This is a genomic window from Pseudomonas sp. B424 (assembly GCF_055408345.1).
On record NZ_JBUZTL010000016.1, the window covers coordinates 1 to 57,671 of the forward strand.

Consider the following 57,671-nt stretch of genomic DNA (forward strand, 5'->3'; position numbering starts at 1 on the left):
CAGCACCGGAGCTTCGCTATTATCCCGGTGCTAAATTCGTCGATCACGACGGCACAGCTACCATAACGTCATCGATATTATGCGAACCTTCGTATTGGGACGTCAGGGCCAGTGGAGGCTGCTTTTCAACAGGCAGACAGGCATTATCGACCTCTGGCCATCTCGGGATCAAAACCATGAACCGTGTACCAGGTACTGAAAACTAACGCTGGACTGTGGGTTCGTTAACCCTGATGCCATGGTCATAAGACTGATTATGCGTGCCTGCATCCAGCTGGAATTTTCGCAGAGGTGAAAGTCATCGACATGAGTTACCTTGGGTAAATCGAACGACAATAAATATGAGTCAGATATGAACAAACCTAAATATCACCACTACGTTTCAGCTGGATACTTGAGGATGTTCGCAAAGAAATCAGGCAGCAAGGACTTAGTACATTGCGTCAATATCCATACAAAAGAAGCAGGCCCTGAAAGCGTGAGAGATGTTGCAGGAGAAGATTATTTTTTTCTCTTAGATGATCATTCAGACCCATACGCACTCGAAAATGACTATGCGACACAGGTCGAGAATCCAGGTATTCGTGCGCTCAGACACGTTTGTGAATTGCGTGATTTTTCAAATATCGTTGAGCGAAAAGCTGTCCTGCTGCTTCTTTCGCTTTTTGCAGCTAGAAATCCACGCGATAGAAAAGATTTAGAGGAAAACGTTCAGCCTCTCAACAAGGTACTGACTATCTCAGCACTGGGTCAGGAAGGCTCGAAATCGCTGGAGGCCGCTGCTGCGCTAGAAATGAATACAACTAAGCATTCTCTACTGGAGTTAAAGGTTATTAGTGATATTTATCAGTGCTTATTTGATAGAAAATGGGTTTTTCTGCAAGCTAGCGATGAATCCGGCGGGTTCATTACCTCAGATTATCCCGTAACTCTCATAGCGCACTCGTCTAGAACTGAGGATGAATGCGGATTAGGGTTTGCGTTAAAGGATGTAGCCGTTTTTATTCCTTTGAGCCGAAACATTGCAATTCTAGGTAACTACGATGGGAAAGAAGAAATAAAAATATTAGATAGAAGAACTGTTGCTGTCTTCAATCGCGAAGTCATACTTAATGCGCCTAAAGAAGTCTATTCTTATAGTAACGAATTCGAGTTTTTGGGCTCCCAGGGCACTATATTAACTGGCGCAGACTTACCACGCGTTCTTCAGGCGCTCACCCAGACGTGATTATCGTGGACTAAAACTGGGTGAATGAGAGCTAAATCCTGCTATTATCGGCCTTTTTAAGATGATTCAGTTATAACTATACTAAATGGTTGTTTAGTTTAGTTATTAGTAGAAGGCCTGCCGGCCAGGAACAATCCTGCGTCCTCCGAGCCTGGCCAGCAGCATATCCCATACAAAATGGCATTCGCCTCCTGCCCGCGGATGCCGAACAGTTGAATCCATATGCCCTCTGCCAGTCAGCTGCGTGGGCACATTGCGCCTCATGTCTGCGCCACATCCCTGCCCGCCATTCCTTCCTCTCTGGTGAAATCCCCCCTACCACTTGGCACTGACAATTTGTCGCAGGGCCCTGTTTTTGTTAAAGTCCCAAAACTAACCGTTTAGTACATAACTGTTGCGAACGTTTCCCGACCTGCCGCCCTGAGCTGCATGGGGTCTCGATGAGCACAGAACTTCGGCTGCGCCTATGCTTGTCCTGCAAGCAGCGACTAAAGGCCGCGCCCTCCTCCCCAACTGCTCATGCATCTATAGGGTCATGCAACATGATTAAGTCTCAACCTCCGGCCTCGGTAAGCCGTTGGCCCATCTGGGTCGCCGCTCTGGGCGTACTGGTCTTTGGATTGCTGTTTGTCGCCGGTGGCGGTTACCTCGCCACCCTCGGCGGCAGTCTGTATTTCTTGCTGGCCGGCCTCGGGATGATCGTTTCATCCGTGCTGCTGTTTAAACAACGCTTGTCGGGTGCCTGGCTGTTCGCCGCTGTCATGCTGGCCAGCATTGTCTGGGCCCTGGTCGATGCCGGGCTGGTGTTCTGGCCGCTGGTTTCACGTCTGTTTGCCCTGGCTGTGTTGAGTCTGGTTGTGGCGCTGGTTTACCCGACACTGCTCAAAGCCAATGGCCTGAGCGGTAACGGGGGTTACGCGCTGAGCGCTGTGCTGGCCGTAGCCATCGTTGCCGGTGCCTGGGGGATGTTCCAGCCTCACGCGTCGATCGCGCCAACCGGTGATGGCCCGGGCCTGACCAAGGTCGATCCGGCCAACGCCCAGAAAGACTGGGCACATTACGGTAATGATGAAGGCGGCAGCCGCTTTGCTGCGCTGGACCAGATCAACCGCAGCAACGTGTCCAAGCTGGTTCCGGCCTGGACTTACCAGACCGGTGACGTCGCTGTCAGCAACGGCAACGGTGCGGAAGATCAGATGACCCCGCTGCAAGTGGGCGACAAGGTGTTTATCTGCACGCCGCACAACAACCTGATCGCTCTGGATGCCGACACCGGTAAAGAGTTGTGGAAAAACAACATCAACGCCGAATCGGCCGTCTGGCAGCGTTGCCGTGGTCTGGCCTATTTTGACGCCACTGCCGCAGTCACCCAGCCAACCGATGGCAGCACCCCGGCCGCCGCTGTGACAGTTGCTCCCGGCGCTGCGTGCCAGCGTCGCCTGCTGACCAACACCATTGATGCGCGCCTGATTGCTGTGGACGCGGACACCGGCAAGTTCTGCCAGGACTTCGGTACCAATGGCCAGGTTGATCTGAAAGCAGGGTTGGGTAATGTCCCGGACTCTTACTACCAACTGTCGTCAGCGCCGTTGATGGCGGGCACCACTGTGGTGGTGGGCGGTCGTGTTGCCGATAACGTGCAAACCGACATGCCAGGCGGCGTGATCCGTGGTTTCGACGTAATGACCGGTGCCATGCGCTGGGCATTCGACCCGGGCAACCCGCAAGACAAACAAGCACCCGCTGACGGCCAGACCTACGTTCGCAGCACGCCTAACAGCTGGGCGCCAATGTCGTATGACCCGCTGATGAACACCGTGTTTTTGCCGATGGGCAGTTCGTCCACCGACATCTACGGCGTGGATCGCACGGCACTGGACCACAAGTACGGCGCATCCGTGCTGGCTCTCAACGCCACCACCGGTGAAGAAAAGTGGGTGTATCAAACCGTCCACAATGATCTGTGGGACTTTGACCTGCCGATGCAGCCAACCCTGATGGACTTCACCACGGTGGACGGCAGCAAGGTGCCTGCGCTGGTGATCGGTACCAAGGCCGGGCAGATTTTTGTACTGGACCGCCATACCGGCAAGCCGCTGACCAAGGTTGAAGAAGTACCGGTCAAGGCATCCAACATCCCGAACGAGCCCTACTCGCTTACTCAGCCAAAATCGGTGGGCATGCCGCAGATTGGCGCGCAGACCCTGACTGAGTCGGACATGTGGGGTGCAACCCCGTTCGATCAGATGCTGTGCCGTATCTCGTTCAAAAAAATGCGCTACGAGGGCTTGTACACCGCACCGGGCACCGATGTGTCTCTGAGCTTCCCGGGCTCTCTGGGCGGCATGAACTGGGGCGGTATGTCGACGGACCCGGTACACGGCTTTATCTTCGTCAATGACATGCGTCTGGGGTTGTGGGTCCAGATGGTGCCTCAGCAAAAAGACGCCAAGGCTTCTTCCGGCGGTGAAGCACTGAACACCGGCATGGGCGCAGTACCGCTCAAAGGCACTCCGTATGCCGTGAACAAGAACCGCTTCCTGTCGATTGCAGGCATTCCGTGCCAGGCGCCGCCTTTCGGCACGCTGACGGCTATCGATATGAAAACGCAGAAAGTCGCTTGGCAAGTGCCGGTTGGCACCGTTCAGGACACCGGCCCGCTGGGCATCAAAATGGGCCTGCAGCTGCCAATCGGGATGCCGACACTGGGCGGGACACTGTCCACTCAAGGTGGTCTGATCTTTATCGCCGGGACCCAGGACTACTACCTGCGCGCCTTTAACTCGGCCAACGGAGAAGAGGCCTGGAAAGCCCGCCTGCCTGTGGGCAGCCAAGGTGGCCCAATGACCTTTGTGTCCCCCAAAACCGGCAAGCAGTACATCGTCATCACCGCCGGTGGTGCACGCCAGTCGGTTGATCGCGGTGACTATGTGATCGCTTACGCCCTGCCTGACCAGTAACAAAACGCCAGAACCGAAAAAGCCCGCTGCCACCTATTGGTGACAGCGGGCTTTTTTTATCCGCAGATTACGCCTTGCTCAACAACACCCGCGTGACCCGCCGCTCTTCAACCTCGACCACGGTCATGTTCCAGCCTTCCCAGGTCAGCTTGTCGCCCACCAGGGGCAGACGGTCCAGCATGCTCATGACCATACCGCCAAGTGTTTGATAGTCATCGGTGGCCTTGGCTGCAAAGCCGGTGTGCTGACGGATCTGGCTCAGGTTCAAGGCACCGCTCACCAGGTAGCCGTCCTCCCGGGTAACGATATTCGGACCTTCGATCTCGCTGGCATCAGGCAACTCGCCGGCGATGGATTCCAGAATGTCGGTCATGGTCAACAGGCCGATAAAATCACCGAACTCGTTCACCACAAACGCAATGTGCGTCGACTCTTTGCGCATCTGCTCCAGCGCATTGAGGATCGTGAAGCTGTCCAGCAAGTTGACGGCCTTGCGCGCCATGGCTTCCAGATCGGGTTCGTGACCGGCCAGCAGCTCTTTGAGCAGTTCCTTTTTGTGGACAAAGCCCAGCGGCTCGTCAACACGCCCGTCCCGGATCAAGGGCAAGCGGGAGTACGAAGAGTGCATCAGCGTTGTGCGAATGGTGTCTGCCGAATCCGCCAGGTCGATATGATCGATCTCGGCTCGTGGCGTCATCACCGTGCGAATCGGACGCTCCGCCAGTTGCAGCACACCGCTGATCATGACGCGCTCGCGGCGATGGAAGACTTCCTGGTCATTGCCGCCTTCCAGCATGTCAGCAATCTCCTCCCCCACCTCATCGGCACCCAGCGTACGACCGCCCAGCAAACGCATCACGGCATGGGCCGTGCGTTCACGCATGGGGCGGATGCCCTGCACGCTTTTCTTGCGTCGCGCACGGGCAATCTGGTTCAACACTTCGATCAGAATAGAGAAGCCGATGGCCGCGTACAGGTAGCCTTTGGGGATATGGAAACCCAGGCCCTCTGCAGTCAGGTTAAAGCCGATCATCATCAAAAAGCCCAGACACAGCATGATCACGGTCGGGTGGCTGTTGACGAAATTGGTCAGCGGCTTGCTGGCAATGATCATCAGGCCAATGGAGAACACCACTGCAATCATCATCACCGACAGGTGTTCAACCATACCCACTGCGGTAATCACCGCGTCCAGCGAGAACACCGCATCGAGCACCACAATCTGCGCCACGATCGGCCAGAACATCGCGTAACTCATCGTCGACGAGCGTTCGGCCACGTGCCCTTCCAGGCGTTCATGCAGCTCCATGGTGGCTTTGAACAGCAGGAACAAACCACCGAACAGCATGATCAGGTCTCGGCCGGAGAAGGACTTGTCGAAGACTTCAAACAGCGGCTGAGTCAGCGTCACCATCCACGAGATGCCGGCCAGCAGGCCCAGGCGCATCACCAGTGCCAGCGTAAGGCCAATCACCCGGGCGCGGTCGCGCTGCTCAGGCGGCAGCTTGTCCGCCAGAATGGCGATAAACACCAGGTTATCAATGCCCAGTACCAGTTCCAGCACAATCAGGGTCAACAGGCCGAGCCAGGCCGTGGGATCTGCAATCCATTCCATAGGTATCAGTCAATCTCACGAAGGTTCAGGGTTAACGAAGAGCGCGCACAGGCAAACGAAGCAACGGATGTGCTTTCGAAAAACGGAGGGCAGAAGAAAGGTGCTGCGCGCTCGATACCGATGATCAAGCGGGAGGGTGTGGCCGGCTGATAACAGCGACTGGGTGGTTCCTTGAGGGTGTTCATATAAACCTGTAGTGAATTGGGGATGCAATCCTACAGCCATTCCACACAATTCCTATATGCAGACTTATTACAAAATTTAACAAGTTACTCCCCTGCTGCTGCCCATTACTCGACCTGTTGTGCAAACCATTGCCACACGTGCGCACACGCCGGATGCGAGGCGGCAGAAGGCTGCAGGCACAGTGAGTAGTTGCCGCCGGTTTTCAGCGGCTCTCCGAACGGGATCACCAGCACGCCACGCTGAATGGACTCTGCAGCCAGTGTCATATCCGTGACAGCCACCCCCAGGCCACGGGCAGCGGCGTCCAGTGCCAACTCATCAAGGTTGAACGGGATATGCCTGTAGGCAGCCAATGGCTTGCCCCCGTTGGCTGCCAGCCAATCAATCCAGGCCTGCTGATCGGCCGAGCGATGCAGCAGCGCAAAGCGCACCAGATCGTCCATTGAGGTCAGCGGCCCCGTGGCCGGTGCGCATACAGGCACCAGTGCTTCGTCAAACAGCGCCATGCAGGCCGGGTCGCTGGAAGGCCGGGCCAGATAGAGGATATAGGCGTCGCTGTCGCTGGCCGGTTCGACAATTTCAGTCGCCACCGTCTCTATCGACAGGGCAATGTCCGGGTGTTGCAGGTAAAAGTCGCTTAGCTTTGGCAATAACCAGCGCACCGCCAGCGACACATGCATGCGGATGCGAAAGGGCCGCTGTTGCGGCGAAAGCCGGTCTTCAAGCGCTTTCAATTGCTCAAGAATGCTGCGGGCACTGGCGAGCACCTGCTCGCCTTCTGCGGTCATCCGCACGCTGCGGCTGGTTCTGGAGAACAGGGCGACGCCGAAGTGCGCCTCCAGTTGCTGGATCTTTCGACTGACTGCACTTTGGGTCAAACACAGTGTTTGCGCCGCATGGGTAAAACTGCCCGAGTCAGCAACCTCTACCAGCGCCTGCAAGCCTTGAAGTGATGGTACGTGGCGAACTTTATCCATGCGTTTTTAGCATCAATCAATGAATTTATAACGTTGGTTATATCACCCCGCCCGGCATAAATTCCAGCTATAGAGAGTGCAGCTCGATAGCAGTCATGCGATTAGTGCATGTATTGGGTACCGGCACCACGACCGTCAAGCGAGGTGAAACGTGAAGAATGAATGTGGCTGGATTGCCCTGGCAGGAAGTTCCCCCGGCCGTGATCACCTCAAAGGTCCCGAAAAAGCCGACTGGCTGATCATCGGCGGCGGTATCACCGGGCTGAGTGCAGCCCATTCACTGGCGCAGCTGCACCCCGAAGCGCGCATTGTTGTCGTCGACCGCCAGCGCGCAGCACAAGGGGCTTCTGCGCGCAATTCAGGGTACGCCGTGGCCCACGAAAACCCGGGTGACGGCGAGCTGATCGGCACCGGCGGGTTTGCCGGCTTTGCCGTGGACTCATCGATTGGCCAGGCGGCCGGCGATGAGGTGCGCATGCGGATTGCCCGCCACAACATTGATTGCGAGTACCGGGATTCGGGTTACTACTTTGCGGTAAACGATCCAGGCAAGCTGACCCATGTCGAGGCCAAACTCCAAACCCTGAGTGCCGTGGGCGCATCCGCGCAGTTTCTGGAAGGCGCGCAACTGGCACAAAAACTCGGCACCGGGCATTACCAGGCCGCGATCTGGTGCGGCAATGGCAACGCGTTGCTGCAGCCTGCGAAATACGTGAAGGGCCTCCTGGATGCATTGCCGGCCAATGTCACACTCTTTGAAAACACCGACATCACCGCACTGGAACGCTTGAGTGGCGGGCTTGTGCGGGCTCGCGGCACCCAGGGCAGCATTGAGGCCAGGCAAGTGCTGGTCTGCCTGAATGCCTTCATTCCCCGTGCCGGGATCACCAACAGCGCGACCTTCCCCATGGAACTCAGCGCCAGCCTGACCCGTCCGCTGACCGACAAGGAATACCAGGCCATCGGCAGTGTCGAACCCTGGGGCGTGCTGTCGACCCGTCCGCTGGGCGCCACGGTGCGCCTGACACCTGATCGCCGGGTGATGATCCGCAACACGGCGCAATACCGTACCCGGGATTTATCCACCCGTGATCTGTTGCAGCGGCGGAAACACCATGTACTGGGTTTGCAGCGGCGTTTCCCCGGGCTGGGCGAACAAGACATTCACTACACCTGGACCGGGCATCTGAGCGCCAGCCGCAGTGGTCAGCCTTACTTTGCCAAAGTCGAAGACGGGATTTATGCCGTGGCCGGGTGCAATGGCTCCGGTGTTGCCCGCGGCACCCTGTGGGGCCGCCTGCTTGCCGAACTGGCATCCGGCGCCAGCTCTGCGCTGTTGCAGTCGGTCATGGACCGGGCCCGGCCGGGCTGGCTCCCGCCCCGCCCGTTCTTCGATATCGGCGCCGTGCTGCGAATGCGCGTAGAGGCCGTCAGGGCCAAAACCGAAATCTGAAACCCCCTTGCCAGCCAAGAATAAAAGCTCCTTAAAAGGTGATTGGACATGCACATCAACACGGTTTCCCTTGCGGTCATGCTCGCAGCGTTTTCCACCGTCAGCCACGGGGACGAGAGCGTCAATATCTCCAACTGGAACGGCTATATTGCCGACGACACCCTGACCACGTTCACCAAAGAAACGGGGATCAAGGCCACCTACGACATCCATGACAGCAACGAAGTGCTGGAGTCCAAGTTGATGACCGGCAATACCGGTTATGACGTGGTCAGCCCTTCGAACCACTTCCTGTCCCGACTGATCAAGGCCGGCGCCATCCAGAAGCTGGACCGCAGCCAGTTACCGAACTGGAAAAACCTCGACCCGGTACTGATGAAGAAACTGGAAGTGAACGACCCGGGCAACCAGTATGGCTACCCCTACACGTGGGGCACGGCGGGGATTGGTTACAACGTAGAGAAGATCAAGGCGATCTTTGGCACCACTGATGTCACCCGGTCATGGAGCCTGTTTTTTGATGAGCAAAACATCAAAAAGCTCAGCCAGTGCGGTGTGGCGATCATCGACAACCCGACCCAGGTACTGCCGATCACCCTTAATTACCTGGGCTTGCCACACCATAGCCACGAACCGGAAGACTACAAGAAAGCCGAACAGGCGCTGTTAAAAATCCGCCCCTATGTTCAGTACTTCCACGCGTCCAAGTACATCAGTGATCTGGCCAACGGCAATATCTGTGCGGTGATCGGTTTTAACGGCGACGTCGTGCAGGCAGCGGCCAGCGCCAGGGAAGCCAAAAACGGGATCACTATCGCGTACTCGATCCCCAAGGAAGGCTCGACGCTGTGGCTCGACATGGTGGTCATGCCAAAAGGCGCGCCCCATGAAAAGAACGCCTACACCTACATGAACTACCTGCTGACCCCGCAAGTGATCGCCAATATCAGCAACCATATCCACTACGCCAACCCCAACCTTGCGGCGCACGCCGACCTGTCGCCGGACGTGAAGCAGGACCCGGCGATTTATCCGTCAAAAGAGGTGGTGGATACCTTGTTCACCGTAGAAGACCTGCCCGCAAAAATCGCACGCCTGAGCACCCGCTTGTGGACCAAGCTTAAAACCAATACCTGATCAACCAGGTTGGGCCCGGTCCCTGTGGGAGCAGGCTTGCCTGCGATGCGTACGACTCGGAGCAACATGCAGACCGCAGTGACGCCATCGCGGGCAAGCCCGGCTCCCACAGGTATTGCCGTGAGTTACTGAACGCTTACAACAAGAACCGGTCTGTCACATTGCGCCGCTCATTGTCATCACGCACGTCGTAACTGACGGTGGTAGCAATGTTGGCGTGGTGGGCCAGTTTTTGTGCGATGGACACGTCGTACTCTTCAATCACGCGGGTGATGAACGATCGCCGAAAGTCGTGGGGCATGATGTCGACCCCTACCTGCCTGCCCCGCTGCTTGGCGATGTAGTAGATCGCATGTTTGGTAATGCGTTCGCGGGTGATGTGGTTGCCGCGACGGATACGGTTAAACAGGAACTCGTCATCAGCGACGCCCTCGGGCAGGTTCGCCCGGCGAAACGCCAGCCACGCTTCAAGCTTTTCAAAGGCCCAGGCCGGGGCGAATTTGATCAGTTCCTTATTGCCCTTGCCCAGCACCTGCAAGCTGCGCTGTTCGACATCGACCTGGCAAAGATCCATGTTCACCGACTCGGACTTGCGCATCCCGGAGCCATACAGAATCGCAATGATCGCCGCATCCCTGAGCCCTTGTGGCCGCGGGTCTGCCCCACAGACATCCATCAATTCGCGAATCAGGTTCCGTCGCAGGTTGCGCCCCTTGATCAGGCGTGATCCCCCGCCGGCCTTGACCGCGCGCACCTTGAGCAAATGATCCTGGGTGATCAGGTTTTGCTGCCAGGCCTGGTTCATCACCCCGCGAATGGCGTTGACGTACAACGACGAGGTATTGGGCGCATAACCGTCCTCGCGCAACGCAGCCACCAGCGCCGTGATATGCCCGGGTTGCAAGTGATGCCAGGGGAATTGATCGATCGCGACATCTTCAACCCCCAGGCGATCTGCCGCGTCCTGCAAGACATAACGCATGGTCTGGCGGCTGGACGGCGCAAGGCGCTGAAGGTAAAGCGCCACAGGGGCTTGAACCTGATTTAACTCAATGGCTGAAACCAGCGTTACTGCAGGGTCAATAGTCGACAAAACCAATCTCGTACGGGCTGAAACACACCGTAATATAACCCATAGTCATGTTTTTCCCGTGCACTTATAGCGAATTGCCTAGCGTTCAAACCCCCGCGCCAGCATCAGGGCCACACCCAGCAGCATCAGCGCCGTGGCCCGTTGCAGCAGCACCTGGCGGGACGGACTTTGCAGCACCCGGCGAATGCGCTGACCGAAGTAGCAATACAGGCAGCCGCTGGCGAACTGCAACAGCAAAAAGGCCAGCCCCAGCACCACCAGGTCCTGCGCCCGGGTAGCACTGCCCTGCCCGGCGAACTGCGGGAACACGGCACTGAACATGACGATGGTCTTCGGGTTGGAAAAACCGGTGAGCAGGCCCTTGCCGAAACGCCCCTTGAAACCGCGGTCCAGGGTTGTAGTGCGATCCAGCGCCAGCCCGTTGCTGTTCCATTGGCGGTACGCCAGATACAGCAGATAGGCCACGCCGACATACTGGAGCGCGCGACTGATCAACGGATTGCCCTTGATCAGCTCGGCAAACCCCACGGCAAAAATCAGAATCGACACCAGATACGCCGCACTGGCGCCCAGTTGCACCGGCATGGAGCGCTTCAAGCCCTCCTGCATGCCAAAGCCCATCAGCAGCAGGGTCATCGGCCCGGGGCTGAAGGTCATGGTGGCGCAGAAGATAAGAAAATAAGAAAAGGAAACGAGTGTCAGTTGTGTGGCCATTGCGATCATTACATCCCGGAATCAGCGCTCGAACCTGTACGAGCGACGCGCCAGTCTAGGCAGGAGGCGTCTGGATGGGCAGATGAACCCCCTGCAAACTTTACCGACCTTTACTGGTAGCATGACCGGTAAAGTACGAGGCCTTGCATGCACCTACCTACCGTTTCGTTCCAACCCGGCATACCCAAGGTCCAGCAAATTGTCGATGCTCTGGGCCTGGCCATCGACCAGGGGGTGTTCAGCCCCGGCAGTAAATTACCCTCTGCCCGGGTCATGACCCAACACTGGGGCGTCAGCAAGTTCACCCTGATTGAGGCGCTGGATCGCTTGCGCGGGCAAGGCCGGATTACCTCCAGTCAGGGGCTGGGCTACTTTGTTGCGACTAAAACACCCCCCGCCAGACGCGCCATGGGACTTGACCTGTTACCGCAGGATTTGAGCAGTGTATTGCGCCGTTCGCTGACCGGCGCCAGCGGTGCCTTGCGTCCCGGGAGCGGGCATTTGCCTGAAAGCTGGCTGGAGTCCAGCGCCATTCGCGCCAACGTGCGCCAGCTCAGTCGCTCCCCGGCCTTGCGCCTGACCGGTTATGGCGATCCTGCGGGCTTTCTGCCATTGCGGCTGGCATTGCAGCAGAAGCTGTTGAGCCAGGGCATGGATGTCGGCATCGAGCAGATCATTACGACGGCCAATACCGTGCAGGCACTGGACATGCTGCTGCGCCTGCGGGTGCGCCCCGGCGATACGGTGCTGCTGGACATGCCGTGCTATTTCAACTTCCACGCCAACCTGGCCTTGCACGGCGTGCGCGTCGTGACCCTCGAGCGCACCGCCCAAGGGCTTGACCTGCACGCACTTGAGAGCCTGTTCATCCAGCACCGGCCGACGCTGTACCTGACCACCGGCCTGTTGCATAACCCGACCGGCCATTCTTTTACACCGAGCCAGGCATACGGGCTGCTGGAACTGGCCAAGCGTTATGAGTGCTCGATTATCGAAGACGATCTCTACGGTGACCTGCACCCCGAACCGCCCCCGCGTCTGGTAGCGCTGGCGGGTGTAGAACAAGTGACCTACCTGAGCGGTTTCTCCAAGACCCTCAGTGCCAACCTGCGGGTGAGCTTTGTGGTGGCCTCGCCGCAGATGGCGGCCGAGCTGACCCAGATGAAGCTGATGTGTGGCGGGATCACCTCGGAGATGCTCGAGCAGGTGGTGTGTTCGATGCTCAACGACGGCACCTATCACAAACACCTAAAGCGCGTGGTGCAAGGCCTTCTGGCCAGTGGTGCGCGGGTGGCCGGGTGGCTGCAGGGGCTGGGCTTCACGTTGAGCGTGCCCTGGGCGGGCGGCATGTTTATCTGGGCCACCCTGCCTGCCGGGCTGGATGCCGAAACCCTGGCACAGCAGGCGCTTGCCCGTGACCTGGTGCTCGCGCCGGGAGTGCTGTTCGGTTTTGATCCCGAGTTGCGCCGCAGCATGCGCTTCAACGTGGCCCATACCGACACACCCGCGGTCATGGCTGCCTTCGAGGCGTTGCTGGCTAACGCAATTTGAGCGGGTCCACCAGCCCGGCCGCGATGGCCATGCCCACCAGGTCCGGCAAGTGCTGCGCCTGCATCCGCTTCATTACCCGGGAGCGATACAGGTCGATGGTTTTGGGGCTCACCGCCAACTGCTCGGCAATTTCCCGGGTGGTGTAGCCCTTGACCAGGGGCAGGAATACATCCCGCTCACGGGGCGTCAGGCTCTGCAGGCGAGCGTCGAGTCGGGTCTGCTCCTGGCTGGCGGTTTGCTGCGTGTTACCGCCACTCAGTGCCTGTTGCACGCTGTCGAGCAGCAGCTGCTGGTTATAGGGCTTCTCGATAAAGTCATGGGCGCCCGCCTTGAATGCACGTACCACAATAGGCACATCGGCATGACCGCTGACAAAAATCACCGGCATCTTGATGCCGCGTTCTTGCAACGCCTGTTGCACGTTGAGACCTCCCATGGCCGGCATGCGCACATCCAGTACCACGCAGGCGCTGAGCGCAGGGTCGCAGGCATCCAGAAAGGCCTGGCCACTGGTAAACGCCAGCGCATTCAGGCCTACGGATTCCAGCAACCAGACCGTCGAATCAAGCATGCCCTGATCGTCATCCACCACGTACACCACAGTTTTCATGTTTATTCTCTTGTTGGTTTGAGTGACGCCATCAGGGGCAATGTGCAGCACATCATTAAACCTTCGGGCCGTGGCCGGGCGTCCAGTTCACCGCCAAAACCTTCGATGATGCTGCGGCTCATCGACAAGCCCAGCCCCAGGCCATCCACCTTGCTGGTGTAAAACGGCGTAAACAGCTGTTCAAGTTGCCCGGCACTCACGCCCGGCCCCTGATCCTGCACGCTGATGTGCAACACCCCGGCCAGTGCTTGCGCCTGCAAGGTAATTCGTGAGGGCTGGCCCGGGTGTTGTTCGGTATTGGCGTCTATGGCATTGCGCAACAAATTGAGCAACACCTGCTCCAGCAGCACCCGGTCGGCATACACCGGCGCCAGCTTGTCCGGTAATTGCTGCTCGATGCTCACGTTGCGCTCACGGGCTTCCCAGGCACACAGGCTCACGGCCTGACGCACCACCTCGCTGACATCCAGCGCCTGCAGGTTGCGTCGGCCCTTGCGCAAAAAACCCCGCAGCCGCTTGATCACTTCAGCGGCATGGTTGGCATGCAGGTTGATCCGTTCCAGCCCCCGGGCCACCCGCTCTACAGCCTCGGGGTTAGTGTCCAGGGTTTGCAGGTAACGCTGGCTGGCGTTGGCGTAATTGACCACCGCCGCCAGCGGCTGATTGATTTCGTGGGCAATGCCGGACGCCAGCTCCCCCAGGGTGATCAGCCGCGCCGTGTGGGCCATCTCGTCCTGATGATGACGCTGCTGGGCTTCACGCAATTCCCGTTCGCGCATGTCCCGGGCGACCAGCGAGAAGAACCGCTCGCCGGCCGTTGAACGATGGGCCAGCAACAGCAGCGACACCGGTACCGAAGGTTCGCCGTTCAATGGCAACAAACGGGTTTCACTGCTCCACAAGCCATGCTGCTCGGCACTGCTCCAGCCGCTGGATTCCAGCGTCGCCAGGGCCTGGGCGGGCAAAAACGCGGTCAGCGCAGGCATGCTCTGTGCAGGCTCCAAGCCGAGGATGCGGCGAGCGGCCGGGTTGAGGTAAGACACCCCGCCTGCCGGATCAATAAACAACACCGGGTCGGGGTTGGCTTCTACCACATCGGCCAGTCGCCGCTTGTTTTCTTCGGCCTGAATGCGCGCGGTTATATCCCGCGACACGCTGACCACTTCCACCACGGCCCCGGTATAGGTTTCACGTATTGCCCGGCTGGCAGTTTCAAACCACAGGTAATGCCCCGCTTGATGGCGAATGCGATACGTCATGGTGTGATAACCGTCCAGCGCCAGCGCATCGCGGGCCTGGCGCACCACCTGCCCCAGGTCGTGGGCATGGAACAGGCGCTGGGCCAATGTGCCGCGCAGGGTTTCGGGCCAATAGCCGAGCAAGGTCCAGGACGCCGGGGACGCATCCAGAAAGCGCCCGTCAGGGGTGTGCCGGGAGATCAGGTCTGTGGTGTTTTCGGTAATCAGCCGGTACAGGCGCCGGGCCCTGGCCGCTTCACGCCCCGCCAGCAATTCCGTGCTCGCTTCACGTCCGCGTGCCACAACGCATTGGCTGTCGGGGTCAGGGATCAGCGTCCACAGCCAGACCTGCTCGTTGCATTGCGCCTCTACCTGCTCAATGGCCCTGCCCTGTTGCAGGCAGGCACGGATCAGTTCGCGAATATTATTCGGCAGCAAGCTGCTGACGTGACTCAGCGGCTTGCCCGCCAGCAAAACGGTCAACGCCCGGTTCACCGTCAGCGCCAGCCCGTCTGCGTCGAGCACCACAGAAGGTTGGGGGTCATACGTCATCAAGGCAATCGGCATGGTGCATCCTGCGTCGGGGCAAGGTATTTAATATAGTACAACTACTATAGTGCTTAGGTATTACTTCCACATCAAACCCGGAGTGGGCTATAAGTCAGACCGGACATCAAACTGACCCGATCGCCACTGGCAGAACGGGCAGCCATAGAGCTAACAATCAGCCACCGGAATGACCCTCATGTCGATTTTTGAGCACGGCCTTGAGCCGTCTGCCGTAAACCATATTGCCCTGTCTCCCCTGAGCTTCATCGAACGCACCGCCAGCGTCTACCCCGATTACCCTGCCGTGATTCACGGCTCGATCCGCCGTACCTGGGCGCAGACCTACAGCCGTTGTCGCCGCCTGGCCTGTGCCCTGGCCGGGCGCGGGATTGGCAAGGGCGATACCGTGGCGGTGATGCTGCCCAATATCCCGGCCATGCTCGAAGCGCATTTCGCCGTACCCATGATCGGCGCAGTGCTCAATGCCCTCAACGTACGCCTGGACGCCGAAGCCATCGCCTTCATGCTCGCCCACGGTGAAGCCAAGGTGTTGATTGCCGACCGTGAATTCCATGACGTGATCCATGCCGCTGTCGCCATGCTTGACCATCCGCCGCTGATCATCGATGTCGATGACCCGGAGTACGGTGAAGGCCAGCCGGTCAGCGCGCTGGATTATGAAGCGGTGCTGGCCGAAGGCGACCCCGGGTACGACTGGCAGTGGCCAGCAGATGAATGGCAGGCCATTGCGCTCAACTACACCTCTGGCACCACGGGCAACCCCAAGGGCGTGGTGTACCACCATCGCGGTGCCTACCTCAATTCACTGGGCAACCAGATGGTCTGGGCCATCGGCAACCATCCGGTATACCTGTGGACCCTGCCGATGTTTCACTGCAACGGCTGGTGCTACCCGTGGATCATCACCGCCCTGGCCGGCGTGCATGTGTTCCTGCGCCGGGTTGACCCGCAAAAGATCCTTAACCTGATCCGCGAGCATCAGGTCACCCACATGTGCGGCGCTCCGATTGTGCTCAACGCGCTGGTCAACATGCCCGAATCGGCCAAGGCTGCCATCGACCACCCGGTGCATGCGATGGTCGCCGGCGCCGCGCCACCGGCCAAAGTGATTGGCGCCGTTGAGGAAATGGGCATCAAGGTGACCCACGTGTATGGCCTCACCGAGGTGTATGGCCCGGTGACCATCTGTGCCTGGCATGACAAGTGGGACAAGCAGCCTCTGGCCGAGCGGGCACAGATCAAATCCCGTCAGGGCGTGCGCTACCCCACGCTGGAAGGCGTGATGGTGGCCGACCCGAAAACCATGATCCCCACTCCCCGTGACGGTGAAACCATGGGCGAGATTTTCATGCGCGGCAACACGGTGATGAAGGGCTACCTGAAGAACCCCAGCGCCACGGCCGAAGCCTTCGAGGGTGGCTGGTTCCATACCGGCGACCTGGCTGTGTGCCACCCGGACGGCTACGTAGAGATTCGCGACCGCCTCAAGGACATCATCATTTCCGGTGGCGAGAACATCTCCACCATTGAGGTTGAAGGCGTGCTCTATCGCCACCCCGGCGTCATGGAGGCCGCAGTGGTTGCCCGCCCGGACGAGAAATGGGGCGAAACCCCCTGTGCGTTCATTACCCTCAAGGCCGATCACCAGCAGGTGCGCGAAGTGGAAATCATCGCCTTTTGCCGCGAACACCTGGCCGGCTTCAAGGTCCCGCGAACCGTGGTTTTCACCCTGTTGCCCAAGACCTCGACGGGCAAGGTCCAGAAGTACGTGCTGCGCGACATGGCCAAAGCGCTGTAATCGCGCCACCTGAATCAACGGTGGGAGCGGGCTTGCTCGCGATGGTATCGCCACGGTTATCCAGACTAACCGTGTTGACCCAATCGCGAGCAAGCCCGCTCCCACAGGGAATCTTTTGCCAGAATAAGAGACTTCACATGCCTGAATTCAATGCCCCGCTTCGCGACATGCGCTTTGTCCTGCACGAACTGTTCGAGGCCCCCGCACTCTGGGCCCGGCTGCCCGCACTGGCCGACCATGTAGACGCCGGCACCGCCGATGCAATTCTCGAAGAAGCCGCCAAAGTCACCGGCCAATTGATTGCCCCCCTCAACCGCAGTGGCGACGAGGAAGGCGCCCGATGGCTGGCCGGCCAGGTCAGTACGCCCGCGGGCTTCAAGACCGCCTACGACACTTACATCGAGGGGGGCTGGGTTGGCCTGTCAGGCAACCCCGAGTTCGGCGGGCTTGGCATGCCAAAGATGCTGGCCGTGCAATTCGAAGAGATGCTTTATGGCGCCAACTCCAGTTTCGCCCTGTATTCGGCGCTGACCTCGGGTGCCTGCCTGGCCATTGACGCTCACGCCAGCGACGCACTCAAAAGTACCTATTTGCCACCGATGTACGAAGGCCGCTGGGCCGGCTCCATGTGCCTGACCGAAGCCCATGCCGGCACTGACCTGGGGATTATCCGCACCCGCGCCGAACCGCTGCCGGATGGCAGTTTCAACCTCAGCGGCAGCAAAATATTCATTACTGGCGGCGACCAGGACCTGACCGAAAACATCATCCATCTGGTGCTGGCCAAGCTGCCGGATGCTCCTGCCGGCCCACGGGGCATCTCGTTGTTTCTGGTACCCAAGGTGCTGGTCAATGACGATGGCTCACTGGGCCAGGGCAATGCGCTGAGCTGCGGTTCCATTGAACACAAAATGGGGATCAAGGCTTCGGCCACCTGCGTGATCAACTTTGACGGCGCCCGCGGCTGGTTGATCGGCGAAGCCAACAAGGGCCTGGCGGCCATGTTTACCATGATGAATTACGAGCGCCTGTCGATCGGCATTCAGGGCATCGGCTGCGCCGAGACCTCTTATCAGAACGCCCGCACCTATGCCCGTGAACGCCTCCAAAGCCGCGCACCGACCGGGGCAGTGACACCGGATAAAATCGCCGACCCGATCATCGTGCACCCCGATGTGCGCCGCATGCTGTTGACCATCAAGGCCATGACCGAAGGCGGCCGGGCCTTTGCCAGTTATGTGGGCCAGCAACTGGACCTGGCCAAGTTCTCTGCCGACCCCCAGGAGCAACAGACCGCCAGTGCTCTCGTGGCCTTGCTGACCCCGGTGGCCAAAGCCTTCTTTACCGACACCGGGTTCGACAGCTGCGTGCTGGGCCAACAAGTGTTCGGTGGTCATGGGTACATTCGTGAGTGGGGTCAGGAGCAATTGGTGCGTGATGTGCGCATTGCACAGATTTACGAAGGCACCAACGGGATTCAGGCCCTGGACTTGCTGGGCCGTAAAGTGATTGCCAATGGCGGCGTGACCCTGCGCCTGTTTACCGCGCAGATTCGTGACTTCGCCACACGGCCCGACAAACCCTACGCCAGCGAATTGCTGGAGGCTGTGCAGCGGCTTGAGGACATCAGCGACTGGCTACAGGCACGAGCCTTGAGCAACCCCAACGAAACGGGCGCCGCCTGTGTCGAGTACCTGCACCTGTTCGGCTATGTAGCCTACGCCTGGCTTTGGGCACGCATGGCCGATGTGGCGCAAAAATCGCTGGATGCCGACCCGGCGTTCTATGCCGCCAAACTGGCCACCGCCCGGTTCTATTTCAGCCGTTTGCTGCCGCGTACCTTGAGCCTGGAGCAGGCGATCCGGGCTGGCAGCGAGTCGCTGTTCGAACTCGATGCTGCGCACTTTTAAACCCGCCAAATAAAACGGCGACCCTTAAAGGGCCGCCGCAGGGTGTTGCACCATTGCTCCGGGCTAAAGGCTCAGCTCGTCCAGCAACAACACTTCGCGATGCGCCAGCAAATCACCTACGGCGTGGGCCATCGCCTGATAGTGCGGGGTCGTTTTGTGGTGTTCGATGGCGTCCATGTCCGCCCAGCCTTCAATAAACACAAAGCATTCAGGGTCACTGCGATCCACGTGCAAATCATAGAAGCGACAGCCAGGCTCGGCGCGCGAGCCTTCTACGCAGGCGCGCAGTGCCTGCTCGACGGTTTTGCCATGCCCTGGCTTGGCACGCAATGTGGCAACGATTTTGATGATGTGGGACATATCTACTTCCTGCAGCATGCTGTGGCTTAAGCGCCCAATAGTTGCGCGATTTTATCCTTGATCAAGAGCCTTTGCTCCTTGAGCTTCTTCAGCACGTCATCAGGGACGCCTATGGCATCGTTGGCTTCGGCTTCAACGACTTCGGCATCTTTTTCGCTGTACTGGATAAACAGCTGGTTCAGATGAGCGTTTTCGCTGCGGAATTTGCTGACTGCATCCTTAGTAAGCCCCAGGTCCTGTAACAAGTCGTGCTTGACTGGCATATCTACACCTCATGGACATTTCAGTTGCGGGGGTCAGGCTCTGAGGGCGAGCCCGATCAGAAATATTCAGTTCACGTTGAACCCACCTAATCAATAGCACGCAATAGGTCGCTCAGAAAGCCAGGCGAGCACTTTAGTGCCCCCTGCCCCCAACCTTCTCTGGCGTCTTACACCCGTATGCACCCAAGGCACGGGCTGAATCCCTGCCCGGCCTACAGGAGGCGCCAATTTAATGACTAAAAAATCCAAGGCGTTAATATTTTGACATTTAGTGCCAGAAATCATGTGTTTGGGGATTTTCCGGTGATAAGATGACTTCTTTAATACACGTCGCGGACTGTAGTACTACGCTTGTTTTAGAAAATGTAGACCGTGCACCTCTAAAAAAAATCAAATGGGTCAGACTTGCTAATCCGATGGTGGCCATATGATTGGCACCATTAACCAGTTGACCCTCAAAGCCATCTCGCATTGTTCCTCAGGGACATCAGCGACACAGGCTTTGAAACATGCTTTTCCCCGGGGGGAGATGACGCTTGGTTCCTATCAGTTTGTCCATACATGGATTTCTGGATCAACAAGTCCAGCTGCGTGCAGGCGGTTTATATTGGGTCACGGTGGATCAGCCGGATGACGCAAAACTGCTGGCCCGGCAATTTATTGAACAGATCCCGGAGTACGTACCCGCCACGCTGATTGCCGGCGCCGGCTCGGTGCAAGACATCATCCGCGACCTTGCTCCCGACCTCGGCCCCGACAAGCTCAAGCTGTTCGAAATCGGCAAAAAGGTCATCGAGCCCGGGCTGGCCACGCTGACCCGTGACCTTAGTCGTGCGCGCATTGTCCCTTCAAGTCAGCTCCTGCTGATCCTGCCAGCAAGCAGCTGGGGTGACAGCACCAAGGCGTCCCAGCTGCAACGCTGGTGTGAGCGCATATGCGCGTGGCTGCTGGAACGCAATGCAACACTACTGGTAATCACCTACGGCGAAGCGGCACTGCTGCATACCGAGCTGCTGCAACTGAACCAGACCCTGGCCGGTTTGAGCCGCCTGTATCGCTACAACGGCGATGTGCGCTACCACTTGCACTTCTGGCATAACGAGCTGGGCGTCACTGCCGGTCAGGAGTTCAAGCTCTCGGACCAGGGCAATGCCCTGGCCCTGATCCCGCAAACCGAGGTCGACACCCAACCCCGGGTCGCTGACGATCAGCACGTGTACCTCGCCGAGCGCACCGTGCTGGAAGGCGCGCCATCGATGTCCAAGCACTGGTACCTGTTCGAGAGCCGCGAAGCATTGCTTGAGGCCGGCCAAACAGCCCGTGCCGCCACCATCATTGTGGGTATCGACAACAGTTACCAACTGCTGGAACTGGCGCAACAGCTGCACGACCTGCGCGAACAAAGCGGCCCCGAGCTGAAGATCGTGGTACGGGAAATGGAACCCTCCGTACGCTACCGCGATGAACGTCTGCTGCTGGCGTGCGGGGCCAACCTGATTGTTCCCCACGGCACCCTGCTCTCACGATTTTTAAGCATGATCGAAAGCATCCAGGGTCAGCGCTGGCAATACAGCCAGAACATCGATTTCGAGACACTGCTTGAACGCCAGCGCCCGCCGCAGATTCGCGGTCTGATCAGCCCCCGTGATTTCTATGAAGCCGTGGCGCAGATCTATAAAGACAGCTCGGGCGAAGTCACCCATCAGCTGATGAAATTCCAGCCGGTTCCGGGGCTTGGCGAAGAGCTGTTTTTGAATCAGATGTGCCTGCGCCGTTTCGGTGACATTGCCTGCCTGCTTGGCGGCGAGTTGTACCTGTTCCTGTTTGCCTGCCGCGCAGACGGTCTGGATCCGGCCCTGGGCAATATCTGCCGCCTGCCCTGGCGTGACATGTTCACTGAGCGCCGGGTTCTGAGCGGGTTATCCGACCTGCCTGCGGAAGTCTTCATGCAGGCCGGGCCGGTACCGTCGTACTTGCATATCCCCGTCGAGAGCCCGGCAATCGTGCCAATGGCCGGCGTCAGTGAACGTGCACCACTGGCCCCTCAAAGAATAACGCTGCCTATCAGTGAGCCACAGTCATGACGTTTGCAGAGCTGATTGATGTCATCGCATTGACCTGCGTGGTGACCGTACTGCTGACGCTGTTTTCACAGCGCATACGAATAGCCCTGAAGAATCATTTCGGGCAGTACCTGTCACCTCGTTACATGAAATCACGCGGCGTTCGACGTCGTGTGCCTGCCAGCCCTGCTCAGAGAACGCCTGATGAGTCTGTTTAAGCCTGACGCCCCGGCGCAAAAAATTGCTGGCCCCTGGCGCGGCCTGGGCGCCTGGAACCTGTATTTTCTCGCCAAATTCCTGCTGGCCTGGACGGGCCATCTGAATTTTCAGGTCCTGCCCAACCTGATCTTTGCCGTGGTGTTGCTGATACCTGTTGCTCACCCGATGTTGCGCCGTGTGCGCACGCTGATTGCCATCCCTGTAGCCGTGGCCCTGTTGTATCAGGACACCTGGTTCCCGCCGTTCAGCCGCTTGCTGGCGCAGCCCGGGGTACTGGATTTCTCGTTCGACTATATTGTCGAGCTGCTGGGGCGCTTCATCGACTGGCAAGTGTGCGCCATGTTGTTGCTGTTGATCGTCGGCTACATGTTCCTCAACCAGTGGGTGCGCCTGACCACACTCACCCTGCTGGGCTTTGCCTGGCTCGGCATGGGCAACCTGCAATGGCTGCTGCCACCTACGGCCGCGCCACTGATGGCCGGCACCCAGACAACATCGGGCACTACAACCAGCAGCGCAGGCGAGCCCGATGATGCGACGCTCAACGGTTACCTGGACAAGTTCTACCTCAGCGAATCGACCCGCAAGGTCGAGTTCAAGGAACCCGCAGTCAAGCCGCCACCCTTTGATCTGTTGGTGATCAACATTTGCTCCATGGCCTGGGACGACCTGGATGCAGTGGGTTTGCGTGACAACCCGCTGTTTGGCCAGATGGACGTGATTTTCGACAACTTCAACTCAGCCACGGCGTACAGCGGCCCTGCCGCTATCCGGTTGTTGCGCGCCAGTTGTGGCCAGACATCCCACACCCAACTGTACAAGCCACCGGCAGACCAGTGCCTGTTGTTCGACGACTTGCGCAAACTCGGATTTACCGACGAGCTGATGCTCAACCACACCGGGGCATTCGACGGTTTCCTTCAGGAAGTTCGCGAACAGGGCGAACTGCCGCCACCGGCACTGGGTGTTACCCCGCCAGGCCTGCCGCGCAACTACGTCGGTTTTGACGGCTCGCCGATCTGGCGCGACCGTGATGTGTTGAGCAAGTGGTGGCAGCACCGTATCGCCGAAGACTCGCCCAACATGGCGCTGTTCTACAACACCACCAGTTTGCATGACGGCAACCGGCGAGTGCTGGCCGACGGCGGCACCCAACCTGCCGACTACAGCAGCCGGGCGCAGATCCTGCTCGATGACCTCAATGCCTTCCTTAAAGAGCTTCAAAAAAGCGGTCGTCGCGTAGTAGTGGCTATCGTTCCCGAGCATGGTGCAGCGCTGCATGGCGACCGGATGCAAATTGCCGGCATGCGCGAAATTCCGAGCGACTCCATTACCCATGTGCCGGTGGGCATCAAGCTGATCAACATGGGCGACAACGCGCAAACCGCACCGGTTCACGTCACCGAGCCAAGCAGTTACCTGGCAGTGGCAGAGATCATTTCCCGGCTGTATGCCGACCCGGCGCTCAGTAATGGCCAGAACGTGGAGTGGTCCAAGCTGCTTACCGACCTGCCACAAACCCCGAAAGTATCGGAAAACTCAGGGACAGTTGTGCTCGATTACAACGGCAAGCCCTATGTGCGAATCAAGGAGAACGGTGGATGGCTACCCTACCCACAGCGGTTCAAATAAGTGCCGATATCCTTTCGCGCAAAGAGCGAGCCGATGACATTGCACGCCTCAAGTCGATGATGGAATTGCACGCCCTGGATTATGTCGACGTGTCGGCGAACATGGAGCTGTTGCAGGCCTTCGAGCGCTGGCCGTTGCTGGCCTACCTGGAATCACGCTACAAGCAGCCTCTGGATCTGCAAAAAGACCCGGAGCAAGCCCCATGATTGCAATGAGTTTACGTGGCGTTCGCGGTGGCGTAGGGACCAGTTCGACTCTGGCGGCCCTGGGGTACGCGTTGCATGAGCTGGGCCAGAAAGTCTTGCTGGTGGACATGTGCCCGGAGAACTCCCTGGGCCTGCATTTCAACCTGGACCTGGCTCCGCAAGAGGGCTGGGCCCGTGCAACCCTGGACCGGCAGCCCTGGCACGAGCATGCCTGGAGTGTTGAACCCGGCCTGTGCGTGCTGCCCTACGGGCAGCTGGAACCGGCGCAATACAGCCAGCTCGACACCATGCTGCTGGAGCAGCCTCAACTCTGGAGCCAGCGCCAGGCCGCGCTGGGGAATGCCTTTGACTGGGTACTCTTCGATTTGCCGCAGCGTTTGCCGGGGCATGTGGCCAACCCGCACTGCGACCTGTCCATCATGGTGCTCAATGCCGATGCCGCGTGCCATGTGCTATTGCAACCGCAACTCGCGCAGACGCCACTGTTCCTGATCAACCGTTACGATGCCGCCAGCCAGCTGCAACGCGATCTGGTACTGATCTGGCAACATCGTTATGCCCATGCTCTGGTCCCCTTGAGCCTGCACGCCGACGAAGCCATGGGCGAAGCCCTGGCCAGAAGCGAGCCGGCCGGCCGTTATTCGCCGGGCAGCCTGATTGCCCACGACATTATCAGCCTGGCCAGTTGGTGCCTGCTGCGTGGCAGGCGAGCGGGAGGCATACATGGCTGAGCGCTGGTTCCCCTATACCTACCTGCGGCGTGAGCAGAACTGCACACGTTTGACCGCCTTCATCCTGGCCGTGATTCAGGCCCTGGGCTGGATTTTCCTGCGCCTTGAGTCGCCCAACTGGAAGGCCCTGCGTGAGCAGCGGCGGCGTCTGTACCCGCACTTGGCCGACAAGCGCTCCACCATTGGCGACCCGTTGCGCTACGTTGTGCAGACCCTGTGGTTGCTACTGGTGCGCACCCCCGACCAGACCCGCGTGGTGGGCCGCCAAAGTTTCCGCTCACGCCTTGGCTCGGCACTTTCGGCCTTGCTGACAATCGTGCAACGCCCGTGGAACTTGCTGTCCAACTCTTTTGAACGGCTGCCTGAAGCCATCGGCCCGCAAGTGAATAAAGGCTCCCATTGGTGGAACAACATGCGCTGGCCGGTGCGCAAGGTGCTTTACATCGCCATTGGCGTACTGGCCCTGGCGTTGATTCTGCTCTGTATCACCGAGCCTTTCGGTTATCTGGCGCAGTTGGTCTTCGTCGTATTGTTGTGGGTGCTGGCCATGCTGGTGCGGCGCATGCCGGGGCGTTTCCCGACACTGCTGATGATCGTGTTGTCCGTGATTGTCTCGTGCCGCTACCTGTGGTGGCGCTACACCTCGACCCTGAACTGGAACGATAACCTGGACCTGGTCTGCGGCCTGATTCTGCTGGTGGCCGAAACCTATTCCTGGTTGATCCTCTTGCTGGGCTACGTACAAACCTCCTGGCCGCTGAACCGCAAACCGGCGCAACTGCCCCCGGACACTGAGCAATGGCCGGTGGTGGATCTGCTGATCCCGACCTACAACGAGGAGTTGTCCGTGACCCGTGGTACGGTCTACGCGGCCCTGGGTCTCGACTGGCCAAAAGACAAGTTGCGCATCCACTTGCTCGATGACGGCAACCGCCCAAGCTTCAAGACCTTTGCTGATGAAGTGGGCATCAACTATATCGCCCGCACCGATAACAAGCATGCCAAGGCCGGCAACCTCAACCATGCGCTGACCTTGATCGACGGCGACCTGGTGGCGATTTTCGACTGCGACCACATGCCTGCCCGCTCCTTCCTGCAATTGACCGTGGGCTGGTTTCTGCGCGATCCGAAACTGGCGCTGGTGCAAACCCCGCACCACTTCCTGTCGCCGGACCCGTTCGAGCGCAACCTGGGCACGTTCCGTAACCGCCCCAACGAAGGCGAGCTGTTCTACGGCCTGATCCAGGACGGCAACGACATGTGGAACGCCGCGTTTTTCTGCGGCTCATGCGCCATCGTGCGCCGCAGCGCCATCGACTCCATTGGCGGCTTCGCTGTCGAGACTGTTACCGAAGATGCGCACACCGCCTTGCGCTTGCACCGCAACGGCTGGACTTCGGCCTACTTGCGCATCCCCCAGGCTGCCGGCCTTGCGACCGAAAGTCTGTCCGCGCATATCGGCCAGCGCATCCGCTGGGCCCGGGGCATGGTGCAAATCTTCCGTACCGACAACCCGCTGCTGGGCAAGGGCCTGACCATCTTCCAGCGCATCTGCTACACCAACGCCATGATGCACTTTCTGGTGGGGTTGCCGCGCCTGGTGTTCCTCACCGCGCCCCTGGCCTTTCTGGTGCTGCACGCCTACATCATCTATGCCCCGGCGGTGATGATCCTGCTGTACGTGTTGCCGCACATGATCCACGCCAGCCTGACCAACTCACGGATGCAGGCGCGTATCGCCAGACATTCTGGGGCGAGGTCTACGAAACGGTGCTGGCCTGGTACATCGCGCGGCCGACCACCGTGGCCCTGTTCAGCCCTTCGCGGGGCAAGTTCAACGTCACGGCCAAGGGCGGCATGATGGAAGAGAACCAGTTCGACTGGCAGACCGCCAAACCCTATCTGGTGCTGTCGCTGCTCAACGTGCTCGGCCTGGGTTTTGCCGTCTGGCGCCTGTTTACCGGGCCCAGGGACGAGATCTTCACCATCATCGTCAGCGTGCTGTGGGTGGTTTACAACCTGCTGATCATCGGTGCCGCCGTTGCGGTGGCGGCCGAAGTGCGCCAGGTGCGCAACACCCACCGGGTACTCACCCGCTTGCCGGGCGCGATCAGACTGAACGATGGCCACAGCTACCCCTGTGAGCTGGTGGACTACTCGGATGGCGGGGTTGGCTTGCAACTGAGCCAGCCACAACAACTGCCCGTCGGAACGCCGGTGTCGCTGATCCTTCAGCGGGGCAACCGCGAGTTTGTGTTTAACGGCATTTTGACCCGTTCGCGCGACATGTTCATGGGCCTGAGCTTTGCTCAATTGCCACCCGAACAAAAAATCGCATTCGTTCAGTGCACCTTTGGCCGCGCCGATGCCTGGCTGGATCACAACAGCGGGTTTGAAGCCGACAAGCCGATCCAGAGCCTCAAAGAAATTCTCGCCCTGGGCGTCAAAGGCTATTACCGCCTTTATGAATACTTGCCTGAGTGGGTCCGCGTCATTGCACGACCTTTCTTGCGCGTTCTTCAGTGGCTGGGCAGCTTTTTGCCGCGCATGCCCACATCCACCCCCCTTATCTCCCGGCCAGTGAGCAGATCATGAGTCGTCTAACTAAAAAATCTATCTTCGCCAGCCTCGCGCTGATGACCTTCGCCTCACAGCTGATGTCGGCCCCCTTGCCGCTGCCGGGCAATTTGCCTGCGGCCACACCGGTGCCCAACACCGGGTTTGCCCAGACGGACCAGACGCTGCCGAGCTGGCCGGTCACTTATACGTTTGAGCAACTAGGGCGCGCCTCTGACAGCTTGTTGCTGGGTATCAGCAGCGCCGAACAGGTGGAATTCAGCCTGCGACGTGACCGGATCGCCAGTGATGCCAGCCTGCAGCTGGAGTACACCCCTTCGCCGGCACTGATCCCGACGATTTCACATATCCGGGTTTACCTTAACGACGTGCTGATGGGCGTAGTGCCGATCGAGAAAGATCAGCTCGGGCGTAAAACCACGCAAAAAATGGCCCTTGATCCGCGACTGATCTCGGACTTCAACCGGGTACGCATGGAGTTTGTCGGTCACTACACCGACATATGCGAAGACCCGGCCAACAGCACCTTGTGGGTCAATATCAGCCGTGGCAGCGGCATCACCCTGCAAGAGCAGGCGCTGAGCGTGCAAAACGACCTGGCGTTTTTCCCGCTGCCCTTCTTCGACCCACGCAACAGCAGCAAACTGGAACTGCCGTTTGTGTTCGCCGCCAACCCGACCCTGGGCGAACAGAAAGCGGCCGCCATCCTGGCCTCGTACTTCGGTAGCCAGTCCAACTGGCGCGGTGCGCACTTCCCGGTGTTGCTCGATAACCTGCCGGGTGTACAAAGCAAGGACGCGATCCAGCCGACCGTAGTGTTCGCCACCAACGATCACCGCCCGGCCTTTATGAGCGACCTGGAGAAATTCCCGGCCGTGACCGCCCCCGTGGTCGAGATGATCGATCACCCGGACGCGCCGTACAGCAAGATCCTGCTGGTCATGGGCCGTAACGAAGAGGACCTGGCCACCGCCGCCAAGGCGCTCGCCCTGGGCGGTCACCTGCTGCGCGGCTCACGCGTGACCATCGACAAGGTCGAAGAGCTGCAACCGCGCAAACCTTACGATGCCCCGGCATGGATGCGTACCGACCGGCCTGTACGCTTTGCCGAACTGATCACCTACGCTCAGCAGTTGCAAGTCAGCGGGCTGCAACCGCGCCCGATTACCCTGGACATCAACCTGCCGCCCGACCTGTTCGTATGGCGCAACCAGGGCATCCCGCTGCGCACCCAATACCGCTACACCGCGCCGGCGAACAGTGATGACTCGAACCTGAGCATCAGCCTCAACGACCAGTTCATCACCAGCCTGCCGCTCAAGCGCAAAGACACCAGCAACCTCGAAGAACTGCGTCTGTCGGTGCTGTCCAACGACACCGCCAACGTCAATGACAAACTGATCGTACCTTCGCTCAAGATCGGTGACCGCAACCGCCTGCGCTTCGACTTCAATTTCGCCAGCACCATGGGCAGCTCCCAGCGCGACCGTTGCCAGACCATCCTGCCGACCAACACCCAAGCGATCATCGACGAAGACTCGACCATCGACATGTCCGGTTATCACCACTACCTCAGCATGCCGGACCTCAAGGCATTCGCCCGCAGTGGCTTCCCGTTCAGCCGCATGGCCGACATGTCCGAATCCATCGTGGTGGTACCGTCCAAAAGCACACCGACCCAAATCAGCACCCTGCTTGAAACCGTGGCCAGCATTTCTGCCCGCACCGGCTATCCGGCCTTCGGCGTGCGCTTGAGCGATGACTGGCAAACGGCGTCCAAACAAGATGCCGACCTGCTGCTGGGCGAATTGGCCCCGGACCTGCGCGACAACCCGGACCTGAACGTGCTGCTGCAACGCCAGCGCGACATGCTGGTGCAGCCTTACGGCACCACCCCCATCGACGCGAACAATCGCCGCAGCCTGAAACCTGACGCCCGCAACCAGCCTGCCAACAAGGTTGAAGTGACGGCCCAGGCGCCGATTGCGGCAATCGTGGGCATGCAGTCGCCTAGCCACAACCAGCGCAGCATCGTGGCGCTGCTGGGCAATGATGATGCCGACTACAACCTGTTGCGCGAAGTGATGGGTGACAGCGGCAAGCTGGATGCCATCTCGGGCTCCGTCGCACTGGTGCGCAGCAGCGGTGTTTACAGCCAGTTGGTGGGCGATCAGTACTTTGTCGGCAACCTGCCGTGGTACCTGCTGCTGTGGTACCAGCTGTCCGAGCACCCGGTACTGCTGGCCGTGCTGGCCGTTATCAGCGTGATGCTCACTGCGTTCCTGCTGTGGCGTGCCCTGAGCTGGGCGGCCAACCGCCGTCTGCACAAGCATGACTGAGGCCATGGGACGATTGGCGGCACTCGCCCTGACTTCAGCCCTGGGCTGCGCACCTCTGGTGGCGAGTGCGGCGGCCTGTGACTGGCCGGCCTGGGACAGCTACAAGGGCGCCATGATGAGCGCCGACGGACGCATCATTGATGGCTCGTCGGCGAAAATGGTCACCACGTCCGAGGGCCAGAGTTACGGGCTGTTTTTTGCCTTGCTGGCCAACGACAAGGAGAGCTTCGCCAGCATTCTTGAATGGACCCGCAACAACCTGGCGGGCGGCAACCTTGAAGCGCATTTACCGGCGTGGCAATGGGGGCTGGGCAAAAACGGCAAGTGGCAGATCCTGGACCCCAACAATGCCAGCGACGCCGATCTGTGGATCGCCTACAGCCTGCTTGAAGCCGGTCGTCTGTGGCAGTTGCCGGAGTACGTGACACTGGGCCAAAACCTGCTCTGGCGCAGTGCGGCACAAAGCCTGCGCAAAATGCCCGGGCTGGGCCTGATGCTGTTGCCGGGCGATATCGGTTTTGACGGCCCCAAAGGCTGGCGCCTGAACCCCAGCTATTTGCCGCCGCAACTGCTGGCACGCTTTGCCCGGATCTCACCCATCTGGGCGGAACTTGGGCGCAATCAGCAGCGCATGCTGATCGAGGGCTCGCCCAAGGGGTTTGCGCCTGACTGGCTGTTGTGGAAAGCCGCCGGGGGCTGGGCCCCCGACAGCAAAAAAGACGGCTCGCTGGGCGACTACGATGCCATTCGCGTCTACCTGTGGGTCGGCATGTTGGCGCAGGACGCACCCAACCGCCAAACCCTGCAACAGCACTTCGCCCCCATGGCCAGCCTCACGCAAACCCTGGGCTATGTGCCGGAAAGCGTGAATGCACTGACCGGCAAATACACCGGAACCGGGCCGGTGGGGTTCAGCGCTGCCATGCTGCCACTGCTGGCCAGCCTGGACTCCCCCGCGCTCGCGGTACAACAACAAAGGATTCAGCAACAGCCGCCCGCGGCTGATGCTTATTACAACCAGTCACTGCTGCTGTTTGGTCAGGGCTGGGATGAACAACGCTATCGCTTTGACAAGGATGGTCAGCTATTACCTGCGTGGATCAACACATGCCAAAAATAACAACATGGGCTTTCCTGCTCGGTGGTTTGTCCACCGCAGCCATCGCACAACCGACCACAGTGCAGGAGCAACAACAGTGGCTACTGGAGCAGGTGCGTATCGGCGAGGCCATGTACCGCGAGGACCTGGTACGCGCCTCATTGGCCCGATTGCAGTTGATCGCACCGAACAACCCCCAGGCGCTGGTGGCATCGATTCGCCAGGCATTACTGGATAAAAATCCTCAACTGGCCCAGCAGCGACTGGCCCAGCTGCAAAGCGTTGCCCCCAATTCTGCGGCACTGCGTCAGGCCCAGAGCCTGATGAAGCTGCAAGACCCGCAAAGCCAGAAAGACTTGCAACAGGCGCGCCTGTTTGCCGCCGCAGGTCGACCGGAAGAAGCGGTTGCGATCTTCGAGCGCCTGTTTGGCGATGCCCCGCCGGATTTCGCCACGGCGCTGGAGTACCTGCGCATCCGCAGTAACATCGCGGGCCAGCACCCTAAAGTCATCGAGCAACTGCGGGTACTGGACAAAGAGTACCCGGGCAACGCCGGCCTGCGCCAAACCCTGGCTGACTTGCTGTTCCGGGAAAACCGCCCCCAGGAAGCCCTGGCCGTGCTGCAGCAGCTGTCCACCGACCCGCTCGCCAGCAAAGCGGCGGCCGAGCGTGAGTACACCTACCTCAGCACCTTGCCTGTGGATCGTGCGTCGGCCCAGGCCTGGCAAGGGTTTGTCACGCGCTACCCGTCCTCCCCGCTGCTCGGTGAAGCCACTCAAAACCTGCAGCAACAGCAGCGCTTGCTTGGCGACCCGGCATGGAGTGCCGGGGCCCAGGGCAAGCAAATGGTCGACCAGTCGCGCAACCCGGTGGCGGCCGAAGCCATGTTGCGCAAAGCACTCAAGCAATACCCCGATGACCCTACACTTTATGGCGCGCTGGGCATGGCCTTGTTCCGTCAGGGCCGGTATGCCGAGGCCAACACCAACTTCGCCACGGCGCGGACCAAGGATCAGGACACATCCAACATCAGTAAGTGGCAGGACCTGATGGACGCCAGTCGCTACCGGATGCTGCTCAGCCAGGGCGACAAGGCCCTTGAGCAAAACAATCCGGGCGCGGCACGCAACGCCTACGCGCAAGCCCGCAAGACCAAACCGGGGGACGCCGACCCGCTGATCGGGCTGGCCAATGTTGCCCGCGCCGAGCACGACGACATCCAGGCCGAGGCCCTGCTGTTGCAGGCCCGTCGTCTGGAGCCCACCAACGGCAGTGCGGTGCGTGGCCTGATGCGCTTGTACAGCGCGCAATCTCCGGAAAAGGCCAAGGATTTCCTCAACAGTTTGCCCCCTTCCAGCCAGAAGGATTTTGCCGGTCTGCGCCAAAGCCTGGAGCTGGACGAGCTGAACCAGCAAGCCGACGCAGCCGCCGCCCGCAAGGACTGGCCACAAGTAGTGGCGCTGTTGAGCAAGATCCGCGAAAAAAACCCTGATGAGCCCTGGCTGACTTACCGTCTGGCCAATGCGCAGCGCGAGATCAACCAGCCCGGCGCTGCCGATGACAGCTTCAAGCAGTTAATGCGTCGCCAGGGGAAAAACCCTGAGGCCGTGTATGCCTACGCGCTTTACCTGTCGGCCAGCGACCGCGATGCCAGCGCCCTGAGCGCAATGGAACAACTGCCCCGTGCGCAATGGACCGACTCCATGCGTGAGCTGGACGCTCGCTTGCAACGCAACGAGCTGATTGCCCGCGCCGACCGCCTGCGTGCTGCCGGCCAGGAGCCAGAAGCCGTTGCCCTGTTGATGAGCAAACCGGACACCGACGAACTGATGACGGTCGCCGGCTGGGCCCAGGAGCGTGGTGACAACACCCAGGCGCAAAACCTCTACAGCCAGGTCTTGAAAAGCCAGCCGGACAACACCGAAGCGCGACTGGGGCAGATCGAAACCCTGATTGCCAGCAAGCAGTTGCCCGCTGCTCGTCAGCAACTGGCACAGTTCCAGCCCGCCCCCGGCACCGTGCTGACCTCCCCGCAACTGCGCCGCGTGGCCAATTCGTGGGCAGCTGTTGGCGAACCGGACAAAGCCCGGGCCATGTACACCCAGTTGCTCAACACCCCCCAGGCCGACCCGCTGATGTACCGCGATGCAGCACGGCTGATATCTGCCACAGAGCCGCAACAGGCGCTGGATTACTACGCCAAAAGCATGGCGTCTGCCGGGTTGATCAGCCCTGGGCAGGCCAACCCCCGTGACAACCGTGCCATGACCATGGCCAGCCGTGAAAAGGACGATGACCAATGGCTGGCACGCAGCCTGCGCAGCGACGTGGATGAGCTGTACCAACGGCAAAACCCGACTTTGCACCTGTACACCGACTACGGCTGGCGTTCGGACAGCGCGTCTGCAGGTACTTCCGACACAGATACCCGGACCACCATCCTGCAACTGGACTTGCCGGTTGCCGAAGGCACAGGGTTTATGCGGGCTGAACAGCTCAACATGGATGCGGGCAAATTCAAGGCCGACCCGGACGGCCTGGTTCGCGAAAACTACGGCACCTGCGGGGTATCGGTCAGGCGCAAAGGCACCACCGGCCCGGATTTCTCGGGCTGTGATGACCGCTCGCAATCGGCCAACGGCACCATGATGGCGGCCGGCTGGAAGAACGAGGTGTGGAACATCGATATCGGGCGCACACCGGATACCTTCAAGGTCCCCAACTGGCTGGGTGGGGTGGGCTACAGCAGCAAGATTGGCGAACTGGGCTGGACCCTGACCGGTTCGCGCCGCCCCATGAGCAACTCGATCCTGTCTTACGCCGGCGCCAAGGACCTCAATACCGGCGTCACCTGGGGCGGCGTCACCTCCAACGGCGTGACCCTGAGCCTGAGCCACGACGAAGGCGGCGTGGATGGCGTATGGGCCAGCTTCGGGCAGCACTGGTTGCGCGGCAAGAACGTGGAAGACAACCACAAAAGCACGGCCATGGCGGGTTACTACTATCGCCTGGTCGAGCGTGCCGACGAGCGTATGCGCACTGGCCTGACATTGATGTATTGGGGTTATGACAAGGACCTGAGCGAGTACACCCTGGGCCAGGGCGGTTACTACAGCCCGCAGAAGTACTACTCGATCGGCGTGCCGCTGAACTACGCGTTCCGTACAGCCAACTGGTCGGTGTCACTGGAAAGTTCGGTGAGCTGGTCGTATGCCAAGACCGATGCCAACGACCTTTATCCGCTGAGCGGGTTGAACGACAAGCTGTTGCAGCAACTGGACAATGCAGGCTTCGAGCTGTCCGATGGCCTGGGGCAGACGTCGGGCGGCAGCAGCACCGGCATCGGCTACCGCTTGCAGGGGCTGGCAGAGCGCAGGTTGACGGACAACCTGGTGCTGGGGGGTGGCTTGCTCTATCAACACAGTGACAGCTACGCACCAAGTCGGGCAATGCTCTACCTGCGTTACACCTTCGATGTCTGGCAAGGCAACTTGCCAATGCCGGTGCAACCGCTGATCCCGTATGCCGACTTCAGGTAACAACAGGCACTGCGTGTAGCCGCTGCCGAGGTTCGACGTCTGGGACAAGGGGCGAAGAACCTGCTTCTGCGCCCATCGCAGCTTTCGTGCCTCGGCAGCGGTTACAGGGTTTGTGTACTGCGCAATCTTTTGCTTTGGCTTTGCCTTGGCTTTTGATCTACCCGCCCCTTCGGGAGGCCGAGTGGAGGTTCTGCGCAGTGGGCCTTCCGGCATGGATGCCGGTAGAGCCGTGTTGGGCCAAGGATGGCCCGTCCTGCCGCGCACCCCCAGAACAGCACCTGCGTTCAGCCTCCTGTGAGGGGCATTCGTGTCGCTTGATTAATCCCGTGGCTACAGCAAAAGCAAAGGTTAAGGCTTGAAACTGCACAACCCCATGTGGGAGCGGGCTTGCTCGCGATGGCATCGGCGCGATTCAACTCAAATACCGCGCCGCTTGCATCGCGAGCAAGCCCGCTCCCACAGAGGAGATGAGCGAGTCTCGCAGACCTCGCCGGCAAACAGGCCGGCCGGTCGGCCGCCTCGGCGGGCATTGCTTTTGATCTGCCCGCCCCTTCGGGACACCTGAGCGCAGCGAGGGCCGTACGCCGGGGCAAGCCTTTTTGGGTACTTTTTCGGCGTTTGGAAAAAGTGCCTCGCCGTAAGGGCGAAACCCGTAGAACGCCGTGGCGCATCGAATGGATATGTACGCTGTGTCAGTAACTGCGATACCGGGTACATATCCGGCATTCGCGTTTAACTGAAATATTGGTTTCGCTCTTACAGCGAGTCCCTGCCCTGCCATACGGCCACCTGTGAGGGGCGTTCGTGTCGTCTGGACAATCCCGTGGCTACAGCCAAAGCAAAGACAATAACCAGATTTGAAACAACACCCTTTTTTGCGGGAGCGAGCCTGCTCGCGAAACAGGCGACGCGATCTTTCTGGTAAACCCCAGTGATGCCTTCGCGAGCAGGCTCGCTCCCACAGCGGATAGGAGGCGTCACACATCCCGACACCAAACACACCGGCCTGCCACCTCGGACGCCTTTGATCCGGCCAAGCTGTTTAGCGAGAAACACTTCGCCAGTGCTTGACCGGGAACAGAGTATCTACAGTTTTAGCGTTTGACCGGAGTGCGCATGGTCACAAACTCTTCGGCAGCCGTCGGGTGTACACCGATGGTTTCGTCGAAGTGCTGTTTGGTCGCGCCTGCTTTCAAAGCAATCGCCAGGCCCTGCACGATCTCCCCCGCCTCCGGGCCGACCATGTGGCAACCCAGCACCTTGTCGGTGTCGGCATCCACAACCAGCTTCATCAGCGTACGTTCCTGGCACTCGGTGAGCGTCAGTTTCATCGGACGGAAGCTGCTCTCGAAAATCTGCACCTTGTGCCCGGCTTCAATCGCCTGCTCTTCGCTCAGCCCCACCGTGCCGATGTTGGGCAGGCTGAACACTGCGGTCGGGATCATCTGGTAATCCACCGGGCGATACTGCTCAGGCTTGAACAGGCGGCGTGCTACGGCCATGCCTTCTGCCAGCGCCACCGGTGTCAGCTGAACGCGGCCAATCACGTCGCCAATGGCCAGGATCGACGGCTCGGCGCTCTGGTACAGATCGTCCACTTCCACAAAACCGCGCTTGTCCAGCTTGACCCCGGTGGTTTCGAGCCCAAGGTTATCCAGCATCGGGCGACGCCCTGTGGCGTAGAACACACAATCGGCAATCAACTCGCGACCATCTTTTAGCGTGGCCTTCAGGCTGCCGTCAGACTGCTTGTCGATACGCTCGATATCGGCGTTGAACTGTACGTCCATGCCGCGCTTGGTCAGCTCTTCATGCAAATGCTTGCGCACCGCACCGTCGAAACCGCGCAGGAACATCTCACCGCGATACAGCAAGGACGTTTTGGCGCCCAGGCCATGGAAAATCCCGGCGAACTCAACCGCGATATACCCCCCCCCCACCACCAGCACACGTTTTGGCAACTCTTTGAGGAAGAACGCCTCATTGGAGCTGATCGCGTGCTCATGGCCCGGGATTTCGGGGATCTGTGGCCAGCCACCGGTGGCGATCAAAATATGTTTGGCGGTGTGGCGCTGACCGTTGATTTCCACTTCGTTGGGGCCGGTGAGCCTGGCGTGGCCTTCGATCAGGGTCACACCACTGTTGACCAGCAGGTTGCGGTAAATGCCATTCAGGCGATTGATCTCGCGATCCTTGTTGGCAATCAGCGTCGCCCAGTCAAAGTTCGCCTCGCCCAGGCTCCAGCCAAACCCGGAGGCCTGCTCGAAATCCTCAGCGAAATGCGCACCGTAAACCAGCAGCTTTTTGGGTACGCAACCGACGTTAACGCACGTACCACCCAAATAACGGCTCTCAGCCACGGCCACTTTTGCGCCGAAACCTGCAGCAAAACGCGCAGCTCGCACGCCGCCGGAACCCGCACCAATTACAAACAAATCAAATTCGTAGGCCATTTCTATCTCCTGGGCAGTCCATCAGCATAATCACTCCAGCGCGATTGACCAGCGCCAGAGGTTGTCGAAAGCAAAAAAACGAAAAAGCCACCCGAGGGTGGCTTTCTTTTGAAGCGTTCTACAGGCCGGTGCTATTAGTAAGCTTTACCGGTTTTGTAGAAGTTTTCGAAGCAGAAGTTGGTTGCTTCGATGTAGCCTTCAGCGCCGCCGCAGTCAAAACGCTGGCCCTTGAATTTGTAAGCGATCACGCAACCGTTTTGAGCCTGTTTCATCAGGGCGTCGGTGATCTGGATTTCACCGCCTTTGCCCGGCTCGGTCTGCTTGATCAGATCGAAGATGTCCGGAGTCAGGATATAGCGACCGATGATGGCCAGGTTGGACGGTGCGTCTTCCGGTGCCGGTTTTTCAACCATGTTGCGCACACGGTACAGGTCATCACCGATCATTTCGCCAGCAATCACGCCGTACTTGTTGGTCTCGGCCGGATCAACTTCCTGGATCGCGATGATGGTGCAGCGGTACTGGTTGTACAGCTTGACCATTTGCGTCAGGACGCCGTCGCCTTCCAGGTTGACGCACAAGTCGTCCGCCAGTACGACCGCGAAAGGTTCGTCGCCGATCAACGGGCGGCCGGTCAGGATGGCATGACCCAGGCCTTTCATTTCGGTCTGACGGGTGTACGAGAACGAGCACTCGCTCAACAGGCGACGGATACCGACCAGGTACTTTTCCTTGTCCGTACCCTTGATCTGGTTTTCCAGCTCGTAGCTGATGTCGAAGTGGTCTTCCAGAGCGCGTTTGCCGCGGCCCGTTACGATGGAGATTTCAGTCAAGCCAGCATCCAGTGCTTCTTCAACCCCGTACTGGATCAGTGGCTTGTTCACCACCGGCAGCATTTCTTTAGGCATGGCTTTGGTCGCTGGCAAAAAGCGAGTGCCGTAACCGGCTGCTGGGAACAAGCATTTCTTGATCATATGAGTCCTTAAAGGGGCGTACGTTCCAATTTTGGCGCAGTCTAATCAGGCGGCATCGACGTTACAATGCCTCCTGATAGCAAACCGATGCCAACTTAGATAAAAAAAAACCCGTTAGTTCCTTGACGGGTGATTTTGATTGTCGATCGCGGTACTGGAACCAATGAAATAGCACACTTGTCTGCTTGTAAAGGCATTAACACTTACTTGATGCCCTTACGCTATCATTCCCCTATTAATCCAGCCAATCAGGCAGCTCGTCGATGTCCGCAACAGTCAGCGTAAACGGTTATGAAATCAAACCCGATGAATCGGGCCAATGGTGTGTGTTTGACGCATCGGGTGAAAACATTGCAGGTCCCTTCAGCTCGCAAGAGGCCGCCGTTGAGGTCGCTTCGGTGCTTCAGGACCAGCCAGCGCCCCCTGCCCGTCGGCGCAACAAAAAATAAACAAGCCCATTTCGTGATGATCACACTACGATGAAAAAAATTCTGACATTGCTCGCTCTGGTTTCGCTTGGTGGCTGTGCTACGGCGTCCAACACCTACCTTGCTGATGGCAAGCAAGGGTTGAGCATCGACTGCTCTGGCGAGGCCATGTCGTGGGCCAAGTGTTATGAGAAGGCAGACGCCTCTTGTGCCGGCACCGGCTATACCATTATCGGTACCGATGGTACCCCTGCGGTCGATGAGCAAGACAAGACCCTGGGCGTCGATGTAGGTAATTTCAAAAGCCGCAACATTGTGGTGGCATGCAAATAGCCTGCTGAGTGATGCCGCTAAAGCGCAAGGCTTTAGCGGCAGTCTGGAGTTACTGTGTACCTTGCCCGATCAGTACGCCATTCACGGTCTGGCCGTAAACGTTTACCCCGTCATTGGCATGAAACCTGACCCTGGTTTTCTCCACTGAACCCTCGACCAGCCGCGGGTCCTGTGGCCGTTCGTGAGTGTTTACATACGCCGCCACATCCCATGCCTGCTCGTCGCTAAGGCTGTTGGCCTTGCCCAGCGGCATGTTGTGCTTGATGAATGAGGCAGCCGTGTTGATCCGGTGCATGCCGGCCCCCCAGTTGTAGGACTCCTTGCCCCATAGCGGTGGCATCACGTAATCATCGCCTGCCTTTTGCCCTTGGCCGTTGTCGCCATGACAAATCGCACACTGGTCCTTGTACACCGCTGCACCACGGGCCAGGTTGTAGCCACCTTTAGGCTCGGGCACGTCGGGGTAGCCGCGTCCGGGTAGCTCAACGCCCACGGGCGCCTTGGTCGACAGCCAGTAGGCATAGGTCGACAGCGCCGTGATTTCCCGGCTATCCGCTGCCGGAGGCGTGCCGCCGTTCATGCTGAACTGAAAGCATCCCTGCAGGCGCTCGGCAAAGGTATTGACCTTGTCGTTCTTTTTTCGGTACGCGGGGTACATGGGGTAAGCCCCCCACAGTGGCGCCGAGTTGGCCAGCCGCCCCTGATCCAGATGGCAGTTGGTGCAGTTCAGGCCGTTGCCCACAAACTTTGGCGCCTGGCGTCTGGTGTCGACAAACAGGGCATATCCATCCATGACCATCTTGCCGTAGGCGTTGTCCGGCAATTCGCTCTGTTGCGGCGGCTGGAAGTAAGTCACGCCCTTGTCGGGAACCGGAGGGGTTTTGATCTGGGACTGATCCTCCATGGCAATGGTCGCCGCATGCACCCCGGAGCTCAGGAGAATTGAAAATGCACAGACCGGCATCAGAACTTTCATGGGGTGACCTCCTTGTGACCCACATTGGCGAAATACTCGGCAACCGCCTTGATTTCGTCCTCGGTCATGGACTTGGCGATATGACCCATCAAATCGTCGGGATCGTTGTGGCGCGTGCCATCGCGCCAGGCGTTGAGCTGTGCGGTCAGGTACATCGCCGGTTGATTGGCCAGTGGTGGGAACGCGCTGCCCACGCCTACGCCGCCAGGCCCGTGGCAGCTGACGCATTCTGGGATCTGTCGGTCCCATGCACCGCGCAAGGCCAGTTTTTCACCCGGCCCGTCAGGCATGCGCGCGCGGTTGATGGCAGGCACGGCAGGTGCCGGCATGCCAGCAATCGTGGCCGTAACCGAGGCGATTTCCTGATCGGTCAACGACTTGGCCAGGGGTTGCATGACAGGGCTGACCCGTTTGCCCGTTTGAAAATCGTGTAACTGCTTGCTCAGGTAATCGGCAGATATACCGGCTAATCGCGGAAACCCGGCGGGCGCCAGCCCCATGCCATCTGCACCGTGGCAAGCCACGCAGGCGGTGGCACCCGGTTGGGCGCCGCCCTGCAAATAGATGTTGGGGGCCGGCTGGGCCTGGATAGTGCTCACGGTAAACAGCATCACGCTACTCAATAGCGTTCGCTTGAGTGGAATCATGACCAGCTCCATTATTGTTATATGCTTAGGCCTATAAAATATAAGCATATAGAGCGTAGGAGAACTCGCACAAGGTCACAACACTGCTTTGGCATGAACACAGCATTCAGCCGAAAAAAAACCTGACGCCGCGCAGAGCACTCGTCAGGTTCGGGGTACAGCGGCGGGTTGGCCGAAGCCGGGCTTCAATCAGCCTGAAATGCAGTGTGTTGCGGCTTTGCGGATGTCGCCCGGGCGCACTGGCACGTTGGACATGCTTTCATAGACCTTGATGCTGCTGCCGCCGGAACGTTCTTCAATATCAATGACTGCCGTCGGGTTGGACGTCAGCTTTTGCGGGACGATGACCCGAAATCCATCCTTGTGCGGCTCTATCTGAGGAGCCCTGCGTGTATTGGACAGTTGCTGCACCAGGCATTGAGCATAGGCATCCGGCTTCTTGCCCGAGATTACATTCATCGTGGGCAATGTCTGTTCAATATCCGTGACGGATGCACAGCCCCCCAAAACCAGCATCGCCGCTAGTACGCCCCACTTCATATACATTCTCCGTTAAAGATCCTACGACCGTAAAAGTTCAGGATTTCTCCCTGGTCATAGTGAATAAATACGCAATAGTGGCGGATTATCCACGTTTTGCGTCAAACTCACCCGCATCACGGCATAATACCCACCTTTAGCCCCCAGACCGGGCCAAAGCACGTGCTAGCGTGCTGATTTTTCGGTAAATGCCCCCCTTTTGGAGCCCCCATGAAATTTATTCACCAGCGTGAGCACCTTAACGAAGACGACATCGTCGTTATCGAGTGCTCCCAGCCCTGCAACATCCGCCTGATGAGCGATGCGCACTTTCGCAGCTTTAAAAATGGTGGCCGCCACTCTTACCATGGCGGCGCGTTCAAGGATTTCCCGGCCCGCATCACAGCACCGAGCACCGGTTTCTGGAACATCACCATTGACACCGTCACCAGCCGGGCCATCAGCGTAACCCGCAAGCCAAGCTTCCAGCCGACCATCAAAATCGTGCGTCGCTCCAGCTCCAAACTCCGCTAAACCCAAGGCAGGACATACCGTGCAAACCACCAAGTACGTGATCAAGTACAAACTCAATGGCGAACGTCGTTTTGAGTTTGCTCAACTTCAGTCGGGCTCCGAAGAAGAAGCCCGCGCAGCACTTGAGAAAATCCACGGCGATGCTGACGATGTAATCACCGACATCAAGGCGAGCAAGGCGCTCTAAGTCCATGTCTCTGGACCTGTTTACCGGGCAGGACCTGCAGCAGCCCGCCCGTGTCGAGCGCATCAGCGAGCAGGGGCTAGTGCTTCGGGGGTTCGCCCTGCCCAGGATCGCGGAAATACTGGACGCCCTTGACCGCGTGCTGGGCCAGGCACCCTTGCGCCAGATGCAGACCCCCGGTGGCTTCACGATGTCTGCCCGCCTGAGCAGTTGCGGCGATCTGGGCTGGACAACCGACCGGGAAGGTTACCGCTACAGCCCTGTCGATCCGCTGAGTGCTCGTCCGTGGCCGCCCATGCCCGAGGTCTTCCTCGCGCTGGCACACACGGCGGCGGCAACCGCCGGCTTTGCCGATTTCATACCTGACGCCTGCCTGATAAACGCCTATGCACCGGGCGCCAAAATGTCGCTGCATCAGGACAAGAACGAGCGCTCTTATACGGCGCCCATCGTGTCGATTTCTCTGGGTTTGCCGGCAATCTTTCAGTTCGGCGGGTTTGAGCGCAGCGCCCCTGCTCAGCGTATTTCGCTGTTCCACGGTGACATCATGGTCTGGGGTGGCGTGGACCGCTTGCGCTTTCACGGGGTGATGCCAATCAAACCCGGGCAACACGACTTGCTGGGCGAGCAGCGGATCAATATCACCTTGCGCCAGGCCGGCTAGCCCCCCTTTGCCCCTCCTCCTGCTCCTTGCACGACAAAGCGCTGTATATATTTTTATATAGCGATTATCTTCCTGACTGCCCAATACAACTCAATAACGACGGGCTGCCCTCGCCTCTAATGGAGTTTTGTCATGAACGTTCGTGCTCGCCCCTTTATTCCCACCGCGCTGGCTGCAGTGATCGGGTGGTTCGCCTTCGCCCCGGCCCAGGCAGATGAAGTGCAGGTTGCAGTGGCAGCCAACTTCACCGCACCGATCCAGGCCATTGCCACCGACTTTGAAAAAGACACCGGGCACACGTTGATAGCGGCCTATGGCGCTACCGGCCAGTTCTATACCCAGATCAAAAACGGTGCGCCGTTCGAGGTTTTCCTGGCGGCGGATGACAGCACGCCCGAGAAACTCGAAAAAGAAGGCGATATAGTCCCGGGCTCGCGCTTCACCTACGCCATTGGCACGCTGGCGTTGTGGTCTGCCAAAGACGGCTATATCGATGGCACGGACAAGGCGCTGACTGACAAACCGTTCAAGCACCTGTCCATAGCCAACCCCAAAGCGGCCCCCTACGGCCTGGCGGCTACGCAAGTGCTGGCCAGGCTTGGCCTGACGGACAAAGTCAAAGACAAGATCGTTGAAGGGCAAAACATTACACAGGCCTTCCAGTTTGTTTCCACCGGCAACGCTGAACTGGGTTTTGTAGCCTTGTCCCAGATCTATAAAGACGGCAAAGTCAGCAGCGGTTCGGCGTGGATTGTCCCGGAGGCCATGCATGACCCGATCAGGCAAGATGCCGTCATCCTCAAAAAGGGTGCGAACAATCCTGCTGCCAAGGCTCTGGCCGAGTACCTCAAGGGTCCAAAAGCGACTGCCATCATCCAATCCTACGGTTACCACCTGTAAATGCCGCTCACGAGTGCTGACTTCGCTGCAATCTGGCTGACCCTGCAACTGGCGTCATTGACCACTGTCATTTTGCTGGTGGTCGGCACTCCAATCGCACTGTGGCTGGCGCATACCCGGTCACGGTTGCGCGGCCCCATCGGGGCGATCGTGGCGCTGCCCCTGGTGTTGCCACCCACCGTCATTGGCTTCTATCTGCTCCTGACGATGGGCCCCCACGGGTACGTGGGCCAGTTCACCCAGTTCCTGGGGCTCGGCACCCTGACGTTCAGTTTTGCCGGGCTGGTGATCGGCTCGGTCATTTACTCCATGCCTTTTGTCGTACAACCTCTGCAGAACGCATTTACGGCCATCGGCCCCAGACCGCTTGAAGTCGCCGCTACCTTGCGGGCGAACCGGTGGGATACCTTCTTCACCGTGGTCTTTCCTCTGGCCAGGCCCGGTTTTATCACTGCGGCGATTCTGGGTTTTGCCCACACGGTCGGCGAGTTTGGCGTGGTGCTGATGATCGGCGGCAATATCCCGGAAAAAACCCGGGTGGTGTCGGTGCAAATCTACGATCACGTCGAGGCGCTGGAATATGCGCAGGCCCACTGGCTCGCAGGGGCGATGGTGGTGTTTTCCTTTCTGGTGCTGCTGGCGTTGTATTCAAGCCGCAAGTCCCAAACCAGCTGGAGCTGAACATGACGTCGCACATCAGCCTCCGGTTGCAACAGCACTACCCCGGCTTTTCCCTGGATCTGGAGCTGGAACTGCCCGGCAAGGGCGTGACCGCACTCTACGGCCACTCCGGCTCCGGCAAAACCACCTGTTTGCGCTGTATTGCCGGCCTTGAGCGGGCAAACCAGGCCTTTGTGCAGATCAACGATGAAGTCTGGCAAGACAGCCGGCGCGATCTCTTCGTGCCGGTACACAAGCGCGCGCTGGGCTACATCTTTCAAGAGGCGAGCCTGTTCCCCCATCTTTCGGTGCGGGCCAACCTGGAGTTCGGCCTGCGCCGTATCCCGCGTCAGGAACGGCGGGTGGACCTGGCTCACGCCACCGGGCTGCTGGGCATCGCTCACCTGCTGGAGCGTGCCCCCAATCATTTGTCGGGCGGCGAACGCCAGCGGGTCGGCATCGCCCGTGCGCTGCTGACCAGTCCGAAGCTGTTGCTGATGGACGAACCCCTGGCCGCGCTCGACAGCCAGCGCAAGCGCGAAATCCTGCCGTATCTGGAGCGCCTGCACGCCGAACTGGATATCCCGGTGCTCTATGTCAGTCACTCCCAGGACGAGGTTGCTCGCCTGGCAGACCACATCGTGCTGCTCAGTGAAGGCAAGGTGCTTGCCAGCGGCCCCATTGGTGAGACCCTGGCCAGGCTGGACCTGCCACTGGCACGGGGAGATGACGCCGGGGTGGTCATTGAGGGCCGGGTAAGCCACTACGACGCTGCCTACCAGCTACTGACCCTGCAATTGCCTGGCAGTACCCAGCAACTGCGGGTAGCCCATTCGGCGATGGCCGTGGGTCAGACCCTGCGCGTCAAGGTGCAGGCCCGGGATATCAGCTTGAACCTCAACCCCGGCGAACACAGCAGTATCCTCAATAGCCTGCGTGTGACTGTGGTCGGCGAAACCCCGGCCGACAACCAGGCCCACGTCCTGCTACGCCTTGATGCGGGCGGTACGGCCCTGCTGGCGCGGATCACCCGCTACTCCCGTGACCAGTTGAACCTGGTAGCCGGGCAGTCGCTCTGGGCACAGATCAAGTCGGTGGCGGTACTGGCTTAAAGCGCCTGATTGCGCCGACTTATCAGGAAGCGGGCCGTTGCAATGCATAGCCCAGCCAGCAGGCCCAGGAGTACGCCCAGGCCGACAATCAGGGCTTTTTTCGGCTTGATCGGGTCAGTCGGCGTCTGGGCCTTGCGGTCAATGCTCGCCAACCCCAGACGGCTCATGTCGGTGTTCAGGTTGCCAAGGCGAACGACTTCGGCACGCAAAGGATCGATATCTTTCAGGAACAGATCCTCGTTTGAGCGCTTTGAGAGCATTTCGACCTGACGATTGACCTCGAGCAGTTTCAGCTTCTTGATGGTTTTGGCGATGCGCTCGTCAGTAAAATCGTCGGTTGTACGTTTGAGCAATGCGGCTCGCTCAGCCTCAAGGACTTGAGACCCCATGAAGTACAACGGAATATTTTGCGCAGTGATTTCGGTACGCATCTGCCTGGTGGACGAGCCCTGTGCCGAATTAGCAATAGACATCGGCGTGGTCGGTTGGGTGTACCCCAGAGATCTGGCGATGGAAATGGCTTCGCTGAGTTGGGCAATACGTGCGTCACGTTCGATTTTGAGTTCCAGGCGCAGGGCCTTCAATTCGTCCTCCAATTGCGCGCGATGCTGGGTATCGTCCTCGAGCAAAGTAGCAATTTCCCCTTCTTTTTCAGTGCGATAGCTTGAACGGGCTGCGTTGATTTTGGCTTCCAGCTCTCTAAGCCGGTTATTGATAATAACCTTGAGGTCAGCACTGATTTGTTCGCGCTGGTTATTGATCGCGTATTCAACAAAACCATTAAGTATTTCTACACCGTTAACCGTATCCGGATACGTCAGCTCCAGCTTTATAAACGGGCTTAAGGAGTCAGCCTTGTTCGGAGCGGGTAATGTCAATTTGATTGCATCGCGATTAAATAGCTCAAAACTTTGCTCAAGGCTTATGCCTTGTTTCTCCAGGGGCTTGAACAAGTCCTGGTGAGTACGAAAGTAATTTAACCGGATGTCGTAGGACTCAAGTGCCGAGCCGACCTTTAGCAATGCATCTGAAGGCGGCAGCTTGTAAACCTCGGAACGGTTAAGTGCATCGAGTTCGTTGATGGCTGCGGGCCGCAGCAGGCTGCTGGTCTGGTAGACCGGTGACGTAAACAATGCATAGCCAAGTGCCATGGCCCCGGCAAGTACTGTGGTAGCTGCAATAAGCTTTTTTTGTTGCCAAAGCGAATGAGTCAATTCAAAAAGATCGATTTCAGGGGCAGACTTCCCTGCTTTCAGATGGTTATGAGTAGTCAAAAAAAGCACCTTATTATTAGATCTTTAGTCAGCTGACAGCTGGAGGGGGAACACCCAGCACAGAAAAATGACATATGTAAGACAGACTATTCCTAAGAAAGATCCTCGCCTATACAAATCAAGCAGATAGGACGATAAAATCAAGTAATCTCAAAGTAATATCTTGTAGCATGATTGAGATTAAGTGTTTCACTATTCATTTTTAAGAATTAACTCACAAAACATGTAGAAAATACCTAGCGCAATGGGCTGGCTGGGTGTGTCGTGCCTATTTCTGCGCGCCAGACCTGTACGGACTGTGTAATTATTGCCGCCACCAGAAAACACGCTTACGTGTGGGGTAATAATCAGCATGGATATTTTTCAGGCGATGCGGGTGTTTGTCCGCGTGGTCGAGACCGGCAGCTTTACCGCTGCGGCACAGGCGCTGGGCTATTCCACCGCGCAAACCTCGCGCTTGCTGTCCGAGCTGGAGTCCTCGTTGCAGGCCCGGTTGCTGCAACGCAGTACCCGGCGTTTGGCCCTGACCGAAGTCGGGGCGCGCTATCTGGAGCGCTGCCGACTGATCCTGGGGGAAATCGAAGACGCCAATGCCGAGGCCGGCGGCGCGCACCTGATCCCGCGCGGCCATTTGCGAGTGCAGTCCACCACAGGGCTGGGCATCCAGTTGCTGGCACCACTGGCGGCCCGCTACGCGGAGCTCTACCCGCAGGTCAACGTTGACCTCACGCTGTCCCAGCGCCAACCCGACCTGCTGGAAGAAGGCCATGACGTCGTCATCACGCTTTCAGCCAACCTGCCGGACTCGGAAATGATTGGCCAACAGTTGGGCAGCATCTTCAGCGTCATCAGTGCGGCGCCCTCCTATCTCAAGGACCGGAGCATCCCGCAGGTCCCGGCCGATCTGCATGAGCACCGCTGCCTGCATCTGGTTGACCCGCTGTTTACCGACAGCTGGACCTTCCGCGACGGCCAGGGCGAACAAGTGATCCGCCCCGGGAACGTGTTCCAGGTCAACGTGGCCGAAGCGATGGCGCAAGCTGCCGAGGCCGGGCTCGGGGTGTGCCTGCTGCCCGACTATGTGGCGGTAGGTTCGTATCAGCGCGGATCTTTGGTGCGCCTGCTGCCCCAGTACCGACTGCATGAAAAAAGCATCTATGCGCTCTACCCTTCACGACGGTTTCTGGATGCAAAGGTCAAAACCTGGGTCGAGTTCCTGAAGCAGGAAATACCCAAAGTGCTTGATGGGCACCAGGCCATCGTGGATGACCCGGCGCATTGGGCGTGAGGCTGTTCTAGACGGTTTTAATCGCCGCGTGCAATTGCTCGCGCAGGGCAATGGCCGTGCGATCGAACTCCAGCGGCGTCACCGAGATTGCGCCCTGGGTGACCACCTGGGTTTCGGTGTCGGGGGCTTCAGGGTGCTGATGACGGGTGATGCTGAGCCAGTAATACTTTGACTCGCGAAAGTCGGTGCGCTCGGTCGAGTTCACGCCGTCCATGCGCCCGGCGCCTTGACGTGTGATTTGCAACGGCCCGGCTTCTTCGGCCGGCACGTCCGGGAAGTTGATGTTCAGACATGCCGACTGTTCCCAGCCCTTGCCCAGCAACTGACGGATAACCCCGGGTGCCAGCGCGCGCGCCGTGTCCCAGCGTACTGCATTGCGGTGGGTGAAGTACTGGCTCAAGGCGATTGACGGAATACCCATCAACAGGCCGGTCATGGCGGCGCCCACAGTACCGGAAAACAGCGTTTCAACCCCCAGGTTCGCGCCTTTGTTGATGCCTGACAGCAGCAACTGCGGGGGTTGGTCCATCAACTGTTGCAACGCCATCGCGACACAGTCGGCCGGTGTTCCGGAGACAGAAAAGCGTCGCTCGCCACGGGGTGTTACCCGCAAGGGATGGTGAATGCTGATGGCGGTGGAAATACCGCTCTGGTCGTGGTCAGGAGCAACCACCCAGACTTCATCTGCCAACTCGCGAGCCACGGACTCAAGTACTTCAAGGCCGGGAGCGTCAATGCCGTCATCGTTGGTGATCAGGATTCGTTCGAGCCGGGCGCCTTGCATGAATAAACTCCTTTTATGTCGAATCGCGGGCGGCAAGCCCATGACTTGCCGCCAACGTCTTAAATCCCCTGCAGCGCCAGATCCATCGCAAAGTAAGTCAGGATCATGTCGGCGCCGGCACGTTTGATCGAGCCCAGGCTTTCACGAACCACGCGAGCTTCGTCGATGGCCCCGGCCTGGGCACCGAATTTGATCATCGCGTACTCGCCGCTAACCTGGTACGCCGCCAGGGGCAGGCGCGAGGCTTCACGGATGTCGCGAATGATGTCCAGATAAGCGCCGGCAGGCTTGACCATGAGCACGTCTGCGCCTTCCTGCTCGTCCAGCAACGACTCGCGAATGGCTTCGCGGCGGTTCATCGGGTTCATCTGGTATGACTTGCGATCACCTTTGAGTGCGCTGCCGCCAGCCTCACGGAACGGACCATAGAGTGCCGAAGCGAACTTGGTGGAATAGGCCATGATCGAGGTATCAAGGAAGCCTGCGCCGTCCAGTGCGCTGCGGATCGCTTGCACCTGGCCGTCCATGGCGGCAGATGGCGAGATAAAGTCCGCACCCGCTGCGGCGGCGGCTACCGCTTGCAAGCCCAGGTTGATCAGGGTCGCGTCGTTGTCGACACCATGGTCGTGCATCACGCCGCAATGGCCGTGGGAGGTGTACTCGCAGAAGCAGGTGTCGCTCATCACGATCATGTCCGGCGCAGCATCCTTGCTGATGCGGACCATACGCGAGACCAGCCCGTCTTCACGCATGGCATCGCTGCCGGTGGCATCCAGATGGTGGGAGACACCGAACAGCATCACCGACTTGATGCCTGCGCGGGCATAGCGCTCGATTTCACCGGCCAGTTTCGACTCAGGGATACGCATCACGCCGGGCATGCTGGTGATCGGCACGAAGTCGTCGATTTCTTCTTCGACGAAAATCGGCAACACCAGATCGTTCAGGCTGAATTCGGTTTCCTGGAACATGTCGCGAAGGGTCTGGGAGCGGCGCAAGCGGCGCGGGCGAACGGCGGGGAACTGGTTAGGCATCATGGTTCCTGATGGGCAGGTTCATAAAACAAACGTAGAAACAGACTAGCCTTGGCCAAGGCTCAATGGGGCAACAAATACAGGATTGATCCTACAAATGCAAAACATCCGCCCTGCATGCGGCCGGTTGTCGCGGCCATGAAAGATTGAACATTTCGTAAAAAAGCGTAACATCGCCGACCATGATACTCGAACAACTCAAAGCCCTGGGCAATGACACTCGCATGCAAATGATGGAGTGGCTCAAAGACCCGCTCAGCAATTTCCCGCCCCAGGATCATGGCGATCCTGCGATTGGCGTGTGCGTGACCCATTTGCAGCACAAGGCCGGGCTGTCACCTTCCACGGCTTCAGCACACCTGGCCATTCTGCAGCGAGCCGGGTTTGTCCTGACCACGCGCATTGGCAAGTGGACGTACTACCGGCGCAATGAGCAAGCAATCGACGAATTTGCGTCCAGACTGAAAATCGAGTTGTAATTTTTACCCGCACATTTCGTTATTACGCGTAATGTAAAAATATGAGGAAGCCCCATGAGCACTAAAACTATCTTCGTCCAACCCGGCGGCGGATATCACAATGTAGTGGTTGGCGAGAGCGAAGTCCTTGCACCCCGCAGCGGTGAAATCACTGTACGTTTACACGCCAACTCTTTGAACTATCACGATTTTGCTGTGGTAAGCGGCATGTGGGGACCGAGCGAAAAACGCATTCCCATGGCCGATGGCGCCGGCGAAGTGATTGCCGTAGGCGCCGATGTCAGCGAATTCAAGGTCGGCGACTCGGTGGTCAGCACCTTCTTCCCGGACTGGATCGACGGCACTCCGCTGGTTGAAGGCTTCGTGACCGTGCCCGGCGATGGCATCGACGGCTATGCCCGTGAGCAAGTGACTGCCAAGGCCACTTCGTTCACCCTCGCTCCGACCGGGTACAGCCATGCCGAATCATCGACCCTGACCACCGCCGGCCTGACCGCCTGGCGCGCCCTGATGGCCGATGACTCCCTCAAGCCAGGGGACACGGTACTGGTACAAGGCACGGGCGGGGTTTCGATTTTTGCCCTGCAATTCGCCAAAATGGCCGGTGCCACGGTGATTGCCACCTCCTCCAGTGACGAGAAACTGGAACGCCTCAAGGCGATGGGCGCGGACCACGTCATCAACTATCGCAAGGACACCCAATGGGGCGAAACGGCCCTGGCACTCACCGGTGGCCGCGGCGTTGATCACATCATTGAAGTCGGCGGGCCTGCGACTCTTGAGCAGTCGATGATTGCCATCCGTGTGGGCGGGCATATCTCGATCATCGGCATCCTCAGCGGTGTCACCGGCGCGATGAACTTTGTACCGATGCTGATCAAGCAAGTGCGCTTGCAAGGCGTACTGGTCGGCAGCCGCAGCCAGCAGCAAGACATGGTGCGCGCCATCAATGCCAATGGCATCCGCCCTGTGATTGATCGTCACTTCCCGCTGAGCGATATCGTCGAGGCGTTCAAATACCAGGAAACCAACCAGCATTTCGGCAAGATCATCCTGGACATCTAAACCCGGTATCGCCGATGGCGCATTGACAGTGCGTCATCGGCTTCTCTAGATTCAGGTTTTGCCCAAAGAGCCGAGCCTGATGAGTCTTGAATCCGTACGCGCATTTTTCAACACCCACGCCCCTGACCTGCACATCATCGAATTGACCACCAGCACGGCCACCGTGGCACTGGCGGCCGAGGCCCACGGCGTGGAGCCCGGGCAAATTGCCAAGACCCTGGCCTTTCGTGTCGGCGAGCGCAATATACTGCTGGTCGCCCGCGGCGATGCCCGTATCGATAACAAAAAGATCAAGGATGCGCTGGGCAGCAAAGCCAAGATGCTGGATGCCGAAACGGTCGTGGCACTCACCAGCCATCCCGTGGGTGGCGTCTGCCCTTTCGGCCTGGCCACTGAGCTGTCTATCTACTGTGATATTTCCCTGCAAAGCTTTACCGAAGTCATGCCCGCGGCAGGGGCCACACACACCGCAGTTAAGATTTGCCCTACACGTATGGCGGACCTGGTCAAAGCGCAATGGGTCGATGTCTGCCAGCCTCTTCCTGCAGCCTGAAACTCTTTAAAAGGCTCTAGCGCGGTACTTATAGCGACATGAACGACCAGGAAATGTAGAAAGTGCAGTTGCGATCGATTATCATCCGCCGTTCGCGCAGCACCCTACAGCTCAATTTGAAGATAATTAAAACGTCCCGGGGTGCTGCTTCAAGGGAATAACCTGAGGCGCTCATGCACCGCTTTACTTTCAGCAAATCATTGATTTGCGCAACATTGGGGATTGTCAGCCTGCCGTCTTTCGCGGCACTGCAACCAGAGTCAGAGGCTGCCTTGGCAAGCGAAACGCAAAGAGCCTGCCATTTCAACAAAGACACCAGCACCGATTGCACCACCACTTACCGCTACACCATCCTCACCAACAATGGGCGAGAGATGCTGTCGCGCATTGACTTCAGCTTTCCCGAGACGGATCAACTGGAGATCATCGACGCCCAATCGACACAACCCGGCGCCAAGCCTGTGGCACTGGCCCCATCGCAAATCGACACGCGCATGGCGCCCAACCCGGATCAGGGTTTTTTGCGGGCCAGACAAACCTCGATTGCCTTCCCTAACCTGCGCATTGGCACTCAGCTCACTTACACCGTTCGTGAGCATACGGTGGCCAAACCGCTGATGGATCACTTCCATTACCTCATGCTGTTCGGCCCTTCCGCTGCCCGCTCGGATATCTTCAAAAGCACTTTTACGGCCGAGCAGCCGATCGTGTGGCGCAGCGAGCTGATGGAAGACTTTACGTTCACCCCTTCTGCCGACAGCAAGACCCTGGTCATCGAACAGCAAAAACCGCGCTTCGTGAATTACATCAACGAGGCCGGCAACGCCTACATCCGCCAGTTGCCGCGGGTTGAAATCGGCAGCTCCGGCCAGGTGCAGGACCATTTTGGCAACCTCGCCAGACGCTACAACGAAATTGTGACCGCCAGACTGCCTGCCAGCGCCGCCAAAACCGTGTCAGGGCTCAAGGGGTTACCGCCCGCGCAGCAAGTGTCCGGCTTGATGCAGTACATTCACGATCAATACCGCTACATGGGCGACTGGCGCGCCACCGACCGTGGCTACGTGCCGTTCACCCTGAGTGAAATCGAGGAGCGCGGCTACGGCGACTGCAAGGACCTTTCGGTACTGCTGACCGCCATGCTGCAGGCCAGCGGCATTAAAGCAGAAACCGCCTGGGTCAGCCGGGGCACAAACCCGATGGGCCTGTTGCTGCCGGGCACCAGCTCAGCGAATCACGCAATCGTTCGGGCCGAAGTCAACGGTCAGGTCTGGTGGCTTGATCCCACCAACCCTGTGTTCTTGCCAGGACGCAGCATGCCTGACATCCAGAATCGCTGGGCGCTGGTCATCGAGGCCACAGGCAAGGTGCGTCAGGATCACATCCCCGAAGAACAGCCGAGCCTGAGCATGGATGTCAAGAAGTTCGAGCACTTCAATCGCGAAGGCCAGGCACGCACCAGCGCCGAGGTCGTGATGGGGCAGATGACGCTGATGCAACTCAGCTACGCGGACAACGACTCAGGGGTTTCCGCTACGGATCTGAACCTGTGCAACCACTTCGGCAAGGAAATCAGCGATTGCAGGATCAACCGGGAGAAAACCGGCTTTGTGGTACCCGAGCGCTATAAGGTGCACGCCAGCCTGACAAACCTTCGCGCACTGGAAAACCTGTCCGGCCAGCAAGTTTACAAACCTGCATTCATGACCGAGCGCTGGGACAGCCTCATGAACTATCGGCGGACCGGGCAACTGGCTGACCTGTACATGGCGGACCCGGAAAAAATAACCTACGACATCACCCTGTCGGGTGCCAAGGTCGACAAGGAGATCAAAACCTGCAAGGTAAATTCACCGTGGTTCGATATGGAACTGAGCAGCAAGCGCAACAAGGATGAGTACCGTTACCTGTACTCCATGACGCAAAAGCACAGCTGGCTCAGTCACGACGTAATCATGAGCGCGCCGTTCGAGGCGATGCTCCGGCAAGCCCGTGCCTGTAACGAAAACATGCAGCAAGTGGTGCAACTCATCACCAAGGGCTGACAGCTTTCAGGCCGCCATAAAAAAGCCTGACCCCCTTGCAGGGCCAGGCTTTTTTGTGGGTGTTTATGCGATCGCGGTATCAACCAGCACTTGCGCTTCCTCAACCAGGCGGTTCAGGTGCTCGTCGCCGATAAAGCTCTCGGCGTAGATCTTGTAGATGTCTTCGGTGCCCGAGGGGCGTGCCGCAAACCAGCCGTTTTCAGTCATGACCTTAAGCCCGCCAATCGCCTGATTGTTACCCGGCGCGTGGCTGAGGATCTGGGTGATTGCCTCGCCCGCCAGCGTGGTGGACTTGACCTGCTCCGGCGACAACTTGCCCAGCAGGGCTTTTTGTTGCGGGGTGGCCTTGGCATCGACCCGGGTCGAAAAGGGCAGACCCAGTTCTTCAGTCATTTTCTGGTACAGCTGCGAAGGATCGCGGCCGGTGCGGGCTGTCATCTCTGCGGCCAGCAACGATGGAATCAGGCCGTCCTTGTCGGTCGACCAGACGCTGCCGTCCAGGCGCAAGAACGAAGCGCCCGCACTTTCTTCACCGCCAAAGCCCAGGGAACCTTCAAACAGGCCATCGGCAAACCACTTGAAGCCCACCGGTACTTCGTACAAGCGGCGGTCAAGACGAGCGGCGACACGATCAATCAGGCCGCTGCTGACCACGGTCTTGCCGACAGCAGCATCCGCACGCCATTGCGGGCGGTTCTGGAACAGATAGTCGATGGACACGGCCAGGTAGTTGTTCGGCGCCAACAGGCCGCCAGATGGCGTAACAATGCCATGGCGATCGTGGTCCGGATCACAGGCGAATGCCACGTCAAAACGCTCTTTGAGCCCGATCAAGCCTTGCATGGCATAGCTGGAGGACGGGTCCATGCGGATCCGGCCATCCCAGTCCACACACATAAAGCGGAACGTCGGATCTACCGAGGTGTTCACCACGTCCAGGTTCAGGCCGTAGTGTTCGCCGATTGCCGACCAGTAGCGCACACCGGCGCCACCCAGCGGGTCAACGCCCAGGCGCAGGTTGGCACCGCGCAGGGTGTCCATGTCGATCACGTTTTTCAGATCGGCAACATAGGTGTTCAGGTAGTCATGGTGATGCGTGGTGCTGGCCTTGAGGGCCTGCTCGTAACCGATGCGCTTGACCCCCGCCAGCTTGGCCGCCAGCAGTTCGTTGGCCTTGGCCTCGATCCACTTGGTGACATCGGTATCGGCCGGGCCACCGTTTGGCGGGTTGTACTTGAAGCCACCGCTTTCAGGCGGGTTGTGGGACGGGGTAATGACCACGCCGTCCGCCAAACCGGTGGTACGGCCACGGTTGTAGCAAATGATTGCGTGGGAGATGGCCGGAGTCGGAGTGTACTCGTCGTCAGCCGCGATCATGGTGTCTACGCCGTTGGCCGCAAACACTTCCAGTGCGCTGGCACCTGCCGGGGTCGACAGTGCGTGGGTATCGATACCGACAAACAGAGGACCGTTGATGCCCTTCATCTGGCGATAGAGGCAAATGGCCTGGCTGATAGCCAATACATGCCACTCATTGAAGCTCAACTCAAACGAGCTGCCGCGGTGCCCTGAAGTACCGAACGCAACACGCTGAGTAGCAATCGCTGCATCGGGTTGGCCGGTGTAGTAGGCGGTCACCAGTCGTGGAATATCGACCAACAACTGAGCCGGAGCCGGTTTGCCCGCTAGAGGACTGAGTGTCATGCAAAAACCTCGGGAAATAAGTGATTCGGAGGAAAAAAAGCAGTTTACTGGCAGTTCGACACTGGTGCGAAGCAATCTATCCACACCAAGTGACCTGTTTTGCACTTTAATGCACTATTCGTTGTCTGAGCTTGATCCAGACACGTTGTTTGCTTCACCTGGACGCACATTTTTAGCACTGAAATAAGGAAGCAGCATGAAACCACTGGTGATCAGCGCAGCCGTTCTACTCTCCGTGAGTACGCTGTGCAGCGTGGCCAACGCCGCCAAACTGGAAGACGTCGCCCCCTACCCTAAAGCCGAGGCGGGTTTTAGCCGCCAGGTCATTCATCTGCCCAAGCAGAAGAACGAAGACGACTACAAAGTCCAAATCATCGCGGGCAAGACGTTGCAGGTCGACTGTAATCAGCAGCGCCTGGGCGGCAAACTGGAAGAGAAAACACTCAAGGGCTGGGGCTACCCGATGTATCGCCTGAACAAGGTCAGCGGCCCCATGAGCACGATGATGGCGTGCCCCGAAGGCAAGGCCCATCCCGAGTTTGTACCGGTGGTAGGCGATGGCTTCATGCTGCGTTACAACAGCAAGTTGCCTATCGTGATCTACGTGCCCAAGGACATCGAAGTGCGCTACCGGATCTGGTCGGCATCCAAGCAGGTCAAGCAGGCTGTGAGCGAGTGATGAATGACCTTTAGCCACAGCCAAAGGCTGCGGCTAAAGGTTTTTTGGCTACTGCAACCCCACCCGATACAACACGCCGTCATCCTCATCGGTCAACACATACAGATACCCGTCCGGGCCTTGGCGCACGTCGCGGATACGCGCCTTGAGATCACCCAGCAGGCGCTCCTCGTGCACCACCTTGTCGCCATCGAGCTGCAACCGGATCAGGTCCTTGTCCGCCAGGGCGCCAATAAACAGGTTGTGCTGCCAAGGCTTGAAGCGGTCCCCGTCGTAGAACGCCATGCCACTGATCCCGGGGGATTTTTCCCAGACGTGATGAGGCCCGAGCGTGCCCTCTGCCGTTTGGCCACCGGCCTCGGAAATGGGCCTGGAGGAGTAGTCAATACCGTGGGTCGCCAGTGGCCAGCCGTAGTTCTTGCCGCGTTCAATCAGGTTGATTTCATCGCCGCCCTTGGGCCCGTGTTCATGGCTCCACAAGGTGCCTGTCCACGGGTTGAGCGTTGCCCCTTGCTGATTGCGATGACCGTAGGACCAGATCTCGGGCCTGACGCCTGTCTGCCCCACAAAAGGGTTGTCCTTGGGGATACGGCCGTCCGGGTAGATGCGGGCAATCTTGCCCTGCAGCTTGTCGAGATCCTGGGAGGTCGGGCGCTGGTTGTTTTCACCAAGGGCAATAAACAGATAGCCGTCCCGGTCGAACACCAGACGTGAGCCAAAGTGATTGCCGGTAGACAGCTTGGGCTCCTGACGAAAGATCACTTCAAAGTTGCTCAGGCGGGTCAGGTCTTCCGACAAACGACCACGGCCGACGGTGGTTCCGGCCTTGCCGTCTTCCCCACCGCCCTCTGCGTAAGACAAATACACCAGGCGGTCTTCGCCAAAGCTGGGCGACAACACCACATCGAGCAATCCGCCCTGCCCTTTGGCCCATACCTGCGGCACGCCCGAGAGTGGTGCAGACAGTTTGCCGTCCGGACTGACGACACGCAGGTTACCCGGGCGCTCAGTCACCAGCATGCCTTGCCTGTGGGGCAAAAAAGCCAACGCCCACGGGTGGTTGAGACCTTCAACGACGGGCGTTGCCGTGACCGTTCCGGTTTCGGTTACAAAGGTCTTCTGCCCGTCGGCATGAGCCGTGAATGCCACATTGAGTAGCGCCGAGGCGCACAGCGTGGCCAGCAAGGTTTTTCTGAACATTAACCATTCCTTGTTTAATAGGGTTCGTCCCGGGGCTGGAGCGACGGCGCGGCCGGTTTTACAGGTTTTGGAGGGGGCTGGCTGCGGGGATAGCCATTACCGATCTGGCCATTTTCGATGGAGGGTCTTGGCTGTATGGGGGCGGTAGAGGGCCCCCGCGCACCCGGTACAGAATCGCCCGTGCCCTGGCGGCTGTTGGGGTTTATGCGACGGATCGGGTTGTTCGCAGGAGGGGTGTTGTTTAACGGTGTGTTTTGCGCGACCCGTTCGGCTTGGGCCGGGTGCGATGCACGGGGCTGATGGTCCGGCAACACTTGAGCCTGCGCCTGGGCGGCAAGCATGCCCCCCATCAGCAGGAGTAAAAGACTGGATATAGACCTGTTCATCACGCCCTCCACTTCTAGTTGACCTAAACCTTTGATGAGCTTTTGCCCAACAGGTTCGGCTATAAGGTCAATAAACGGGTCAGACGTCGATTTCGGGACCAATCTCGATCACCGTTGACTCACGCGCCTGGGCCAGTAGCGCCTCGCGGCACACCTGGTAGCAATCCTCGATATGGCCATTACCAACCATTTTCATCACGCCAAAGCTGATGGTTGCAGCCACCGCCTGCCCCACAAAAGGCACAAAGCGAATCACTGACTTGGTCGCAACCTTGGCGCCCATCTTGCGCACCAACGACATGACCAGGGTTCGACTGATGAATTTTCCGATAACTTCACTGCCGATACCGGTGACCGCCACGATGATCAGGCGCTTGGATCGCGAGTCCATCTGCTCGATCTGGTGCGGGGTCAACCCGAACTTGCTGTTGATCGCCGGTAGCATTTCAACCAGAAGCGCCACATCCGTACCGATATCGAGCCCGGGTATCGGGATTGCAGCGGCACCTGCCGATACTGCAGAACGTTTGGTGACCATGGAGCGGCACTCGTCACGGATACGATCAAGCTCGGCTAATGACCTGATTAACATAAGATTCCCCGACACAAAGAGATAACACGAGCGTAGTCTACTACGCCCTTCTGGCCAGCAAGGCAGGCCTGACTTCATGTAGAGAGTCAACGGGGCAGGAAATTCAAAAATGCGGGGGTGTTTTTAACTACGCGGG

At 58.9% G+C, this 57,671-nt stretch carries 50 protein-coding genes and 1 pseudogene; 31 read left to right on the top strand and 20 right to left on the bottom strand.

The window, feature by feature from the left end; all coding sequences use genetic code 11:
• The 3 genes from ACZRMS_RS17565 to ACZRMS_RS17575 all read left to right on the top strand — a co-directional run.
• Positions 1–206 (top strand): hypothetical protein (locus ACZRMS_RS17565; RefSeq protein WP_463996317.1); only part of this gene is annotated, 206 nt, incomplete at its 5' end.
• Positions 207–352: 146 nt separating this feature from the next.
• Complete coding sequence (locus tag ACZRMS_RS17570) at positions 353–1,228, top strand: DUF4238 domain-containing protein (protein WP_463996318.1); 876 nt, start codon at positions 353–355, stop codon at positions 1,226–1,228.
• A gap of 542 nt (positions 1,229–1,770) precedes the next feature.
• Positions 1,771–4,188, top strand: coding sequence for a glucose/quinate/shikimate family membrane-bound PQQ-dependent dehydrogenase (locus tag ACZRMS_RS17575; protein WP_463996319.1), 2,418 nt, complete (start codon positions 1,771–1,773; stop codon positions 4,186–4,188).
• Positions 4,189–4,255: 67 nt separating this feature from the next.
• On the opposite strand, the gene ACZRMS_RS17580 is transcribed toward ACZRMS_RS17575, so the two are convergent.
• Positions 4,256–5,803 carry a TerC family protein gene (locus ACZRMS_RS17580; RefSeq protein WP_463996320.1) on the bottom strand — a complete coding sequence of 516 codons (1,548 nt, stop codon included), beginning with the start codon at positions 5,801–5,803 and terminating at the stop codon, positions 4,256–4,258.
• Positions 5,804–6,093: 290 nt separating this feature from the next.
• Positions 6,094–6,966, bottom strand: coding sequence for a LysR substrate-binding domain-containing protein (locus ACZRMS_RS17585; protein WP_463996321.1), 873 nt, complete (start codon positions 6,964–6,966; stop codon positions 6,094–6,096).
• Between the two features lie 151 nt (positions 6,967–7,117).
• On the opposite strand from ACZRMS_RS17585, the gene ACZRMS_RS17590 reads away from it, so the two are divergent.
• Together ACZRMS_RS17590 and ACZRMS_RS17595 are read left to right on the top strand one after the other, a co-directional pair.
• On the top strand, positions 7,118–8,419 hold the full coding sequence (locus ACZRMS_RS17590) for an NAD(P)/FAD-dependent oxidoreductase (protein WP_463996322.1): 1,302 nt from the start codon (positions 7,118–7,120) through the stop codon (positions 8,417–8,419).
• 48 nt (positions 8,420–8,467) lie between these two features.
• Entirely contained in the window at positions 8,468–9,556 is a 1,089-nt protein-coding gene (locus ACZRMS_RS17595; protein WP_463996323.1) for a polyamine ABC transporter substrate-binding protein, read from the top strand.
• Positions 9,557–9,692: 136 nt separating this feature from the next.
• Here ACZRMS_RS17595 and ACZRMS_RS17600 read toward each other — a convergent pair whose 3' ends face one another.
• Together ACZRMS_RS17600 and ACZRMS_RS17605 are read right to left on the bottom strand one after the other, a co-directional pair.
• Entirely contained in the window at positions 9,693–10,610 is a 918-nt protein-coding gene (locus tag ACZRMS_RS17600; protein ID WP_463996415.1) for a site-specific integrase, read from the bottom strand.
• Positions 10,611–10,727: 117 nt separating this feature from the next.
• Positions 10,728–11,363, bottom strand: a complete 636-nt coding sequence (locus ACZRMS_RS17605) for a LysE family translocator (protein WP_463996324.1) — start codon at positions 11,361–11,363, stop codon at positions 10,728–10,730.
• A gap of 147 nt (positions 11,364–11,510) precedes the next feature.
• On the opposite strand from ACZRMS_RS17605, the gene ACZRMS_RS17610 reads away from it, so the two are divergent.
• On the top strand, positions 11,511–12,914 hold the full coding sequence (locus ACZRMS_RS17610; RefSeq protein WP_463996325.1) for an aminotransferase-like domain-containing protein: 1,404 nt from the start codon (positions 11,511–11,513) through the stop codon (positions 12,912–12,914).
• Here the strand turns inward: ACZRMS_RS17610 and ACZRMS_RS17615 are convergent.
• Both ACZRMS_RS17615 and ACZRMS_RS17620 read right to left on the bottom strand, forming a co-directional pair.
• Positions 12,901–13,524 carry a response regulator transcription factor gene (locus ACZRMS_RS17615; protein ID WP_463996326.1) on the bottom strand — a complete coding sequence of 208 codons (624 nt, stop codon included), beginning with the start codon at positions 13,522–13,524 and terminating at the stop codon, positions 12,901–12,903. The two genes, ACZRMS_RS17610 and ACZRMS_RS17615, sit on opposite strands and share 14 nt — an antisense overlap.
• Before the next feature lie 2 nt (positions 13,525–13,526).
• Complete coding sequence (locus ACZRMS_RS17620; protein ID WP_463996327.1) at positions 13,527–15,329, bottom strand: PAS domain-containing sensor histidine kinase; 1,803 nt, start codon at positions 15,327–15,329, stop codon at positions 13,527–13,529.
• A 178-nt stretch (positions 15,330–15,507) separates the two neighbouring features.
• On the opposite strand from ACZRMS_RS17620, the gene ACZRMS_RS17625 reads away from it, so the two are divergent.
• Positions 15,508–17,130 (top strand): acyl-CoA synthetase, encoded by a 1,623-nt coding sequence (locus tag ACZRMS_RS17625; RefSeq protein ID WP_463996328.1) that lies wholly within the window; start codon positions 15,508–15,510, stop codon positions 17,128–17,130.
• Positions 17,131–17,267: 137 nt separating this feature from the next.
• Positions 17,268–19,040 (top strand): acyl-CoA dehydrogenase C-terminal domain-containing protein, encoded by a 1,773-nt coding sequence (locus ACZRMS_RS17630; RefSeq protein ID WP_463996329.1) that lies wholly within the window; start codon positions 17,268–17,270, stop codon positions 19,038–19,040.
• A 63-nt stretch (positions 19,041–19,103) separates the two neighbouring features.
• Here the strand turns inward: ACZRMS_RS17630 and ACZRMS_RS17635 are convergent, their stop codons facing one another.
• Complete coding sequence (locus ACZRMS_RS17635) at positions 19,104–19,400, bottom strand: putative quinol monooxygenase (RefSeq protein ID WP_463996330.1); 297 nt, start codon at positions 19,398–19,400, stop codon at positions 19,104–19,106.
• 26 nt (positions 19,401–19,426) lie between these two features.
• The gene (locus ACZRMS_RS17640; RefSeq protein WP_463996331.1) at positions 19,427–19,663 is read right to left on the bottom strand and encodes a YdcH family protein; all 237 of its coding nucleotides are present in this window, start codon (positions 19,661–19,663) and stop codon (positions 19,427–19,429) included.
• Between the two features lie 536 nt (positions 19,664–20,199).
• On the opposite strand from ACZRMS_RS17640, the gene bcsE reads away from it, so the two are divergent.
• The 9 genes and pseudogenes from bcsE (at position 20,200) to bcsC (ending at position 34,068) form a co-directional block, all read left to right on the top strand.
• Positions 20,200–21,747 (top strand): cellulose biosynthesis protein BcsE, encoded by a 1,548-nt coding sequence (gene bcsE / locus ACZRMS_RS17645; protein ID WP_463996332.1) that lies wholly within the window; start codon positions 20,200–20,202, stop codon positions 21,745–21,747.
• Positions 21,744–21,944: a cellulose biosynthesis protein BcsF gene (bcsF, locus tag ACZRMS_RS17650; protein WP_074836839.1), complete on the top strand. Its 201-nt coding sequence runs from the start codon at positions 21,744–21,746 to the stop codon at positions 21,942–21,944. The genes bcsE and bcsF overlap by 4 nt, the downstream gene beginning before the upstream one ends.
• The gene (gene bcsG / locus ACZRMS_RS17655) at positions 21,931–23,577 is read left to right on the top strand and encodes a cellulose biosynthesis protein BcsG (protein ID WP_463996333.1); all 1,647 of its coding nucleotides are present in this window, start codon (positions 21,931–21,933) and stop codon (positions 23,575–23,577) included. Before bcsF ends, bcsG begins: the two co-directional genes overlap by 14 nt.
• Positions 23,547–23,783, top strand: coding sequence for a cellulose biosynthesis protein BcsR (gene bcsR, locus ACZRMS_RS17660; RefSeq protein ID WP_048361764.1), 237 nt, complete (start codon positions 23,547–23,549; stop codon positions 23,781–23,783). Before bcsG ends, bcsR begins: the two co-directional genes overlap by 31 nt.
• Positions 23,780–24,514, top strand: coding sequence for a cellulose biosynthesis protein BcsQ (gene bcsQ / locus ACZRMS_RS17665; RefSeq protein WP_463996334.1), 735 nt, complete (start codon positions 23,780–23,782; stop codon positions 24,512–24,514). Before bcsR ends, bcsQ begins: the two co-directional genes overlap by 4 nt.
• A pseudogene (bcsA, locus tag ACZRMS_RS17670) lies at positions 24,507–27,109 on the top strand (UDP-forming cellulose synthase catalytic subunit). The gene bcsQ and the pseudogene bcsA overlap by 8 nt, the downstream one beginning before the upstream one ends.
• Entirely contained in the window at positions 27,106–29,430 is a 2,325-nt protein-coding gene (gene bcsB, locus ACZRMS_RS17675; RefSeq protein WP_463996335.1) for a cellulose biosynthesis cyclic di-GMP-binding regulatory protein BcsB, read from the top strand. The pseudogene bcsA and the gene bcsB overlap by 4 nt, the downstream one beginning before the upstream one ends.
• 4 nt (positions 29,431–29,434) lie before the next feature.
• Complete coding sequence (gene bcsZ, locus ACZRMS_RS17680) at positions 29,435–30,550, top strand: cellulose synthase complex periplasmic endoglucanase BcsZ (protein ID WP_463996336.1); 1,116 nt, start codon at positions 29,435–29,437, stop codon at positions 30,548–30,550.
• Positions 30,538–34,068 (top strand): cellulose synthase complex outer membrane protein BcsC, encoded by a 3,531-nt coding sequence (bcsC, locus tag ACZRMS_RS17685; RefSeq protein WP_463996337.1) that lies wholly within the window; start codon positions 30,538–30,540, stop codon positions 34,066–34,068. The genes bcsZ and bcsC overlap by 13 nt, the downstream gene beginning before the upstream one ends.
• A gap of 1,094 nt (positions 34,069–35,162) precedes the next feature.
• Here the strand turns inward: bcsC and gorA are convergent.
• Both gorA and galU read right to left on the bottom strand, forming a co-directional pair.
• Positions 35,163–36,521 carry a glutathione-disulfide reductase gene (gorA, locus tag ACZRMS_RS17690; protein ID WP_463996338.1) on the bottom strand — a complete coding sequence of 453 codons (1,359 nt, stop codon included), beginning with the start codon at positions 36,519–36,521 and terminating at the stop codon, positions 35,163–35,165.
• A gap of 134 nt (positions 36,522–36,655) precedes the next feature.
• Entirely contained in the window at positions 36,656–37,495 is an 840-nt protein-coding gene (galU, locus tag ACZRMS_RS17695; RefSeq protein WP_095036572.1) for a UTP--glucose-1-phosphate uridylyltransferase GalU, read from the bottom strand.
• 263 nt (positions 37,496–37,758) lie between these two features.
• Between galU and ACZRMS_RS17700 the strand changes: the two genes are divergently transcribed.
• Both ACZRMS_RS17700 and ACZRMS_RS17705 read left to right on the top strand, forming a co-directional pair.
• Positions 37,759–37,944, top strand: coding sequence for a hypothetical protein (locus ACZRMS_RS17700; RefSeq protein WP_048361757.1), 186 nt, complete (start codon positions 37,759–37,761; stop codon positions 37,942–37,944).
• A gap of 30 nt (positions 37,945–37,974) precedes the next feature.
• Positions 37,975–38,256, top strand: a complete 282-nt coding sequence (locus ACZRMS_RS17705) for a hypothetical protein (protein WP_463996339.1) — start codon at positions 37,975–37,977, stop codon at positions 38,254–38,256.
• Positions 38,257–38,305: 49 nt separating this feature from the next.
• Here the strand turns inward: ACZRMS_RS17705 and ACZRMS_RS17710 are convergent, their stop codons facing one another.
• The 3 genes from ACZRMS_RS17710 to ACZRMS_RS17720 all read right to left on the bottom strand — a co-directional run bounded on the left by ACZRMS_RS17710 (position 38,306) and on the right by ACZRMS_RS17720 (position 40,419).
• Complete coding sequence (locus tag ACZRMS_RS17710; protein WP_463996340.1) at positions 38,306–39,232, bottom strand: c-type cytochrome; 927 nt, start codon at positions 39,230–39,232, stop codon at positions 38,306–38,308.
• Positions 39,229–39,879 carry a c-type cytochrome gene (locus tag ACZRMS_RS17715; protein WP_463996341.1) on the bottom strand — a complete coding sequence of 217 codons (651 nt, stop codon included), beginning with the start codon at positions 39,877–39,879 and terminating at the stop codon, positions 39,229–39,231. Before ACZRMS_RS17715 ends, ACZRMS_RS17710 begins: the two co-directional genes overlap by 4 nt.
• A 189-nt stretch (positions 39,880–40,068) precedes the next feature.
• Positions 40,069–40,419 (bottom strand): hypothetical protein, encoded by a 351-nt coding sequence (locus tag ACZRMS_RS17720; RefSeq protein ID WP_463996342.1) that lies wholly within the window; start codon positions 40,417–40,419, stop codon positions 40,069–40,071.
• 210 nt (positions 40,420–40,629) lie between these two features.
• Here ACZRMS_RS17720 and ACZRMS_RS17725 point away from each other — a divergent pair, with 210 nt between their 5' ends.
• The 6 genes from ACZRMS_RS17725 to modC all read left to right on the top strand — a co-directional run bounded on the left by ACZRMS_RS17725 (position 40,630) and on the right by modC (position 44,452).
• Entirely contained in the window at positions 40,630–40,932 is a 303-nt protein-coding gene (locus tag ACZRMS_RS17725; RefSeq protein ID WP_003445729.1) for a DUF1883 domain-containing protein, read from the top strand.
• 19 nt (positions 40,933–40,951) lie between these two features.
• A complete protein-coding gene (locus tag ACZRMS_RS17730; RefSeq protein WP_095029368.1) occupies positions 40,952–41,119 on the top strand; it encodes a hypothetical protein in 168 nt (55 codons plus the stop codon).
• A gap of 4 nt (positions 41,120–41,123) precedes the next feature.
• Positions 41,124–41,780, top strand: coding sequence for a DNA oxidative demethylase AlkB (gene alkB, locus ACZRMS_RS17735; RefSeq protein ID WP_463996343.1), 657 nt, complete (start codon positions 41,124–41,126; stop codon positions 41,778–41,780).
• A gap of 132 nt (positions 41,781–41,912) precedes the next feature.
• Positions 41,913–42,680, top strand: a complete 768-nt coding sequence (gene modA, locus ACZRMS_RS17740) for a molybdate ABC transporter substrate-binding protein (protein WP_463996344.1) — start codon at positions 41,913–41,915, stop codon at positions 42,678–42,680.
• Positions 42,681–43,361: a molybdate ABC transporter permease subunit gene (gene modB / locus ACZRMS_RS17745; protein ID WP_048361749.1), complete on the top strand. Its 681-nt coding sequence runs from the start codon at positions 42,681–42,683 to the stop codon at positions 43,359–43,361.
• A gap of 2 nt (positions 43,362–43,363) precedes the next feature.
• Positions 43,364–44,452 (top strand): molybdenum ABC transporter ATP-binding protein, encoded by a 1,089-nt coding sequence (gene modC, locus ACZRMS_RS17750; protein WP_463996345.1) that lies wholly within the window; start codon positions 43,364–43,366, stop codon positions 44,450–44,452.
• On the opposite strand, the gene ACZRMS_RS17755 is transcribed toward modC, so the two are convergent.
• Positions 44,449–45,726: a Wzz/FepE/Etk N-terminal domain-containing protein gene (locus tag ACZRMS_RS17755; protein ID WP_463996346.1), complete on the bottom strand. Its 1,278-nt coding sequence runs from the start codon at positions 45,724–45,726 to the stop codon at positions 44,449–44,451. The genes modC and ACZRMS_RS17755 overlap by 4 nt on opposite strands.
• 352 nt (positions 45,727–46,078) lie before the next feature.
• Between ACZRMS_RS17755 and ACZRMS_RS17760 the strand changes: the two genes are divergently transcribed.
• Positions 46,079–47,014 carry a LysR family transcriptional regulator gene (locus tag ACZRMS_RS17760; protein WP_463996347.1) on the top strand — a complete coding sequence of 312 codons (936 nt, stop codon included), beginning with the start codon at positions 46,079–46,081 and terminating at the stop codon, positions 47,012–47,014.
• A 7-nt stretch (positions 47,015–47,021) separates the two neighbouring features.
• On the opposite strand, the gene surE is transcribed toward ACZRMS_RS17760, so the two are convergent.
• On the bottom strand, positions 47,022–47,798 hold the full coding sequence (surE, locus tag ACZRMS_RS17765) for a 5'/3'-nucleotidase SurE (RefSeq protein WP_463996348.1): 777 nt from the start codon (positions 47,796–47,798) through the stop codon (positions 47,022–47,024).
• Positions 47,799–47,857: 59 nt separating this feature from the next.
• The gene (gene hemB / locus ACZRMS_RS17770) at positions 47,858–48,832 is read right to left on the bottom strand and encodes a porphobilinogen synthase (RefSeq protein WP_463996349.1); all 975 of its coding nucleotides are present in this window, start codon (positions 48,830–48,832) and stop codon (positions 47,858–47,860) included.
• Between the two features lie 182 nt (positions 48,833–49,014).
• Between hemB and ACZRMS_RS17775 the strand changes: the two genes are divergently transcribed.
• The 4 genes from ACZRMS_RS17775 (at position 49,015) to ACZRMS_RS17790 (ending at position 52,974) form a co-directional block, all read left to right on the top strand.
• The gene (locus ACZRMS_RS17775) at positions 49,015–49,311 is read left to right on the top strand and encodes an ArsR/SmtB family transcription factor (RefSeq protein WP_463996350.1); all 297 of its coding nucleotides are present in this window, start codon (positions 49,015–49,017) and stop codon (positions 49,309–49,311) included.
• A gap of 54 nt (positions 49,312–49,365) precedes the next feature.
• Positions 49,366–50,376 (top strand): zinc-dependent alcohol dehydrogenase family protein, encoded by a 1,011-nt coding sequence (locus ACZRMS_RS17780; RefSeq protein WP_463996351.1) that lies wholly within the window; start codon positions 49,366–49,368, stop codon positions 50,374–50,376.
• A gap of 79 nt (positions 50,377–50,455) precedes the next feature.
• On the top strand, positions 50,456–50,929 hold the full coding sequence (locus ACZRMS_RS17785) for a YbaK/EbsC family protein (protein WP_463996352.1): 474 nt from the start codon (positions 50,456–50,458) through the stop codon (positions 50,927–50,929).
• 173 nt (positions 50,930–51,102) lie between these two features.
• On the top strand, positions 51,103–52,974 hold the full coding sequence (locus tag ACZRMS_RS17790) for a DUF3857 domain-containing transglutaminase family protein (RefSeq protein ID WP_463996353.1): 1,872 nt from the start codon (positions 51,103–51,105) through the stop codon (positions 52,972–52,974).
• Positions 52,975–53,037: 63 nt separating this feature from the next.
• Here ACZRMS_RS17790 and pgm read toward each other — a convergent pair whose 3' ends face one another.
• On the bottom strand, positions 53,038–54,678 hold the full coding sequence (pgm, locus tag ACZRMS_RS17795) for a phosphoglucomutase (alpha-D-glucose-1,6-bisphosphate-dependent) (protein ID WP_463996354.1): 1,641 nt from the start codon (positions 54,676–54,678) through the stop codon (positions 53,038–53,040).
• 196 nt (positions 54,679–54,874) lie between these two features.
• On the opposite strand from pgm, the gene eco reads away from it, so the two are divergent.
• Positions 54,875–55,357, top strand: coding sequence for a serine protease inhibitor ecotin (gene eco, locus ACZRMS_RS17800; protein ID WP_463996355.1), 483 nt, complete (start codon positions 54,875–54,877; stop codon positions 55,355–55,357).
• A gap of 48 nt (positions 55,358–55,405) precedes the next feature.
• On the opposite strand, the gene ACZRMS_RS17805 is transcribed toward eco, so the two are convergent.
• The 3 genes from ACZRMS_RS17805 to ACZRMS_RS17815 form a co-directional block, all read right to left on the bottom strand.
• The gene (locus tag ACZRMS_RS17805) at positions 55,406–56,557 is read right to left on the bottom strand and encodes a PQQ-dependent sugar dehydrogenase (protein WP_463996356.1); all 1,152 of its coding nucleotides are present in this window, start codon (positions 56,555–56,557) and stop codon (positions 55,406–55,408) included.
• 14 nt (positions 56,558–56,571) lie between these two features.
• Positions 56,572–56,943, bottom strand: coding sequence for a hypothetical protein (locus ACZRMS_RS17810; protein WP_463996357.1), 372 nt, complete (start codon positions 56,941–56,943; stop codon positions 56,572–56,574).
• A 79-nt stretch (positions 56,944–57,022) separates the two neighbouring features.
• A complete protein-coding gene (locus ACZRMS_RS17815; protein ID WP_463996358.1) occupies positions 57,023–57,481 on the bottom strand; it encodes a hypothetical protein in 459 nt (152 codons plus the stop codon).
• Between the last annotated feature and the right edge of the window lie 190 nt (positions 57,482–57,671).

Coding starts and splice junctions, on each gene's coding strand:
- ACZRMS_RS17570 (WP_463996318.1), top strand. CDS start 353: ATGAACAAACCTAAATATCACCACTACGTTTCAGCTGGATACTTGAGG.
- ACZRMS_RS17575 (WP_463996319.1), top strand. CDS start 1,771: ATGATTAAGTCTCAACCTCCGGCCTCGGTAAGCCGTTGGCCCATCTGG.
- ACZRMS_RS17580 (WP_463996320.1), bottom strand. CDS start 5,803: ATGGAATGGATTGCAGATCCCACGGCCTGGCTCGGCCTGTTGACCCTG.
- ACZRMS_RS17585 (WP_463996321.1), bottom strand. CDS start 6,966: ATGGATAAAGTTCGCCACGTACCATCACTTCAAGGCTTGCAGGCGCTG.
- ACZRMS_RS17595 (WP_463996323.1), top strand. CDS start 8,468: ATGCACATCAACACGGTTTCCCTTGCGGTCATGCTCGCAGCGTTTTCC.
- ACZRMS_RS17605 (WP_463996324.1), bottom strand. CDS start 11,363: ATGGCCACACAACTGACACTCGTTTCCTTTTCTTATTTTCTTATCTTC.
- ACZRMS_RS17610 (WP_463996325.1), top strand. CDS start 11,511: ATGCACCTACCTACCGTTTCGTTCCAACCCGGCATACCCAAGGTCCAG.
- ACZRMS_RS17615 (WP_463996326.1), bottom strand. CDS start 13,524: ATGAAAACTGTGGTGTACGTGGTGGATGACGATCAGGGCATGCTTGAT.
- ACZRMS_RS17620 (WP_463996327.1), bottom strand. CDS start 15,329: ATGCCGATTGCCTTGATGACGTATGACCCCCAACCTTCTGTGGTGCTC.
- ACZRMS_RS17625 (WP_463996328.1), top strand. CDS start 15,508: ATGTCGATTTTTGAGCACGGCCTTGAGCCGTCTGCCGTAAACCATATT.
- ACZRMS_RS17630 (WP_463996329.1), top strand. CDS start 17,268: ATGCCTGAATTCAATGCCCCGCTTCGCGACATGCGCTTTGTCCTGCAC.
- ACZRMS_RS17635 (WP_463996330.1), bottom strand. CDS start 19,400: ATGTCCCACATCATCAAAATCGTTGCCACATTGCGTGCCAAGCCAGGG.
- ACZRMS_RS17640 (WP_463996331.1), bottom strand. CDS start 19,663: ATGCCAGTCAAGCACGACTTGTTACAGGACCTGGGGCTTACTAAGGAT.
- bcsF (WP_074836839.1), top strand. CDS start 21,744: ATGACGTTTGCAGAGCTGATTGATGTCATCGCATTGACCTGCGTGGTG.
- bcsG (WP_463996333.1), top strand. CDS start 21,931: ATGAGTCTGTTTAAGCCTGACGCCCCGGCGCAAAAAATTGCTGGCCCC.
- bcsR (WP_048361764.1), top strand. CDS start 23,547: ATGGCTACCCTACCCACAGCGGTTCAAATAAGTGCCGATATCCTTTCG.
- bcsQ (WP_463996334.1), top strand. CDS start 23,780: ATGATTGCAATGAGTTTACGTGGCGTTCGCGGTGGCGTAGGGACCAGT.
- bcsB (WP_463996335.1), top strand. CDS start 27,106: ATGAGTCGTCTAACTAAAAAATCTATCTTCGCCAGCCTCGCGCTGATG.
- bcsZ (WP_463996336.1), top strand. CDS start 29,435: ATGGGACGATTGGCGGCACTCGCCCTGACTTCAGCCCTGGGCTGCGCA.
- bcsC (WP_463996337.1), top strand. CDS start 30,538: ATGCCAAAAATAACAACATGGGCTTTCCTGCTCGGTGGTTTGTCCACC.
- gorA (WP_463996338.1), bottom strand. CDS start 36,521: ATGGCCTACGAATTTGATTTGTTTGTAATTGGTGCGGGTTCCGGCGGC.
- galU (WP_095036572.1), bottom strand. CDS start 37,495: ATGATCAAGAAATGCTTGTTCCCAGCAGCCGGTTACGGCACTCGCTTT.
- ACZRMS_RS17700 (WP_048361757.1), top strand. CDS start 37,759: ATGTCCGCAACAGTCAGCGTAAACGGTTATGAAATCAAACCCGATGAA.
- ACZRMS_RS17705 (WP_463996339.1), top strand. CDS start 37,975: ATGAAAAAAATTCTGACATTGCTCGCTCTGGTTTCGCTTGGTGGCTGT.
- ACZRMS_RS17710 (WP_463996340.1), bottom strand. CDS start 39,232: ATGAAAGTTCTGATGCCGGTCTGTGCATTTTCAATTCTCCTGAGCTCC.
- ACZRMS_RS17715 (WP_463996341.1), bottom strand. CDS start 39,879: ATGATTCCACTCAAGCGAACGCTATTGAGTAGCGTGATGCTGTTTACC.
- ACZRMS_RS17720 (WP_463996342.1), bottom strand. CDS start 40,419: ATGAAGTGGGGCGTACTAGCGGCGATGCTGGTTTTGGGGGGCTGTGCA.
- ACZRMS_RS17725 (WP_003445729.1), top strand. CDS start 40,630: ATGAAATTTATTCACCAGCGTGAGCACCTTAACGAAGACGACATCGTC.
- alkB (WP_463996343.1), top strand. CDS start 41,124: ATGTCTCTGGACCTGTTTACCGGGCAGGACCTGCAGCAGCCCGCCCGT.
- modA (WP_463996344.1), top strand. CDS start 41,913: ATGAACGTTCGTGCTCGCCCCTTTATTCCCACCGCGCTGGCTGCAGTG.
- modB (WP_048361749.1), top strand. CDS start 42,681: ATGCCGCTCACGAGTGCTGACTTCGCTGCAATCTGGCTGACCCTGCAA.
- modC (WP_463996345.1), top strand. CDS start 43,364: ATGACGTCGCACATCAGCCTCCGGTTGCAACAGCACTACCCCGGCTTT.
- ACZRMS_RS17760 (WP_463996347.1), top strand. CDS start 46,079: ATGGATATTTTTCAGGCGATGCGGGTGTTTGTCCGCGTGGTCGAGACC.
- surE (WP_463996348.1), bottom strand. CDS start 47,798: ATGCAAGGCGCCCGGCTCGAACGAATCCTGATCACCAACGATGACGGC.
- hemB (WP_463996349.1), bottom strand. CDS start 48,832: ATGCCTAACCAGTTCCCCGCCGTTCGCCCGCGCCGCTTGCGCCGCTCC.
- ACZRMS_RS17775 (WP_463996350.1), top strand. CDS start 49,015: ATGATACTCGAACAACTCAAAGCCCTGGGCAATGACACTCGCATGCAA.
- ACZRMS_RS17780 (WP_463996351.1), top strand. CDS start 49,366: ATGAGCACTAAAACTATCTTCGTCCAACCCGGCGGCGGATATCACAAT.
- ACZRMS_RS17785 (WP_463996352.1), top strand. CDS start 50,456: ATGAGTCTTGAATCCGTACGCGCATTTTTCAACACCCACGCCCCTGAC.
- ACZRMS_RS17790 (WP_463996353.1), top strand. CDS start 51,103: ATGCACCGCTTTACTTTCAGCAAATCATTGATTTGCGCAACATTGGGG.
- pgm (WP_463996354.1), bottom strand. CDS start 54,678: ATGACACTCAGTCCTCTAGCGGGCAAACCGGCTCCGGCTCAGTTGTTG.
- eco (WP_463996355.1), top strand. CDS start 54,875: ATGAAACCACTGGTGATCAGCGCAGCCGTTCTACTCTCCGTGAGTACG.
- ACZRMS_RS17805 (WP_463996356.1), bottom strand. CDS start 56,557: ATGTTCAGAAAAACCTTGCTGGCCACGCTGTGCGCCTCGGCGCTACTC.
- ACZRMS_RS17810 (WP_463996357.1), bottom strand. CDS start 56,943: ATGAACAGGTCTATATCCAGTCTTTTACTCCTGCTGATGGGGGGCATG.
- ACZRMS_RS17815 (WP_463996358.1), bottom strand. CDS start 57,481: ATGGTCACCAAACGTTCTGCAGTATCGGCAGGTGCCGCTGCAATCCCG.